Below are 57,671 nucleotides of genomic sequence, written 5' to 3'. Positions count from 1 at the left end.
ATATCCTTGTAGCTTGAGGCGACAGCATCATCCGGCCACGTGCCAGCACTCCCCGAGCCGGCACGTCGGGACCCCCTACTCCGGATGACCAGCAGCACGACCGACCCCGCAGCGCTCCCGCCGGTGTGCCACGCCGAGGACGCTGGGAAGGACTGTGCCGCGCGCTGGTACCCCAGGGGCAGGCCCGGGGTTCTGAATGATTGAGGAGACAGACCGATATGACTGCTGTGAAGAAGTGGGTGGCCGCGGGTTCGTCGGCTGCTGTCCTGGCCGGAGGCCTGTTCCTGGGCGCCCCCGCCGCCCACGCCGACACCTGTGTGGCCCCCGCCGCCAGCACCGCGGTGACCAACCTGGTCACCGCCGCCGACCACCTCTACGACGCGGGCACGCACTTCAACTCCCTCGTCACCGACCAGGCGGTCCTGGGCCAGCTCCAGACCCAGCAGGCCGTGCTGGAGGACGCCGTCGTGAACGACGCCACCATGGACCGGGCGCAGGCCGCCTGGACCGAGATCCTGCGCCTGCAGGAGTCCTACGCCGCCTCGAGCAGCGATCCTGCCGTGGCCGAGGCCTACGCGGCGAGCTCCGCCGCCGCGGCCGGCTTCCGGACCGCCGCCGTGGACGCCCGCGCCCAGGGCGAGGTCTTCATGGAGGACGGCGCCGATCTCGTGGCGCTCTTCCAGGGCAACTGCGACGTCCTGGGCGTCGGGGGCGACTCCGACGACTGGAACGACTCGGAGGACGGGGCCGGCACCGGCACCGACTCCGGCGTGAACCAGGGCATCAACATGCAGACCGCCGAGGAGGGCGGGCTCAGCACCGGCGTGCTGGCCGGCCTGCTGGCCGCCGGTGCGGCCGTGTCCGGGGCCGTGGCCTTCCGGGTGCGCCGCGCACGCGCCTGATCCCGAACCGCTGACCGCCCTGGTGCCGCGCTCGCGCGGCACCAGGGCGCAGCCATTTCCCGCGCCGACCCCCGGAGGACCAGAGCATGGACGCACCCGAGCAGCAGACCGCGCCGCGCCGTCGTGCGGGCACGCGCTGGGCCGCCGTCGGCGGTCTCGGCGCCGTGGCCGCCCTGTCCGCGGTCCTGCTGACGGACCCGTGGGGCGCGGAGGACACCGGCTCCCCGGCCGCGACGGCGACCGCCCCGGTGGAGGCCGTCTCGGCGGCGCCCCCCACCGCGGCGCCCACGGGCACCCCCTCGGCCGCGGCCACCTCCGACCGGCCGGCGGCGGCGGCCCCCGTGCGGCTGACCGTCGAGGACGCCCGGTTCGACGTGACCGTCCTGCCGCTGACGCCGAATGAGCAGGAGCTGGCCACGGAGCTGCTGGTCCCGCCGGACACCCTGGACGGCTACTGGCTCACCCCGTACGGCATGCCGGGCGAGGGGTCGGAGAACACCACGTACATCACCGGCCACAGCTGGGAGGACCGGGACGCCCCGTTCAACCGGCTGAGCGATCCCGGGCTCGTGGGCAGCGAGATCGAGCTGGAGACCGGGTCCGGGACCCTGGAGTACGTGGTGGACTCGGTGGTCACCCACGACAAGAACACCCTGAAGGACAGCGACATCTGGCGCATCGTCCCGGACCGGCTGGTCATCGTCAGCTGCTACACCGAGGACCTCTGGGGGAAGAACGTGGTGCTCACGGCGTCCCCGGCGCCGGCCTGAGCCGGAGTCCCCGGCCCCGAGCGCCGGGTCCCGTCACCGGGGGTCAGCCCAGGGCGGCGCGGACCCGCGGCACCACCTCGGCGCCCAGCAGCGTGATCGACTCCAGCACCAGGTGGTGCGGGACGCCTCCCGCGTCCATCCGGAGCAGGAGGCGCTGGTGGCCGAGCGCGCGCTGCTGCGCCACGATCTTGGCGACCACCTCGTCCACGTCCCCCACCACGAGGGTCCCGTCCGGGCCGCACTCCCGGTCGTACTCCTCCCGGGACCAGCGGGGATCCGCCGGCCCGACGGGCCCGTGGCTGCGGGCCCCCGCCGCGAAGTAGGGGTGGCTGAGCTCCCGGGCCTGCGCCGGGGTGCGCGCGACGAAGCCCGGCACGTTCAGGCCCACCGGGGTGCCGACGTCCCGGCCGGACGCCTCGAGGGCCCGCCGGTAGGCCGCGACGACGGGCACCGCCCCGGCGAAGGGACCGTGGGTGCGCAGCAGGGCGAGGGGCAGCCCGAGGGCGCCGGCGCGGGCCACGGAGGCCGGCGTGCCGGAGCTGCCCAGCCAGATCGGCAGGCACGGCTGCAGCGGTCGCGGCTCGAGCTCGAGCTCGACGCCGTCCCGGGCGAGCGGACCGGCGAAGGTCGAAGGACTGGTCTCCCGCAGCGTGAGGAGCCGGCGCAGCTTCTCCTCGAACAGGGCGTCGTGGTCCTGCTGCTCCAGGCCCAGGGCGCGCAGCACGCGCTGCGAGGCGCCGCGGCCCACGATCATCTCGGCCCGGCCGCCGGAGATGTTGTCCAGCATGGCGATCTGCTCGTAGAGCCGCACCGGGTCCCCGGCCGTGAGCACGGAGACGGCCGTGGTGAGCCGCAGGAGGTGGGTGCGGCCGGCGATGGCGGAGAGCAGCACCACGGGGGAGGCCGCCACCACGTCCGTCCCGTGGTTCTCCCCGACGCCGATCACGGTGAGCCCGGCGCGCTCCGCGGCCTCGGCCTGCTCGATGATGTCCCGCAGGCGCTGGCGGCTGTCGGGCCGGGTGCCCGTGACGGGGTCCGGGACCACCTCGCCCAGCGAGAAGATGCCGATCTCGAAGTTCATGGCGCACCTCGGCGTGCACGGGGTCCGCCCCGGACCGGCGTGCCGGTCCCGGAGCCCGCGCCGGAGGCCCGGCCCGGACGCCCAGTCTAGTGCGCGCCCGCGGTCCGGTCTTGAGCCGGCAGTGAAATCCTGTGCCCCCGGACGGCTCTGCCTCTACGCTGGAGGGCATGGCTACTGTTGACATCACCCAGGACACCCTGGGCCAGACCATCGCCGAGAACGACATCGTCCTGCTCGACTGGTGGGCCGAGTGGTGCGGACCCTGCAAGCAGTTCGCACCGACCTACGAGGCCGCCTCGGAGAAGCACGAGGACATCGTCTTCGGAAAGGTCGACACCGAGGAGCAGCAGATGCTCGCCGCGTCGGCCCAGATCTCGTCGATCCCCACGCTCATGGCCTTCCGCGAGGGCATCCTGGTCTTCTCCCAGCCGGGCGCCCTGCCTGCCTCCGCCCTCGACCAGGTCATCGACGCCGTCAAGGGCCTCGACATGGAAGAGGTCCGCGCCGAGGTCGCCAAGCAGTCCCAGGACGCGCCCAACGCCTGACCCTTCCCGCACCACCGCCCCGGGCCCCGCCTCTCCGTGAGGCGGGGCCCGGGGTCGTTGTGCCTGGACCGCCCCGTGCCCCCGCGCCCCGGGCGCGGGGGCACCGGGGGTGCCGGAGCAGCTCAGACGAGGCCCGTGACGCCGAGCAGGGAGCCCACGGCGAACGTGGCGACGAGGGCGAGGGCGCCGCCGACGACGACGCGCAGGGCCGCGCGACCCGTCTGCGGCGTGTCCCCGAGACGGGCCCCGAGCCAGCCGGTCAGGGCGAGCGCCGCGAGCACGGCGACGAAGGTCACGGGGAGCCGCCACTCCTCCGGTGGCAGCAGGATCGCCAGGAGCGGCAGCAGGGCGCCCAGCAGGAAGGACAGCGCGGAGGCGACCGCCGCGTTCCAGGGGCTGACGATGTCCTCCGCGTCGATGTTGAGCTCGGCGTCGAGGTGCGCGGCCAGGGCATCGTGCTCGGTCAGCTCCTCCGCGACCCGCCGTGCGGTGCCCTCGGAGAGTCCCTTGGCCTGGTAGATCTCGGCGAGCTCCTGCAGCTCCGCCTCGGGCATCTCGGCGAGCTCCCGCTCCTCCTTCTCGATCAGGGCCCGGTGCGAGTCCGACTGGCTGGACACGGAGACGTACTCGCCCAGGGCCATGGACAGGGCCCCGCCCACGAGCGCGGCGGCGCCCGCGGTGAGGATCGCGCTCGAGCTGGCGGTGGCGCCCGCGACGCCGACGACCGTCGCGGCGACCGAGACGATGCCGTCGTTGGCGCCCAGCACCCCGGCCCGCAGCTTGTTCATCCGCTCGGTGTAGCCCACGCCGTGGGGCTCCTGGATCACGTGTTCGGTGGTCATGGCTCCATTGAACGCCCGCCGGTGCGGCCCTGCCAGCAAGGACAGGATGTCCTCACCGGCACGCGCCGGAGGGCCACCGGCGCTCACCGGCGCCGGTGGTCCTCCGGGTGCAGCCGCGGAGCGAACGAGGGCTTGCGGAAGCCGGAGGCCCGCAGCAGGCGCACCACCCGCTGCCGGTCGCCCCGCCACGGCTCCAGCAGCTCCAGCATCCGGCGGTCGTCGCCGGGACGCCGGTCGAAGAACCAGCACACCGTGTCCGCGAGGTGGAAGTCGAAGACGCTGACCGAGTCCGGGTCCCCGTGCGTGCACTGGACGATCTCCGCGACCGTCCAGGGCCCCAGGCCGGGGATCGAGCGCAGCCCCCGGTGCAGCTCGGCGTCCAGCGGGGCCCGGCCCAGGCGCTCCAGGGCGGCGGCCCGTCCGGCCACGCGGCGGACGGTCGCGGCCCGGGCGCCGTCGACCCCCGCCCGGTGCCACTCCCACACGGGCACCCGGCACCACGCCTCGGCGGTCGGGGCGATCCGCATCCCCTCCGGCGCCGGACCGGGGGCGGGCTCGCCGTGGCGCCGGACGAGCTGCCGGTGGGCCGCCACGGCCTCGCGCACGGTGACGCGCTGCTCGAGCACCGAGAGCACGGCGCGGTCCAGCACCCGGCCGGTCGAGGGCAGCCGCAGCCCCGGGTGGTGGTGCCGGGCGGCGCGCAGCCGGTGGGGGAGCGCGCCGAAGGCGTCCGAGGCCTCGAACCGCTCCCACGCGTCCTCCGCGCCCGCCCAGCGCGGGGCCTCCAGCAGGAACTGCTCGGCGCCCGGTCCCCACGCGCGCACGCGCACGGGCCGCTGCAGGGGCCGGCCGGCGCCGGTGCGGGAGAACAGCGCCGTGACCGGGCCCGCCGGCGTCCGGGCGGTGACCCACACGGCGTCGGGCGCCGCGACCCGGACCAGGGGATCGGCGCTGCCGCGGCCCAGCACGCCGAGCGTCTGGCCCAGGTGCAGCGCGCCCTCGGGGTCCCACACGAGCTCGGCGTCCGGGGCCACCGGGAGCCGGCGGGCGGGCGGGGGAGCGGTGACGGCCATGAGACCATGATGGCAGTCCTGTCCGACGGCGCCCCCCCGCCACCGAGGAGGCCATGCCCGCCACCGCGCTCCGCCGCGCCGCCCCGCCGGCCCGTCCCGCGCCGCTCACCGGGCGGGCGCGGCTGGTGCCGCTGGGCGTGGGGCTCCTCGTGCTCGTCCTGTACGTGTGGTGGTCTCTGCTCCAGTGGCACCGCTGGGAGGTCCCGTCCTGGGACCTGGGGATCTTCACCCAGCTCGCCAAGTCCTACGCCGCCGGGGACGGCCCGGTCGTGCACATCAAGGGCCACGGCGCGAACCTGCTGGGCGACCACTTCCACCCGATCCTGGTGCTGCTGGGGCCGGTCTACGCGCTGTTCCCGTCCGCGCTGACCCTCCTCCTGGTCCAGGACGTCCTCGTAGCCGTCTCCGCGGGGGCACTGACGGGCTTCGCGGTCCGGGCGCTGGGCCCGGGCCCGGGCGCGGCCCTGGGGCTCGCCTACGGGATCAGCTTCGGGCTGCAGGCGGCCGTCGCGGTGCAGTTCCACGAGGTGGCCTTCGCCCTGCCGCTGCTGGTCCTCGCCCTCGGCTGCCTGGTGGAGCGGCGGTGGACGGCGGCCGCGCTGTGGGCCGCCCCCGTCGCGTTCGTCAAGGAGGACCTGGGCGTCACGGTCGCGGTGCTCGGCCTGGTGCTCGCCTGGCGGGCGCACCGCGAGGCGAACGGGGACCGGCGCCCGGTGGCGCTGGGGCTCGCCCTCGCCGCGTGGGGCGCGGCCTGGTCGGCGCTCGCGGTGACCGTGGTGCTGCCCGCCCTGAGCCCGGACGGCCGGTTCGCGTACGCGGACCGGCTGGACCTCGCGGCGGCCGCGGCCGACCCCGCCGGGGCCCTGGTCTCCCTGGTGCTGCCGGGCCAGAAGGCGCTCACCTGGCTGGCCGTGCTGGCGGTGGGCGTGGTGGTCGCCGTGCGCTCGCCGCTGGCGCTCGTGGCGCTGCCCACGCTGCTCTGGCGGATGCTCTCGCCGAACCACGGCTACTGGGGCACGGGCTGGCACTACAGCGCCGTCCTCATGCCCGTCGTCCTCGTCGCCCTGCTCGACGCCGTGCTACGGCTGCGCGGCGGACGCCTCCGGCGGCTCGCCCGGGCCGCGCCGGCACTGGCGCTCGTCGTCGCGCTCCTGCTGGTCCCGGGGCGCCCGCTGGCCGACCTCGTGGACCCCGCCGCCTACCGTCCGGACCCCCGGGCGGACGCCAAGGCCGCGGTCGTCGCGGCCGTCCCCGAGGGGGCGAGCGTGGCCACGGACCTGACCCTCCTGCACCACCTCGTGCCCGGCGCGCAGGTGCACTGGCTGGGTTCCGAGGGCGATCCCGCCCCCGACTACGTGGTGGTCGACCGGCTCGGGGCCGCGTGGGGCGGCAACCCGCCGGGTGACGTGGCCGACTGGGCCCGGCAGCGCTACGGCGCCGGCTACACCGAGGTGCGTGACGAGAAGCACCTCGTGCTGGTGCGCCGCCGGGGCTGACCGCGCCGTCGCGTGCGCTAGACTGGACGGACCGAATCCGGTCACTCCCTCACTTTCTCGTGCAACGCGATGCCGTCCGTGCATCGTGTTCGGCCGCGGCCCGTGCCGCGCCGAGTCCGACGCTCCCGCCCCGTGCGGGGCTCCAAGTGGTTGGCAGGGACGTCCGGACACCACGACCGTGGCCGACGCCCCTGGGCATGCTCCCGGGCCGCCACCCGCACAGATAACGAGGCACTTCTCCATGACCGTCGACACCCCCAGCACCCCCGGCGCCGCCGAGGAGCACACCATCACCTTCGCCGAGCTCGGCATCGACTCCCGGGTGCTCGCCACCCTGGACGAGGTCGGCTACGAGAACCCCACGCCCATCCAGGCCGCCACCATCCCGGTGCTGCTGCAGGGCAAGGACGTGGTGGGCCTGGCCCAGACCGGCACCGGCAAGACCGCGGCCTTCGCCGTGCCCGCGCTGTCCCGGCTCGCCGAGCTCTCCGACGTCAACGGCGTCTCCCGCGACACCCAGGTCCTGGTGCTCGCCCCGACCCGCGAGCTCGCCCTCCAGGTCGGCGAGGCTTTCTCCTCCTACGCCACCCACCTCGAGGACTTCACCGTCCTGCCGGTCTACGGCGGCTCCCCCTACGGCCCGCAGCTGGCCGGGCTGCGCCGCGGCGCCCAGGTGGTCGTCGGCACGCCCGGCCGCGTGATCGACCACCTCAAGAAGGGGTCCCTGGACCTGTCCCACCTGCAGTACGTGGTCCTCGACGAGGCCGACGAGATGCTGCGCATGGGCTTCGCCGAGGACGTCGAGCAGATCCTCTCGCAGACGCCCGTCGAGAAGCAGGTCGCCCTGTTCTCCGCGACCATGCCCCCCGCGATCCGCAAGATCGCCAAGCAGTACCTGCGGGACCCGCAGGAGATCGCCGTCAAGGGCAAGACCACCACGGGCACCAACACCCGCCAGCGGTACCTGCAGGTCATGGGCTCCCACAAGATGGAGGCCATGACCCGCATCCTCGAGGTCGGGGACTACGACGGCGTCATCGTCTTCGTGCGCACCAAGGCCGCCACCGAGGAGGTCGCCGACCGGCTCAAGGCCCGCGGCTACGCGGCCGCCGCGATCAACGGCGACATCCCGCAGAACATGCGCGAGCGCACGGTCGAGGCCCTGCGCGAGGGCAAGATCGACGTCCTCGTGGCCACGGACGTCGCGGCCCGCGGGCTCGACGTCGAGCGCATCTCGCTCGTGGTCAACTACGACATCCCGCACGACACCGAGTCCTACGTGCACCGGATCGGGCGCACCGGCCGCGCCGGGCGCTCCGGCGAGGCGATCCTGTTCATGACCCCGCGGGAGAAGTACCTGCTGCGCGCGATCGAGAAGGCCACCCGCCAGCCGGTGGAGCTCATGCGCATGCCCTCCACGGAGGACGTGAACCAGACCCGCAAGGACAAGTTCGCCCAGCAGATCACGGACACCATGGAGTCCGAGGACCTCGGCCAGTTCCGCGAGCTCGTCGAGCAGTACCAGGCCGAGCACGACGTCGACGCCGTGGAGATCGCCGCCGCGATCGCCGTGATGGCCCAGGACGGGCGGCCCTTCTTCGTGGAGGAGCTGCCCGAGCCGGTGCAGCGCACCCGCGACCGGGACCGTCCGGGGCGGGACGGCGACGACCGTCCGCGCCGCGAGCCGCGCACCGAGAAGGGCATGGCCACCTACCGGATGTCCGTCGGCCACCGGCACCGCGTCTCGCCGGGCTCCGTGGTGGGGGCCCTCACCAACGAGGGCGGGCTGAGCGGCGAGCAGATCGGGGCGATCGACATCCGCTCGACCCACACCCTCGTGGGCCTGCCCGAGAACCTGCCCGCCTCCACCCTGGACCGGCTCTCCCGCACGCGCATCAACGGTGAGCTCATCCAGCTCGAGGCCGACCGCGGCCCGGGCGCCGGCGCCCGGACCCGACCCCGCAGCACCTCGTCCTCCTACCAGGACCGCCCCCGCCGCGGCGGCGGCGCCCGGGGCGACGACTCCCGCGGCGGCTACCAGGGCAAGCGCTCCGGGTACTCCGCGGGCGACCGGGACGGCGAGAAGCCGTTCCGCAAGCCGCGCAGCAAGAAGTACTGAGCCCGGGGGCAGGACCCCGGACCGGGAGGAGGGACGGGCCGCACGGCCCGTCCCCTCCTTCATCTGCCTCTCACGTGCCGTCGATAGGCTGGGGCGCATGTCGGGCGCGCGGTGGGAGAGGGTGCGGACGGAGCTGCGGTCCGTGCGCAGCCGGGTGCTCGCCACGACCATCGCCTTCCTGGCCGTCGCCCTCCTCGCCGTGGGCGGGATCACCCACTACCTGCGCCTGGTGGACCTCGACGAGTCCGTGCGCCAGGACATCGTCCAGGAGGCGGGCGAGCTGCAGCGGCTCGCGCAGCGCGGGCCGCTCGGCCCGGACGCCTCCCTCTCGGAGGACCTGGACGCCACGGCCGAGGAGCCGTTCACGGACCTGCCGCAGCTCTTCTACACCTTCATGACCACCACGGTGCCCGGGGAGCACGAGAGCATCCTCGCGCTCGTCGGCGGCGAGCCGGCGTTCGAGCACGCCGACCGGTCACGGTTCCAGCTCGACGCCCCCGCCACGCTCGCCGCGGCCGTGGAGCGGGCCCGGCCCGGGCAGACCGTCGTCTTCGACCTCGAGCAGGACGGCCGGACCCTCCGCCTGGGCGTCATCTCGGTGGTCCTGGACGAGGACCCGCGCCAGGGCTACCTCGTGGTCGGCTTCGACATGAGCGCCCAGCGCCGGATCGTGCTGGACTCGCTGTGGCGCTACCTCGGCATCGCCGCCCTCACGACGGTCGTGGCGGGGCTGGTGGCCTACGTCCTGGTGGGCCGGGTCACCGCACCGATCACCCGCCTGCGCCGGGCCACGGAGCAGATCAGCCCGGACGACCTGGGGCGGCGCGTGCCCGTCACGCAGGACGACTCGGACGTGGGCCAGCTCGCCGTGAACTTCAACGGCATGCTCAGCCGGATCGAGGCGGCCTTCGTCCAGCAGCGCCAGTTCCTCGACGACGCCGCGCACGAGCTGCGCACCCCCCTGACCATCCTGCACGGCAACCTCGAGCTGATGGACGAGCACGACCCCGCCGACGTCGCGGAGACCCGGGCCATGCTCCTCGACGAGATCGAGCGGATGAACCGCCTCGTGGAGGACCTGCTGCTGCTCGCCAAGGCCCAGCGCGCCGACTTCATCCGCCCCGGCCCCGTGGACGTCCCGGCCTGGCTGGACGACACGATGGACCGGCTGCGCGCGCTGGGGGACCGGCGCTGGGAGCTCGAGGCACGGGCCGAGGGGCAGGTCGTGGCCGACGCGCAGCGGCTCACCCAGGCGGTCGTGCAGCTCGCCGCCAACGCGGTGAAGTTCTCCGCCCCCGGGGACCTCGTGGCCCTCGGCGCCGCCTGGGCCACCGGGCCCGCCGCGCCCGGCGAGGACGCCCCCGCGCGCAACCTCGAGGTGTGGGTCCGGGACACCGGTGTGGGCGTGGCCCCGGAGGACCAGCAGCGGATCTTCGAGCGCTTCGGCCGGGCCGAGACGGGGCGCACCGTGGAGGGCTCCGGGCTGGGCCTCGCGATCGTGGCGGCCATCGCCCACGGGCACGGCGGGACCGTGGGGCTGCGGTCGAGCCCCGGCCGCGGCGCCACGTTCACGCTCCGTCTGCCGGAGTCCCCGCCCGCCGCGGCCCCGGTCCCCCCGTCCGGTGCCGCCGGGTCCGGTGCCGCGGTGTCCCCGGCCCCCGTGCCCGGTCCCGACGTCAGCCCCGCCCCCTCCAGGAAGTAGAGGCACCCCATGGCCAGCATCCTCATCGCCGAGGACGAGGAGCGCATCGCGCGCTTCATCCAGAAGGGCCTGCGCGCCGCGGGCTACACGACCACCGTGGTCGAGGACGGCACGAGCGCCCTCGACTACGCGAGCACCGGGGAGTTCGACCTGCTCGTCCTCGACGTGGGTCTGCCGGGCATGGACGGCTTCCAGGTGCTCTCGGTGCTGCGGTCCCTGGGCTTCTCGATCCCCGTGATCATGTGCACCGCCCGCGACTCGGTCGAGGACACCGTCGCGGGGCTGGAGCAGGGGGCCGACGACTACCTCGCGAAGCCGTTCCGGTTCCAGGAGCTGCTGGCGCGCGTCCGGGCCCGGCTCCGGGACCGCGCGGTGGCCGAGCAGACCGACGACGGGCTGCGCTACGGCGGGCTCGCCCTCGACGTCGGGACCCGGTGCGCGGTGCTCGAGGACCGGCAGGTCGAGCTCTCCGCCCGGGAGTTCGCCATGGCCAGGGCGTTCCTCGAGAGCCCCGGTCAGGTGCTCACGCGCGAGCAGCTGCTGAACAAGGTCTGGGGCTACGACTTCGACGGCTCGTCCAACGTGGTGGACGTCTACGTCCGCTACCTGCGCAACAAGCTCGGCGCGGAGCGCATCGTCACGGTGCGCGGAGCCGGCTACCGCCTCGCCAAGCTCTGATCGGCACCGGCCCGGTAGGGTGATCCGGGGCACGGCCCCGGCCACCCGACGGACCGATCTGACGAGGAACCAGCATGAGCGAAGCGAACGAGAAGTCTTTCGCGGCCCACCGCGCCCGCACGGACGACGACGGCGGGGCGCCCGCCAAGTGGAAGATCGTCGGCCCCGGCCTGGTGGTCGCCGCCACGGGCGTCGGCGCCGCCGACATGGTCGCCACCCTGGTCGCCGGGTCCCGGTACGGGTACGGACTGCTGTGGGCGGTGATCCTCGGCGTGATCCTCAAGATCATCCTCGTGGAGGGCGCCGGGCGCTTCACCCTGGCCACCGGCAGGACGATCTTCGAGGGCTGGCGGTCACTGGGCCGCTGGACCACCTGGTACTTCGGCCCGTACATCATGATCTGGGGCTTCGTCTACGGCGCCACCGCGATGTCCTCGGCGGCCCTGCCCCTCGCGGCGGTGTTCCCCGTCCTGCCCCTGTGGGCCTGGGCGATCATCATGGGGCTGCTCGGCTTCGTCATGGTGTGGTTCGGGAAGTACTCCTTCTTCGAGAAGGTCACCGCAGCCCTGGTCGGCCTGATGTTCGTCACCGTGGTGGGGCTGGCGGTCATCGCCGCCCCCAACGTCCCCGAGATGCTGACGGGCCTGGTGCCCGTCATCCCGGAGGGCGGCGTGCTCTACACGCTGGCGCTCGCCGGGGGCGTGGGAGGCACCATCACGCTGGCCGCCTACGGCTACTGGCTGCGCGAGAAGGGGTGGTACACGCCCAAGTGGATGCGTGTCATGCGGATCGACAACTCCATGGCCTACGTCGTGACGGGGGTCTTCGTCATCGCCATGCTCGTGGTGGGCGCCGAGGTGGTCCGCTCCGCCGGGGTGGCGCTCAGCTCCGGTGACGAGGGCCTGCTCGACCTCTACGCCGTGCTGCGCGCGGAGTACGGCGACGTGGTCGGCACCGGCTTCCTCATCGGCTTCTGGGCCGCCTCCTTCTCCTCGATCATCGGCGTCTGGAACGGCGTCTCCCTCATGTTCGCGGACTTCTGGGGCAACATCCGCGGCAAGGAGTCCGGCCACCCCGACACCCGGGTGGGCGGCAAGTACTTCCGCTTCTACGTGCTGTGGCTGACGTTCCCGCCCATGGTCCTCTTCGCCCTGGGGCAGCCGATCGGCCTGATCCTGGCCTACGGCGTCCTCGGCTCGCTGTTCATGCCGTTCCTCGCCCTCACGCTGCTGGGACTGCTCAACGGCAGCCGGATCCCGAAGGAGTGGGCCAACAAGCTCCACACCAACATCGCCCTGGGCATCACGGCCCTGCTCTTCGCCGTCCTGGGCGGCCAGCAGCTGGTCAAGGCGGTCGCGCCGGTCTTCGGCGGCTGAGCCGGTCCGCGGCGGATCCACCCGGGCGAACCGGCCCGCCGGGGCGAACCGGCCCACCGGGGCCTCCGGGCCGGTCCCGGCGGGCCGGGCGTCCGCAGATGAGAACCTTTTCATCGACGGCTCATGTTCTCATCATGTCCCTCGGCCACAGTGGGCGGCAGCCGCACCGGCGCCGGACCCACCGGCGCTAATCCGCCGAGGAGGACACGATGAGCGACGACGAGCTGCGGGTGGTGCTGTACTCCCACGACTCCCAGGGCCTGGGCCACACCCGCCGGAACCTGGCCCTCGCCCGGTCCCTCGCCCAGCACCTGCCGGCGCTGACGGGGCGCCCGGTGACGGGCATGCTGCTGACCGGCATCGACGCCGCCACGTCCTACGGGCGCCCCGACGGCTTCGACTGGGTGGTGCTGCCGGGGATCCGCAAGGGCGCGGGCGGCTACGCGCCCCGCAACCTCACCGTGGACATGCGCCACCTGACCGCCCTGCGCTCCGGGATGGTGGACGCCGCGCTCACGGCCTTCCGCCCGCACCTCGTCGTCGTCGACCGCCACGCCTGGGGGGTGGACCGGGAGCTGCTGGAGCCGCTGCGCAGGCTCCGGGACCGGAGCCCCGGCACGGCGGTGGTCCTCGGCCTGCGCGAGGTCCTCGACGAGCCCGCGGCCGCGGCCCGCGAGTGGGCCGCGCTCGGGGACCTGGACCCCGTGCGGGAGGTCTACGACCAGATCTGGGTGTACGGCGACCGCGCGGTGCACGACCCGGTGGCCTCCGGCGAGATCCCCGCCGGGCTCGCCGACCTGGTCCGCCACACCGGCTACCTCGCCACCGGCCGGGCCGCCGGACGGCGCACGAGCGGCGTGGACCGTCCCTACGTCCTCACCATGGCCGGCGGGGGCTCCGACGGCCACCGCCTGACCCTCGCGGCCGCGCGCGCCCGGGTGCCCCACGGCCACCGGCACGTGGTGATCACGGGTCCGCAGATGCCGGAGGAGCACGCCGAGCAGGTGCGCGCCGCCGCCGTTCCGGGCACCCTCGTCCTGCCGTCCGTGCCCGACGCGCTCGCGGAGGTGGTGGACGCGAGCGCGGTGGTGTCGATGGGCGGCTACAACTCGGTCGCCGAGATCCTCACCACGAACACCCCCGCGCTCCTGGTCCCGCGCGACCGGCCCCGGCAGGAGCAGCTGATCCGGGCCCGCGCCCTCCAGGCCCACGGCGCGGTGGACGTGCTGACCGCCGACGCCCTCACCAGCGCCGCGCTCAGCGGCTGGCTGCATCGCGTGGTCGGCACCGTGCGGCTGCGCCGGCACCTGGCGCTCGACGGGCTGCACGCCGTGCCCGTCCTCGCGGCGCGGCTCCTGCCCGCGGGCCCGCCGCCGGCGCCCGCGCAGGCCGTGCCGGCCCGTGCCGGAGGCCTCCGGTGAGCGGCCACCGCATCGGCTACGTGCTGAAGGTCTACCCCCGCTTCTCGGAGACTTTCGTGGTCACCGAGGTCCTGGCCCGGGAGGCCCAGGGCGAGGACCTCACGATCTTCGCCCTCCGGCACAGCACCGACCCGCGCTTCCACCCCGAGCTGGCCCGCGTCCAGGCACCGGTCCACCACGTGGAGCGCCCCGAGCGGGCCTCCGCCGGCTGGGCCGTCCTGGCCCGCGCGGCGGAGGTGGTCCCCGGCTTCGGCCCCCGCTTCGCCGCCCTGCTCCCGGAGCTGGCCGGCACGGAGGCCTCCGAGGTCCACCAGGGGGTGGCGCTGGCCACCCGGGTCGTGGAGGAGGGCATCACGCACCTGCACGCGCACTTCGCGACCCTCGCCGCGCACGTCGCCGAGATCGCCTCCCGGCTCACGGGGGTGACGTTCTCCGTGACGACCCACGCGAAGGACATCTTCCACGAGTCCGTGGACCCCGCCCGGCTGCGCCGCACCCTCGAGCGGGCGGAGCACGTGGTGGCGATCTCCGAGTACAACCGGCGGCACCTGGCCTCCGCGTTCCCCGCGCACGCGCACCGGCTGCGGCTCGTGCGCAACGGCCTGGAGCTCGCCCGCTTCCCCTACCGGGACCCCGCGCCCGTGGGGAAGACCCTGCGGGTCGTGGCCGTGGGGCGGCTCGTGGAGAAGAAGGGCTTCGACCGCCTCGTGCGGGCGGCCGCCCGGTACCGGGAGCAGGGCGGGCGGCTGTCCGTCACCGTCGCCGGCGGCGGCGAGCTGGAGCGGCCGCTGCGCGCTCTGGTCGCGGAGCTCGGCGCCGGGGACGTCGTCGACCTCGTCGGGCCCCGCACCCAGGCCGAGGTCGGCCGGCTGCTGCGCGCCGCGGACGTCTTCGCGGCCCCGTGCACGGTGGGCGCCGACGGCAACGCCGACGGCCTGCCCACCGTGCTGCTCGAGGCGATGGCCATGGGCGTGCCCGTGATCGCGAGCGACGTCACCGGCATCCCCGAGGTGGTCCGCAACGCGGCCCCGCGCACCGGGGTCCTCGTCCCCGCCGACGACGACGACGCCCTGCTCGGCGCGCTCGCCGCGGTCGCCGACCCCGGATTCGACCGGGTGGGCGCCGCCCGCGCCGCCCGCGCGCTCGTCGCCCGGGACTACGACTCGACCGGCCAGGCCGCCGCCCTGCAGGCGCTGCTGCCGCCGGCGCCCGCCCAGCGCCCCGCCCCGGTCACGGGGCCCGCCACCGCCGGGGCCGCCGACCCCGTCCCGGGCCCCGCCCCGGTCCCCGAAGGAGCCGACCGCTGATGCGCCTCGCCTACGTCTGCGCCGACCCCGGCGTCCCCGTGTTCGGCACCAAGGGCGCCTCCGTCCACGTCCAGGAGATCCTGCGCGCCTGGCGCGCCCGCGGCGCCGAGGTCCGTCTCTACGCCACCCGGCTCGGCGAGGACGTCCCCGCCGACCTCGCCGACGTCCCGGTCGTCCACGTCCCGGTCCCGGCGGCCCCCGCGTCCGCCGCCCCCGGCCGTGCCGCGCGCGTCGCGGCCCGGGAGCGGGCCCAGGCGGACGCCGCCCGCCGGATCACGGAGCGGGTCGTCGCCGACGGCGCCGACGCGGTGCACGAGCGGCACTCCCTGTTCTCGACCGCCCTGGCCGGGATCACGGGCGCGCTCGGCGTCCCGGGCGTCCTCGAGGTGAACTCGCCGCTGATCGACGAGCAGCGGACCCACCGCGACCTCGTGGACGGGGCGGCCGCCCGCGCCGCGCTCGCCGCGCAGGTCGCCGCCGCCGAGCGCACGGCCTGCGTCTCCGAGCCGGTCGCCCGCTGGGTGGAGCGGACCGTGGCCGCCACCGGCGGGCGGGCCGGCCGGGTCCTGGTCGCCCCCAACGGGGTGAACGTGGAGCGCATCCGTCCGTGCCGCGACTCCGCCGCCCGGGGACCGGACCCCGTGCCGCCGGTCGTCGTGTTCGTCGGCACGCTCAAGCCCTGGCACGGCGTGGAGCACCTGCTCCGGGCCCGCGCGGAGGCCGCGGCCGACTGGCGCCTGCGCGTGGTGGGGGACGGCCCCCAGCGGGCGTCCCTCGAGGAGCTGGCCGCCGAGCTGGGCGTCGACGCCGAGTTCACGGGCGCGGTGACCCCCGCCGCGGTGCCCGGGCTGCTGGCCGACTGCGCCGTGGCCGTCGCGCCCTATCCCGCCACGGAGGACGCCGCGGACCAGTACTTCTCGCCGCTGAAGATCTACGAGTACGCCGCCGCGGCCCTGCCGGTCGTCGCGTCCCGCGTGGGCCAGGTGCCGGCCGCGGTCGAGGACGGGGTGACTGGGCTGCTCGTGGCGCCCTCGGACGCCACCGCGCTGGCCGGCGCCGTCGACGCGCTGGTGGCCGATCCCGGCCGGCGGCGTGCCCTGGGACGCGCCGGCCGCCGCGACGCGGTCGCCCGGCGCTCCTGGACCGCGGTGCTCGACGGCATCCTCACCGGCACGGACCTCGCCCGTCCGGATCCCACCGGCACGCGGCCCCGCGGCGGCGCCGCACCGCGCCCGGCAGCACCGGGAGCACTGCAGGGAGCGCCGCGGTGAGCGGGGGCGGGCGGCTCGACCGCAGGGCCCTCCGGCGCACCCTCGGGCTGCTCACCCCGCACCTGCGCGAGCACCGGCTGCTCGCCGCGGGCGGCGTCGTGGTGCTCCTGGCCGAGGTGGCCTTCCGTGTGCTCGAGCCGTGGCCGCTGAAGATCGTCGTCGACGCCGTCTCCCTCTCCCTCGGCGCCGACAACGTCGACCCGTGGATCCCGGAGGCCTCGTGGCAGCTGCTCGCGGCCGCCGGGCTGGCCACGGTCGCGGTGGTGGGGTTCCGCGCACTCGCCAACTACCTCGCCACGGTCGCGTTCGCCCTCGTCGGCTCCCGGGTCTCCACCGCCCTGCGCGAACGCGTGTTCGCGCACGTCCAGGCGCTGTCGGACCGCTACCACTCGGTCTCCCGGGCCGGGGACACGGTCCAGCGCCTCGTCTCGGACATCGGCAAGCTCCAGGAGGTGGCCGTCACCGCGGGCCTGCCGCTGCTGGCCAACGTCGTCACCCTCGTGGTCATGTGCACGGTGATGCTCTTCCTCGACTGGCTCCTGGCCCTCGTGGTGGTCGTGGCGATCCTGGCCTTCCTGCTGGTGGGCCGAGGGTCCTCCGGGCGGATCACCGAGGCCTCGCGCCGGACCCGGCAGGGGGAGGGCGCGCTGGCGAACACCGCCCACGAGTCCCTCGGCGCGATCCGCACCGTCCAGGCCTACGGGCTGGAGGAGCACATGGCCGGCTCCTTCGGCCGCGCCAACCGGCAGGCCCTCACCCAGGGCGTGCAGTCCCGCCGTCTGGCCGCCGCGCTCGAACGGGCCACGGACGTGATCGTGGGCGTGGCCACCGCGGCCGTGATCTTCGGCGGCGGCCTGCGGGTGCTCGAGGGCGCCATGAGCCTGGGCGACCTGGTCCTGTTCACGACCTATCTCAAGACGTGCATGAAGCCCCTGCGGGACATGGCCAAGTACACCGGGCGCATCGCCCGCGCCGCGGCCTCCGGGGAGCGGGTGGCCGACCTCGTGGCGGAGCCCGTGGACATTCGGGAGGCCCCGGGCGCCCTGGTCCTGCCCGGGGTGCGCGGGGAGATCGCCCTCCACCACGTGGACGCCGCGTACGGGGACCCGCAGCACGGCGGGCGCACTGTGCTGCGCGACGTCGACCTCGTGATCCCAGCGGGACAGCACGTCGCCGTCGTCGGCCCGTCCGGCTCCGGGAAGTCGACCCTCGTCTCCCTGCTGGTGCGGATGATGGACCCGGTCGCCGGGTCCGTGACCCTCGACGGCCACGACCTGCGCGCCCTGAGCCTCGGCACCGTGCGCGGCAGCACCGCCCTGCTGCTGCAGGACTCCGTCCTCTTCCACGGCACCGTGCGGGAGAACATCCGGCTCGGCCGCCCGGGGGCCACCGATGCCGAGGTCGAGGCCGCCGCGTCCGCCGCCCAGGCCCACGAGTTCGTGACGGCGTTCCCGCAGGGCTACGACACCCCGGTGGGGGAGCGCGGCTCGACCGTCTCGGGCGGGCAGCGCCAGCGGCTGGCCATCGCGCGCGCCCTGCTGCGGGACGCACCGGTCGTGCTGCTCGACGAGGCCACCACCGGACTCGACCCCCGGTCCGCCCGGGACGTGCTGGACGCCCTCGGCCGCCTGGTCCGCGGCCGCACGTCCCTGGCGGTGACCCACGACGCCGCGCTCGCGCTCGCCGCCGACCGCGTGCTGTGGGTCCAGGACGGGCGCATCCTGCTCGACGGCACCCCCGAGGAGCTGCTCGCCCGGCCGGACGGCGTGTTCGCCGCGTGGGTCGAGCAGCAGCGGGCGCAGGACCGCCGGGAGGTCCGCTCGTGACGCGGCACCTGCCCGACTCCTGGGAGAGCCTGCCCGCGCTCGCCGCGGTCCTCGACCCCGGCCGGCTCACCGAGCTCTTCGGCCACCAGCTCGGCGGTCCGCTGCGCGCCAGCCACCTGCGCTACAAGCCCGGCGTCTCGGTCGTGGCCCGCGTGGACGCCGGGACCACGGGCGCGGTGCACTGGGTCGCCGCCTACGCCCCCGCCGGGGACGGGCGGGACAAGCTCGAGAAGGTCCTGGCCCGCGCCGCGCGGGACGGCCGGCCGGCGCCCGTGCTGGTCGCGGAGGTGCCGGGACGCCCCGGTCACCGCCTGGCCGTGGGGACGATCGGCACAGACCCCGAGCTGCGGCGCGCGCTCTCCGTGCTCGGGCCGGACCGGGCCCGGCGGCTGGGGCAGCCGGGGGACCCCGCCCGGCTGCTGCGCTACAACCCCCGCCGCCGCGCGGTCCTCACGGGCGCCGACAGCGGCGGGGCCGGCCGGGTCACGAAGCTGACCGCCGGCCCCGCGCCGGCGGACCCGGTGCTGCTGACCCGGCTCGCCGCCGCCGGGCTCCCGATGCTCGCCCCGGTGCCCGTCCCCGGCCTGCCCGTGTCACCGCACGTGCTGCACTACCCCTGGTTCGGGGACGGCGACCTCGCGGCCCGCGCCGCGGCCCCGGACGGCCCAGGTCCCGGCACCGGACCCGGAGGGCCCGTGCTCGAGGCGGCCGCCGCCGCGGGCACCGCACTGGCGCAGCTGCACGGGCGCGGACCGGCACTCCTCGGCCCCGCACGGGTCGGCGCCCCCCTGGACGCGGGCCGGAAGCTGCGCTCGCTGGCCGCCGACCTGTCCGCCCTCGACCGGCGGTCGGGCGTCCGCTGCGCCCGGACCGGCCGGGCCGTCGCCGAAGCCCTGGCGGAGCGCACCGGGGCCCCCGAGCGGCTGCTGCACGGGGACTTCTCCGCGGACCAGGTGCTCGTGCGCGGCGACGGGGGCCTGGGGGCGCCGGAGCTCCGGCTCGCCGACCTCGACCGGATCCGCACCGGCACGGCGGCCGACGACCTCGGCAGCTTCCTCGCCGTGGAGCTCCTCGGCCCGGGCGCCGAACAGGCCCCCGCCGCACCCGAGGAGCTGCCCCTGACGGGCGCCCTGCTGCGCGGGTACGGGTCCGGGGCGGCGCTGCCGCCGTGGCCCGAGATTCTGGCCTGGGCCGCGTTCCACGTCCTCGCCCGGAGCATGGAGCCCTTCCGCTCGGCCGCCGCCGACTGGCGGGAGCGCACGGACCGGCGGGTCGCGCTCGCGCAGCGGCTGGTGGATCAGGTGCAGCGGGCGCCGGTGACCGCGACTCCCGGGCCGGGGCCCGTGCCGTCCGCGCCGGGCGCCCCGCCGTCCGTGCCGCTCGGCGCCGTTCCCACCGGCCCCGTGCCCGTCGGCCCTGTGCGCGCCGGCCCCGTGCCCATCGGCCCCGTGCGCGCCGGCGCGGACCCGGTGCACGGCGTGCACACCGACGTGGCGCGCGTCCCGCGGACCCGCCCCGTGCGCGTGCCGGAGACCGTGCCGGACGCCGACGGGCGGCCGCTGCAGGTGCGCCGCGCCTGGCCGGCGGACGGCACCCGGCTCGTGCTCGAGCTCGAGGACGAGCACGGACGCGTCCGCGCGGGCGAGGCGGCACCCGGGGCCGGACGGCCGTGGGCCGTCCGCGTCCTGCCCCACGGCGAGGACCCCCGCCTCCCCGGACTCGCCGCGGCGGCCGCGGCCGGCGGCCGGGTGGTCGTGCACCGGCACCGCCGGCGGGCGGTGGTCGGCACCCCGGACCGCTTCGTCAAGTTCCTGGTCCGCGGCCGGGCCGCCCGGGTCGCCGAGCTGTCCGACCGGCTGCACGGGCTGGGCACGGCGGCGGGCTTCGCCGTGCCCGCCGTCCTGGCCCGGGCCGAGGACCGGGTCGAGTTCTCCGTGCTGCCCGGCCGGAGCTTGCACGAACTGGGGGCCGCGGGACGGAACGACGCCTACCGTGCCGCCTGGGCGGAGTGGGCGCGGTGCTGGCCGGCCCTGGCCACCGCCGCGCCGGGCACGGAGCCGCTGCCCGCGCACACGGCCGAGGACGAGGCCCGCACGCTGGCCCGCTGGGCCGGCCGGCTCGAGGCGTTCCCGGGTCTGCTCGAGGCCCCGCCGGGGGCGGTCGCCGCACGGGCACGGCGGATCGGGGCGGAGCTCTCGGCCCTGCCCGCCGACCGGCGGGGCCGGGTCGTGCTGCACCGGGACCTGCACGACCAGCAGCTGCTCTTCGACGGCGCACGGCTGGGGCTCCTGGACTTCGACACCGCGGCCCTCGGCGAGCCCGAGCTCGACCTCGCGAACCTCTCCGTGCACCTGCAGCTGCGCGCGGCGCAGGGATTGCTCGACCCCGCGCTCCGGGCGGCGGGACAGGAGGCCGTGACCGCGGTGGGCCGGGTGCTGGGCGCCGACCCCGGCCGTCTCGCCGTGCACGCCGAGGCGACCCGGCTGCGGCTCGCCTGCGTCTACGCGTTCCGCCCGCGGTGGCGCGGTGTGGCGCAGGACCTGCTCGACGGGCTGCGTTCCTGAGAGGGCTCTCATGTTCTCATGCCCCCCTCAACCGGTTCCGGGACACTGGTGGGCATGAGGATCCTCTGGTCGGCAGTCTCCCTCCTGGTCGTCGCGGGCCTGGCGCTCCTGCTGTGGAACGCGGCGAGCGGCACGGACCGCGTGGAGGTCGTGCGCGGCGGCGTCTCCGTGAGCGGCAGCCCCGCTCCGGACCCGTCGGCCGGCACGGCGCCGCCGGCCGGGGACCCGTCGTCGTCGCCGTCCCCCACCGGTCCCGCGCAGGACGGGGGAGACGCCCCGGGGCCGGACACCGGGGACGCGGGGGGCTCCGCGGTGCCGGTCCCTCCGGTCGAGCCGCCGCCGGCCCCGCCCGCTCCGCCGGCCGCCCCCGATCCTGCCCCGCCGGCCGCCCCCGCACCCCCGGCCCAGGTCCCGCTGCCCGTGCAGCCCGCCCCCCTCGACGACGACTGGGACGACGACTGGGACGACGACCGGGACGACGACGTGGACGACTGAGCACCGGGGCCGGGGCGCCTGCCGACCGGGCCGGGGCGCCGCGGCCCGGTCGGGCGGGACGGCGCCGACGGGCCGGAGAACCCGGTCCGGTCCGGGGCCGGCAGAACGGCTCCGGAGCTGCTGGAGAGGGGTGCCCGGCGATTTTGGTTCTCCCGAAACGTGCTGGTAGAGTCTTCGTCGTTGCCCCGATAGCTCAGTGGTAGAGCGCCATCTTGGTAAGATGGAGGTCCCGGGATCGATTCCCGGTCGGGGCTCTCGTGATGAGATCCCGTGGCCCGGCCGTCAAGGCCGTCAGCCGCGGTGTCCCATCCCTCTGGCGGTGTAGCTCAGCTGGTTAGAGCGCACGACTCATAATCGTGAGGTCGACGGATCGAGCCCGTCCACCGCTACGGCGAAAAGCCCGTGACCCCTCCGGTCACGGGCTTTTGTCGTCCCCGGGCGGACCGGTCACGGCGAGCGCAACGGATCCCGGCGGCCCCGGCGCAGGCCGATCTCGTAGGCGGTGAAGACGGCGAGCGTCAGCGTGACCAGCGGCAGGACGAACCACGCCATGGTCCACGTGAACCCCTCCAGGGCGTCGTGCTCGGTGGCCGCGAGCACCACGTAGCCGGTGTAGGCGGCGTACAGGGCCACGAACAGGGCGCCCTCCCAGCGGGCCACCGCGAACCCGGTGAACGCGATGGGGAGCAGGGCGACCGCGGCGGCCAGCATCACCGGGATGTCGAGGGCCACCGCGGCACCGGACACCGGGATGCCCTCGGGGGAGATCAGCGCCGGCAGGCCGAGCACCACCCCGATGTTGAAGATGTTGCTGCCCACCACGTTGCCCACGGCCAGGTCGCGCTCACCGCGGCGCACCGCGATGACGGAGGTCGCCAGCTCGGGCAGCGATGTCCCGACGGCCACCACGGTCAGCCCGACCACCAGGCTGCTGACCCCCAGCGACGTGGCGATGCTCACCGCCCCGTCGACGAGCAGGGTCGCGCCGGCGACCAGCAGGGCGATCCCCACCACCACGAGCAGCACGGAGCGGGGGACCGAGGCCGGGGGCGGCTCCTCCTCGGTCCCGGCGTCCTCGGCACCGCCGGTGCCGCCGCCGGCTCCGCGGTCCCCGGACGGCGCCGCCGCGGGGACCGGGGCACCGCGCCGGCCGATCACGACGGTCAGCACCGTGTGCAGCACCACGGCGGCGAGGAGGACCACTCCGTCCACCGCGCCGATCCGCCCGTCGAGGGACACGAGCAGCAGCCCGATCGACAGCACGACCATCCAGGGCAGGTCGAAGCGCACCAGCCGCTGCTTCACCGCGAGGGGAACGACGAGGGCGGAGAGCCCGAGGATGAGCAGGACGTTGACGATGTTGCTGCCGACCACGTTCCCGACGGCCAGGCCCGGCTCGTCGCGCAGCACGGCGCCGACGGTGACGGCGAGCTCCGGCGCCGACGTGGCGGCCGAGACCACGGTGAGCCCGACCACGAGGGAGGAGATCCCCACCCGCCGGGCGAGCGCGGACGCCCCCCGCACCAGGAGTTCTCCGCCGAGGACCAGCAGCGCCAGTCCTGCGACGATCCGGCCGACGTCCAGGAGATGCATGGGCAGGAGTGTACGTGCCCCGGGCGGCGGCGCCCGGCGGGACGGGGCGCGCCGCCGTAGACTGGACGGGTCCCGCCGCCCGCGCGCGGCCCGTCCAGCGAGGAGCTGCCATGCCCGTGAACCCCGATCTCGTCGGGCGGACCTACCCGCCGGCCGAGCCCTACAGCGTCGGACGGGAGGCGATCCGCGACTTCGCCCGCGCCGTCCAGGCCGTCCACCCCGCCCACCACGACGTCGAGGCGGCCCGGTCCCTCGGCCACCCCGACCTCGTGGCGCCCCCCACCTTCGCCATCGTGGTGGCCCAGCGCGCCGACGCCGCCCTGATCGCCGACCCCGAGGCCGGCATCGACTTCTCCCGGGTGGTCCACGCCGACCAGCGCTTCACCCACCACCGCCCGATCGTCGCCGGGGACGAGCTCGTGGCCGAGCTGCACGTCGACCAGGTCCGGGCCATGGGCTCCGGGGCGATGGTGACGTCCCGCGCCGAGATCCGCGCCGCGGACGGCGAGCACGTCGCCACCACCGTCTCGTCCCTGCTCGTGCGCGGAGAGGACCAGTGACCGTGAGCATCGCCTTCGACAGCCTCGAGAAGGGCCAGGAGATCGGGCAGCGCCGGATCGAGCTCTCCCGCGCGGACCTGGTCCGGTACGCGGGGGCGTCCGGGGACCTCAACCCCATCCACTGGAACGAGGAGTTCGCCCGCTCCGTGGACCTGCCCGACGTCATCGCGCACGGGATGCTCACGATGGGCGCGGCCGTGCAGCTCGTGACCGACTGGGCCGGCGACCCCGGCGCCGTGGTCGACTACCAGACGCGCTTCACCAAGCCCGTGGTCGTCCCCAACCGGTTCGGGACCGCGGTCGAGGCCTCCACGGCCCTCACGGTGTCCGGGAAGATCGGCGCCCTCGACGACGCCGCCCGCACCGTGCGCGTCGACCTGACCGTGACCGCCCCCGACCTGTCCGCGGCGGGAGCCGACCCGGCGACCGCCGCGGCGCTGAAGGTGCTGGTCAAGGCCCAGGCCGTGGTGCGACTGGCGTGAGCCCGGGCCCGGGCACCGCGGGCCGCCCGATAGGGTGGTCGCCATGACGTCCCCTCGCATCGCAGACCTCACGACCGCCGCCGTGGGCGGGCCCGCCCGCGACTACGTGCGGGCGGAGTCCGAGCAGGCGGTCGTCGACGCCGTGGCGGCGGCCGACGCCGCCGGGCGGGACGTGCTCGTGGTCGGCGGCGGCTCCAACCTCATCGCCGCCGACGCCGGGTTCGCGGGCACCGTGGTCCACGTGCTCTCGCGCGGCGTGGAGGTCCTCGCCGAGGATCCCGCCGGCGCCCTCCTCGAGGTCCAGGCCGGCCACCCGTGGGACGAGCTCGTGGCGCAGGCCGTGGCCGAGGGGCGGGTCGGCATCGAGGCCCTGGCCGGGATCCCCGGCACCACGGGCGCCACCCCGGTGCAGAACGTGGGGGCCTACGGCCAGGAGGTGGCCCAGACCGTCGAGCTGGTGCGGGTCTGGGACCGCCGGGAGCGGCGCGTGCGGGACTTCGCCCCGGCCGACCTGGCGTTCTCCTACCGGGACTCGGCCCTCAAGCGCAGCACGGTGGCCGGCTCCCCGCGCCACGTGGTGCTCGCCGTGCGGTTCCGGCTCGAGCGGGGCACCGAGAGCGCCCCGGTGCGCTACGGCGAGCTCGCCCGCCGGCTCGGCGTCCAGGTGGGGGAGCGCGCCCCCCTGGAGCGGGTGCGGGAGACGGTCCTGGCCCTGCGCGCGGGCAAGGGCATGGTCCTCGACCCGGAGGACCGCGACACCTACAGCACCGGGTCCTTCTTCACCAACCCCATCCTCCCGGCCGACGCCCTGGGGGAGCGGCTGCCCGCCGACGCCCCCCGCTTCCCCGTGGTGGACGCCGCGGGGCGCCCGCTCGAGGACCGGGTCAAGCTCTCCGCCGCGTGGCTCATCGACCACGCCGGCTTCGGCAAGGGCTTCGGCCTGCCCGGGACCCGCAACGAGCTCCTGGACCTCGACGGCGCCGCCGTCGCCGGGGGCCGCGCCTCCCTGTCCACCAAGCACACGCTCGCCCTCACCAACCGCGGCGGCGCCTCCGCCCAGGACCTCATGGCGCTGGCCCGGACGGTGCGCGACGGCGTCGCGTCCGTCTACGGGGTGGACCTCGTCGCCGAGCCCGTCATCGTGGGCACGGCGGTCTGAGGCGGCGGCCGTGAGCAGCCTCGAGGAGGAGATCGCCCAGGGGGAGAGCTCCGACAGCCGCGTGCGGCAGGCCCTCGGCCGGCTGCGCCGCTGGTCCCGCGGCCACCCTCTGCTGTTCGTGGCCTACCGGACGCTCGTGACGGTCCTCGGGGGCGTCTTCGTGCTGGCGGGCCTGATCATGCTCGTGACGCCCGGCCCCGGGTGGCTCGCCATCTTCCTGGGGCTCGGCATCTGGGGCACCGAGTTCCACTGGGCGCACCGGCTCAACCAGTGGGCGAAGGGCCAGGTGGTGCGCGGCTGGCGGTGGTGGCTGGCGCGCACGGCCGAGGGGCGGCACCGCCGGGCCCTCGCCGGGACGGGCAACCTCGTGCCGGGCCCCCGGCACCTGCGGTCCCCGGGAGCCTGAGCCGGGACGGCCTCGTGCCGGGGAGCCCCCGCGGCGCGGTCGCACGGGCCCTCCCGGTCAGCGGGAGCGGCCGAGCTGCGCGGCCACCAGCTCCAGCGCGCGCTCGGCCGGGATCCCGAGGTCCGCGATCTCCTCGGCGAAGCGCCGGGCGGCCTGCACCGCCAGGTCCTCGGTCCGGTCGGCGGCGCGCACGAAGCTGCCCCGGCGGCCCCGGGTCTCGATCACGCCGGCGGCCTCGAGCTCGCGGTAGGCCTTGGCCACGGTCCCGGCCGCGAGGCCGAGCGCCTCGGCGAGCCGGCGCACCGGTGGGAGCCGGGTGCCCGCCGGCAGGGTGCCGTCCGCGCGGCCCTGCTGCACGCGGTGCCTGAGCTGCTCGGAGGGCGGGCGGTCGTCGCCCGCGTCGAGCGACAGCCCCGGCGGGATCGAGGTCTCCTCCACTGGCTACAGGGTGCCGGTGGCGATGCGCAGCATGCGGCGCAGCGGCTCGGCCGCGCCCCACAGCAGCTGGTCGCCGATCGTGAAGGCGCTGATGTAGCCCGGCCCCATGGCGAGCTTGCGGATCCGGCCCACGGGGATGTCCAGGGTGCCGGAGGTCGCCACGGGGGTGAGGTCCCGCATCGAATCCTCCTTGGTGTTGGGCACCACGGTGGCCCACTCGTTGTCGGCGTCGACGATCCGCTCGATCTCAGCCACGGGCAGGTCCTCCCGCAGCTTGATCGTGAGGGCCTGGGAGTGCGAGCGCATCGTGGCGATCCGCACGCACAGCCCGTCCATGGGCACCCAGTCCTGGGCGTACCGGTCCGTGCGGCCGAGGATCTTGTTGGTCTCGGCCGCGGACTTCCACTCCTCGCGCGACTGCCCGTTGCCGAGGTCGGCGTCGATCCAGGGGATGAGGGAGCCGGACAGGGGCGCGCCGAACATCGAGGTGTCGAGGGCGTCGCCGCGCTGGGCGGCGAGCACCTTGCGGTCGATGTCCAGGATCGCCGAGGCGGGATCGGCCAGCTCGTCCGCGACGACGCCGTGGAGGGCGCCGAACTGCGCCAGCACCTCGCGCATGTGCCGGGCCCCGCCGCCGGAGGCGGCCTGGTAGGTCATCGACGTGGCCCACTCCACGAGGTCGTTGCGGAACAGCCCGCCGAGACCCACGAGCAGGCAGGAGACCGTGCAGTTGCCGCCCACGAAGTCCTTCACGCCGCTCGCGAGACCGCGGTCGATGACGTCCCGGTTGACGGGGTCGAGGACGATGATCGCGTCGTCGTTCATCCGCAGGGTCGACGCGGCGTCGATCCACAGCCCGTCCCAGCCGGCGGCGCGCAGCCTCCCGTGCACGTCCTTGGTGTAGTCCCCGCCCTGGGCGGTGACGACGATCGGGAGCTTCGCCAGGGTCTCGAGGTCGTAGGCGTCCTGCAGCGTGCCGGCGTCCCCGGCGAAGGACGGGGCGGGCCGGCCGGCGCTGGAGGTGGAGAAGAACACCGGGGTGATGCCCCCGAAGTCCCCCTCCTCCTGCATGCGCTGCATGAGCACGGAACCCACCATGCCCCGCCAGCCGACGAACCCTACCGAATCACCCGAGCGAAAAGTCATGGCCCCCAGTCTAGTGGGCGCGGTGCAGGGCCCAGCGCCGGCGCTTCTCCTTCACCTTCTGCGCCGGCGGGAGCTCGAGGCCGGGCACCACCAGGTCCCCGTACTGCGGGAAGCGGTGGAGGTAGTCCTGGACGTAGGTGCACGTGGGGCGCACCGCGACGCCCTGCTCCCGGAAGCCGTCCAGCAGGAGCGTGACGAGGGTGCGCGCGTAGCCCTGCCGGCCGAACTGCTCGCCGATGATGGTGTGCTGGAGCTCGACCGTGCCGTCCTCGTGGTCCTGGAAGCCCTCGAAGCCGATGAACTGCTGCCCCCGCCACAGCTCGTAGCGGTCGAGGTCCGTGTTCTTCACGACGCGCAGCTGCTCGTCGTCCCGGATCGCGGGGTCGGGGTGCCGGTCGGTCACGGTGGTCCTCCTGGTCGTGGTGCAGCTCACGCTACCGGAGCCGCCGGGCTACCGGAACCGGGCGTCCCTCCGCCGGGTCCCCGCCGGTCGCGCGTGCGCCGCTCGATCCGGTAGCCCAGGCCGGTGCGGGACACCGACGGGCCGAGGACCGGCTCCGTGGCCCACCCGTCGTCGAGCACCGGGGCGTGCGTGTCCCCGTCCGCGTCGAGGTCGATGACGGTCACGAGCGCCTCCGTCACGGGGTGCTCGGCGTCGGCCAGGGCCTGCCGGTAGACCTCGCCGCCGCCGATCACCCAGATGCGCTCCGCGCCGGGGCTCGTCCGGGCCAGGCGCACGGCCTCGGCGTACGAGGACGCCGTCAGCACCGCGCCGGGAGCCCCGCCCCGGTCCACCCGGCCGGGGGAGGAGGTGATGACGATGTTGGTCCGTCCGGGCAGGGGCCGGAAGCGCTCCGGGAAGGACTCCCACGTGCGCCGGCCCATGATCACGGGGTGGCCGGTCGTCGTGCGCCGGAAGAACGCCATGTCCTCCGGCAGCGACCAGGGCATCGCCCCGGCGCGGCCGATGACGCCGTCGGCGGTCTGCGCCCAGATCGCCCCGATCGCCCCGGCCGTCCCGGCGGTCATACGGCCACCGGGGCCTTGATCGCGGGGTGGTGGCGGTAGTCGAGGACCTCGAAGTCCTCGAGCTCGTAGTCGAAGACGGTGGCGGGCCGCCGGGCGAGCCGCAGCCGCGGATAGGGGTAGGGGTCCCGGGAGAGCTGCTCGCGGACCTGCGCCACGTGGTTGTCGTAGACGTGGCAGTCCCCGCCGGTCCAGACGAACTCCCCGGGCTCCAGACCGGTCTGCTGGGCGATCATGACGGTGAGCAGGGCGTAGGAGGCGATGTTGAAGGGCACGCCCAGGAACATGTCCGCGGAGCGCTGGTAGAGCTGGCAGGACAGCCGCCCCGGCCCGTCCTCCCGCGGCTCGACGTAGAACTGGAACAGGGCGTGGCACGGCGGCAGCGCCATCTCGTCCACCTCGGCGGGGTTCCACGCGGTCACCACGTGGCGCCGCGAGTCGGGGTTCGTGCGGATCTGCTCCACGACCTTGGCGATCTGGTCGATCGACCCGCCGCCGGGGGTGGGCCAGGACCTCCACTGCACGCCGTAGACGGGTCCGAGCTCCCCGTCCCGGTCCGCCCACTCGTCCCAGATGGTCACACCGCGCTCCTGCAGCCACCGGACGTTCGAGTCCCCGCGCAGGAACCACAGCAGCTCGAGGGCCACCGACCGGAAGTGCACCCGCTTGGTGGTCAGCAGCGGGAAGGACTCCGCCAGGTCGAAGCGGATCTGGCGCCCGAAGACGCTGCGCGTCCCGGTGCCCGTGCGGTCGGACTTGTGCACCCCCTGCTCGAGGACCTCGCGCAGGAGGTCCTCGTAGGGCGTCGGCACCGGGGCGGGCACGGGGTCGGGGGAGGTCATGCGGGTCTCCTCGGGGGTAGTCGGGGCGGGCCGGTCGGGGCCGGGCGGTCCGTGGCGGGTGGCTCGTGGCGGGTGGTGCGTGCGGTCCCGGCGGTTGCGGGACGGTGCGCCGCGGGTCCTGCGGCGCCGGGCCGGAGGTCAGTCGTCGAAGGGCTTCACGAGCTCCACGGAGACCACCCGCCGGCGGTGCCGGCGGGAGACCTGCAGCACGATCATCTCGCCGGGGGAGAGGTACGGGTCCTTGGCCGGCAGCTGCGCGGCGAGCTCGGGGCTCGCGTGCCGGGCGATGACCTTGAGGACCGTGGGCAGCACCGGGCGGTGCGTGCACAGCGCCACCGGCGTGTCCTTGTCGAACATGGTCTGGGCCACGGCGGCCGCCTTCTTGGGGTGGCGCTTGTGCGAGGCCTCCGTGAGCTGCGGGCGCTCCCGCACGGAGACCCCGGCCTTGCGCGCGTACGGCACCACGGTGGACAGGCAGCGCAGCCAGGGGGATGTGAGGACCCGCTCGGGGGACCACGCCCGGAGCAGCCGGGTCACGGCGAGGGCCTGGCGCTTGCCGGTCGCGGCCAGCGGCCGGTCGCCCTCGGCCCGGGACCAGGCCGAGCGCGGCTTCGCCTTGGCGTGGCGCACCACGATCGCCGGGCGCGTGGCGAGGTCCCCGCGCTCGTGCAGGTCCACCAGGGCCGCCAGCGGCTCCCGGTCGGAGGGGTTGGTCAGCATCCGGTGCGCGTCCTCGGGCGAGACCCAGCGGACGGCGTCCACCTCCTTGCCGTCGGGCTCGGGCCGTGCGCCGGGGCCGAACTCCGCGGCCCAGTAGTGCACGTCCTTGCACCCGTCCTTGACGTCGTAGCGGATCGTGGGCAGGGGCACGCCCAGGCGCGGGAGCAGGCCGATCTCCTCGCTGACCTCCCGGTGGGCGGTCTCGGGCAGCGTCTCGCCGTCGTCCTGCTTGCCCTTGGGGAAGGACCAGTCGTCGTAGCGCGGCCGGTGGATGACCAGCACCTCGAGCCCGCCGCCCGTCCGGCGCCAGCACAGGCACCCGGCGGCGAGCACGTCGGCGGGCCGCCCGCTCCCGGCCGCGCCGCTCGTGCCGGTCCTGCCGCCCGCCCGGCCGGGGCTCTCGGCCGTGCGCTGCTCGGCGGTCTTCTCTGCGGTCCTGGGCATGGCCCCTCTTTCGTCCCCTGTCCGTGGTGCACGGGCGTGCCGGGGCCCGCGGTCCGGACCGTCGGGCGGCACCTCCACGATGCTACCGCTGACCCGTTCCACCGCCGACTAGATCGTCGGCCGGCCGAGGGCCCGGCTGCGCAGCAGGTGCTCCTGGACGTCCACGAGCGGGTTCCCCTCGGCGTCCCGGTGGTGGCGGGTCCACACGCCCTCGGCGTCCAGGTGCCAGCTGGCCGTGGCGTCCGAGACGTAGCGGGCGAGCAGCCGCACGAGCGCGGACGCCTGCTGGGGGTCCGTGATCCGCACCAGGGTCTCCACCCGGCGGTCGAGGTTGCGGTGCATCATGTCCGCCGAGCCGATGTAGACGAGGGGCTCGCCGGCGTTGCAGAACGCGAAGACCCGGGAGTGCTCCAGGAACCGGCCCAGCACCGAGCGGACCCGGATGTTCTCGCTCAGCCCCGGCACCCCGGGGCGCAGGGCGCAGATCCCGCGGACCACCACGTCTACGGGCACCCCGGCCTGCGAGGCCCGGTAGAGGGCGTCGATCACGGCCTCGTCCACGATCGAGTTGCACTTGACCTGGATCCGGGCCGGGCGGCCGGCCCGGTGGTGGCGGATCTCGGCCTCCACAAGGTCGACGAGCCCGGAGCGCACGGAGCGGGGCGCCACGAGCAGGCGCTGGAAGGTGGTCTTGGGCGCGTAGCCGGAGAGCTGGTTGAAGAGCCGGGAGACGTCCTCCCCGACCTCCGGGTCGCACGTGAGCAGCCCCAGGTCCTCGTAGAAGCGCGCGGTGGAGGGGTGGTAGTTGCCGGTGCCGATGTGCACGTACCGGCGCAGCCCGTGCTCCTCCTGGCGGACCACGAGGGAGAGCTTGCAGTGGGTCTTCAGCCCCACGATGCCGTAGACCACGTGCACCCCGGCCTGCTCGAGCTTGCGGGCCCAGGAGATGTTGGCCTGCTCGTCGAAGCGGGCCTTGATCTCCACCAGCGCCAGCACCTGCTTGCCGGCCTCGGCAGCGTCGATGAGCGCGTCCACGATGGGGGAGTCGCCCGAGGTCCGGTACAGGGTCTGCTTGATGGCCTGGACCTTCGGGTCCGCGGCGGCCTGCTCCAGGAAGGCCTGGACGCTCGTGGCGAACGAGTCGTAGGGGTGGTGCAGCAGCACGTCCCGGGCCCGGGTCGCGGCGAAGACGTCCGCCGCCTTGGCGGTCTCCGCGGCGTTGAGGTAGCGGGAGGTGTGCGCCACATGGCGGGCGTAGTGCAGCTCCGGGCGGTCGATGCCGGCGATGACCCCCAGCCCGCGCAGGTCCAGCGGGGCGGGCAGCCGGTAGATCTCGGACTCGTCGATGCCCAGCTCCGAGACGAGCAGCTCGAGCACCTCCGTGCTGATGCTGTCCGTGACCTCCAGGCGCACCGCGGGACCGAAGCGGCGGCGCAGCAGCTCCTTCTCCAGGGCCTGCAGGAGGTTCTCGGCGTCGTCCTCCTCGACCTCCAGGTCCTCGTTGCGGGTCACGCGGAACACCTGGTGCTCCTCGACCTCCATCCCGGGGAACAGGTCGTCCAGGTGCTGGGCGATGACGTCCTCGAGCGGGATGAACCGGGCCTGGCCGTTCGGCAGGCGCGAGGCCCGGGACCCGTCCACCGACAGCAGCCGGGGCAGCTGGTCCGGGACCTTCACGCGGGCGAACAGCCGCTTGCCCGACTGCGGGTTGCGGACCATCACGGCCAGGTTGAGGCTCAGCCCGGAGATGTAGGGGAACGGGTGGGCCGGGTCCACGGCCAGCGGCGTGAGGATGGGGAACACCTGCCGGTGGAAGTCCCCGGTGAGCCGCTCCCGCGTGGCGGCGTCCAGGTCCTCCCAGCCGACCAGGTGGATGTTCTGCCGGGTCAGCTCGGGCCGCACCAGGTCGTGGAAGGCCCGCGCGTGCCGCTCCTGCAGCTCGTGGGCGCGCGCGGCGATGGTGGCCATCTGCTCCGCGGGGGAGTGCCCGGAGGCGGCCGGCCGGGCGATGCCCGTGGCGATGCGCCGCTTGAGCCCGGCCACCCGGACCATGAAGAACTCGTCCAGGTTGGAGGCCACGATGGACAGGAAGTGCACCCGCTCCAGGAGGAAGAGGTCCGGGTCCTCCGCCAGCTCCAGGACCCGGGAGTTGAACGCCACCCAGCTGGCCTCGCGGTCCAGGAAGCGCTCGGGCCCGTGCCGGCCCTCCAGCACCTGCCGGGCCGCGGGCACGGGGTCGTCGATCCGGTCCCGGTCCCCGTGGCTCCGGGCGGAGTCGGGGAGCTCGTCGGGGCCCCCGGGGGGTGCGGTGCCGGACCCGGCGGCCGGGGCCCCGGGGGCGCCCGGGGCCGGCGCGGACTGCGGGCTGTCCTGCTGGTGGGTGGTCATCACGGTCCTGTCTCGTCGTGCCCGCCCCGGCGGTCCGGGCGCGGGAGGATCGGGTGGCGGGTCAGCCGGGGAGGGTGCCGGCGTACATCACGTCGAGGTGCCAGGGCCGGAACCCCAGCGCCTCGTACAGCCGCATCGCGGCGGCGTTGTCCCCGTCCACGTAGAGCATGACCTCGTCGAGCCCCTGCCGGGCGAGGTGGTTGACGCCGGCGGCGGTCAGCGCCCGGCCCAGCCCCGTGCCCTGGTGCCCGGGGGCTACGCCCACGGCGTACACCTCGCCGAGGGGACCGCGCTCGGCGTCGGCGGCGTGCACCTTGGTCCAGTGGAAGCCGGCCACGGTCCCGGGCTCGTCCTCCCGGACGGCGAGCAGGAAGCCGGCGGCGTCGAACCACGGCTCGGCCTCCCGCTGCCGGAGGTCGTCGAGGGTCATCCTGCCCTGCTCCGGGTGCTCGGCGAAGGCGGCCGCGTTGACCCGCAGCCACTCCTGCTCGTCGCGGCCGGGCTCGAACGCCCGCAGGCGGAAGCCCTCGGGCATCGCCTCCGGGAGGGGCAGGTCCGCCGCGCCGCGCAGCGGGCGCAGCAGCCGGTGCAGGTCCCGCACGGGGGCCAGGCCGTGCCGGGCGGCGAGCGCGGCGGCGGCGGGGTGCCCGCCGTGCGCCCAGGCGCGCACCGTGCCGGTGGTCCCGGCGGCCACGGCGCCGGCCAGCGCCGCGCCGATCCCGGCGCCGCGGTGGGCGGGGCCGACCACGAGCTCCACGAGGTGGGCGCCGTCGGGCTCGGGCACGCGCACGGCGGCGCCGAGGAGCTCCCCCTCGCGCGAGCGCGCCAGGACGGTGCGGACCCGGCCGTCGCGCGCCGAGCGCAGGTCCACCAGGGTCTGGTCGGAGAACGGCGGGTCGCCGTCCGCGGCGGCGGCGCGGGACGCGAGCGCCACGATCTCCTCGGCCGGCGGGACGTCCGGGCGGTCGAGGTCGTACGGCACGGAACGGGACATGGGGACCTCCTGCGGAACGGGATGGGGCGCACGGACCGGGTCGGGAGGTGCTCAGCCCTCCCGGGCCCGCGTCGTGGCGAAGCTGTAGCCCACGTTACGCACCGTGGTGATCAGGTGCTCGTGGTCCGCGCCCAGCTTGGCGCGCAGGCGCCGCACGTGCACGTCCACGGTGCGGGTGCCGCCGTAGTAGTCGTAGCCCCAGACCTCGCTGAGCAGCTGGGCGCGGGTGAAGACCCGCCCCGAGTGCTGGGCCAGGTACTTCAGCAGCTCGAACTCCTTGTAGGTGAGGTTCAGAGGCTGGCCGTTGACGTGCGCGGAGTACGCGGCGTCGTCGATGACCACGGAGCCCGCACGGATGCGGGTGTCGTCCTCGGGGACCTCGGCCGTGCGGGAGGAGGCCAGGCGCAGCCGCGCCTCGACCTCCGCGGGGCCGGCGGTGTCGAGCACGACGTCGTCGACCATCCAGTTCGCGGCCACGGCCGCCATCCCGCCCTCGGTGAGGACCATCAGCAGCGGCGCGGCCAGGCCCTTGGCGGTGAGCAGCTGCGCGAGGTTGCGGGCGGTGATCAGGTCGGTGCGCCCGTCCAGCAGGACCACGTCCGGGGACCGGCCGTCGAGGCTGCCGGACACGGTCCGCGTCGGGGCGACCGAGACCTTGTGGTTGAGCAGGTCGAGGGCCGGGAGCACCGATGCCGAAGGTCCGTCCGCGTCGGTCAGCATCAGGATCTGGAACACTCGTGCTTCTCCACTCTGGCGTACGGACTGAGCTGTCAGTATAGGTCCGGGCGGGCGACCGGCTCCGCGACCTCGCCGGCCCGGAGCGTCCCGCGGCCCGTGCCCGCCCGGCCCCGCGCCCGGTTCCCGGTCCCGCACCCGGTCCCGGCGCTCCGCCCGCGCCCCGCGGCGAGCCGCTATCGTTGCTCGTGTCCGCCCGGGCGCAGGTCCCGACCCCCGACAGTGCAGGAACCCGATCACCATGAGATACGCCATGATCGCCGCGTGCAGCGTGGCCGGGCTGGTGGCGGCCCTCGTGGCGGTCGCGGTCGCCGGGCCCGCGCCGCTGGTGCTGGCGCTGGGCATGTCCGTGGTCATCGGCTTCGGCTGGCCGGCGGCCACCGGCATCGCGGCGAGGCACCGCCACAACGTGATCATGACCGCCGCCGGCGTCGTCGCGGCCCTGCTCGTGCAGTTCCTGCCCGGCCAGCAGCTCGTGTGGCTGCCCGCCGTCGTCGGCGTGGCCCTCATGACGGTGTTCGCGGCGGAGCTGGTGCGCGGCGAGGGCGCCGAGCACCGGCTCGAGTCCGCGATCGCCTCCACGGCGGGCGTGCTGGCGGCGGTCAGCTCCTCCGGCTGGATCGCCCTGGCCGGCGACTACCGGGCCACGGGCCCGGACCCCGCACTGCTCGTGGTGGTCGGCGCCGTCCTGGCCGCGCTGGTGGCCCTCGTGGGCGGGCGCGTCATCGCGGCGGCCCCGAAGAGCTCGCCCAAGCGGGGCGTCGTGGCCCTCGGCGTGACCCCCGTGGCGTTCCTCGGGGTGGGGGCCGTGTTCACTGCCCGGCTGGTGAGCACCGTGGTAGTTTAGGGCCATGCTTGCACTCGAAATCTTCTACCTCGCCCTGCTCGGCATCTCGGGCCTGTTCATCGCCGGGATCTCCCTGAAGGTGGTCCTCGGACTGTTCAAGGGACAGCACTAGTCCCGTGCCGATCGAGATCCCCTCGGATCTGCTGCCCGAGCTCGTCCCCTTCGCCTGGCTGCTGGGCACCTGGGAGGGCGACGGCTTCATGGGCTACGGCGAGGTCGAGCAGCGGCCGTTCCGGCAGCGCGTGACCTTCGAGCAGAACGGGCTGCCGTTCCTCGACTACCGGGCACAGACCACGCTCCTCGACGACGAGGGGCAGCCGATGCGCCCGGCCACCGTGGAACAGGGCTTCTGGCAGCTCGACCGCACCCTCGAGGACGGCGACGTGGGCCCCGGGATGCTCCCGCCGGACCTCGTGCCCGTGCTCCAGGGCGCCGAGGACGTGGAGCGGATGCGCAACGCGGACGGCGGCTTCGACGTCCTCGTGACCCTGACCCACCCCGGCGGCGTCGCCGAGCTCTACGCCGGGCAGATCAAGGGCCCGCGGATCGATCTCGCCACGGACGCCGTGATCCGCGCCCGCGGGGCCAAGGAGTACAGCTCCTCGACCCGCATGTACGGCCTGGTCCACGGCGACCTGTTCTGGGCCTGGGACATGGCCGCCCTCGGCGAGCCCCTGACCACCCACGCCTCCGCGCAGCTGCGGAAGATCGGCTGAGTTCCGTGACCGAGCACCGTTCCCCCCTGCTCCACCGGCCGGGCGCCGTCGAGGCCGAGGGCCTGGACCGCGGGGTGGCCGCCCACTACGGCGACCCGCTGCGCGAGCAGCGCTCCCTCGTGCGCACCCCCGGCACCGTGGTGGACCTCTCCCACAAGGGCGTCGTGACCGTCACCGGGCCCGACCGGCTCAGCTGGCTCACCACCCTCTCCTCCCAGGTGCTCACCGGGCTCGAGTCCGGGCACAGCACCGAGACCCTCTTCCTGTCCGTGCAGGGGCGGATCGAGCACGCCCCCCATGTGGTGGACGACGGCACCAGCACCTGGCTGATCACCGAGGCCGACGAGACCGCGGCCCTGGTGGCGTGGCTCGAGCGCATGCGCTTCGCGCTGCGCGTCGAGATCGAGGACCGCACCGGGCAGTGGGCCGTGCTCGGCGCCACCGGCCCCGTGCCCGGCCTGCCCGCCACGGTCGTGTGGCGGGACCCGTGGCCCCACGTCGCCCCCGGCGGGTGGAGCTACGCCGTCCTCGACGGGCCCCACCCCGGCGAGGAGCGCACCTGGTGGGAGCACCTCGTGCCCCGCGACGAGCTCGACGCCCTGACCCTCGACCTCCCCCTCGCCGGCGCGTGGGCCGCCGAGGCGCTGCGGATCGCCGCGTGGCGCCCCCGCCTGGGCGCCGAGACGGACGAACGGACGATCCCGCACGAACTCGACCTCCTGCGCACCGCCGTGCACCTGGCCAAGGGCTGCTACAAGGGCCAGGAGACCGTCGCACGGGTGCACAACCTCGGGCACCCGCCCCGCCGGCTGGTGCTGCTCGACCTCGACGGGTCGGAGCACACGCTGCCCGCCGCCGGGGCCGAGGTGGTCGCGGGGGAGCGCACGGTGGGGCGCGTCACCTCCGTGCAGCTCCACCACGAGCAGGGCCCCATCGCCCTGGCCGTGCTCAAGCGCACCGTCGATCCCGCCGCCGAGCTCGTCGTCACCGACGGCGAGCAGCGGTGGGCCGCGGCGCAGCAGGTCGTCGTGCCGCCGGACGCCGGGCAGGTGGTCGGCCGGCAGACGGGCTTCCTCCGCGGACCCCGCCCCTGACCTCGCCGGACCCCGGGACTCCCGTCACCGAGGTCCGCCCCGGGCCCGGAGCGGCGCAGGGCCGGGCCCCGGGCGGCGCGGACCCGCAGGTCTGACCGCCCGGGCCGCCGCCCGCCTCAGCGGCCGAAGAGGACGCGCGCCTCGTCCCAGCGGTCCTGGGGGACGGTCTTGAGCCCCTCGAGGGCCTCGGCGAAGTCGACGCGGACCATGTCGGTGCCGCGGATGGCGACCATCCGCCCCCACTGCTTCTCGTGCACGAGGTCGACCACGGACATCCCGAAGCGGGTGGCGAGCACGCGGTCGAAGCCGGTGGGGGCGCCCCCGCGCTGGATGTGCCCGAGCGTGGTGTTGCGGGTCTCGATGCCGGTGAGGCGCTCGATCTCCTGCGTGACGTACTCCCCGATCCCGCCCAGGCGCGGGCGGCCGTCGGCCTCGGTGCCCTTCCCGGCGAGCACGTCCTCCCGGTCCTCGGGGATGAACCCCTCCGCGACGACCACCAGCGGGGAGCGACCCCGGTCGTAGACCTCCTGCACCCACGCGCAGACCTGGTCCATCGAGACCTTCTGCTCGGGGATCAGCACCGCGTGGGCGCCGGCGGACATGCCCGAGTGCAGCGCGATCCACCCGACGTGGCGGCCCATGACCTCGGCGACCATGCACCGGTGGTGGGACTCCCCGGTGGTGCGCAGCCGGTCCATGGCGTCGGTGGCGATGGACACGGCCGTGTCGAAGCCGAACGTGTAGTCGGTGGCCTGCAGGTCGTTGTCGATGGTCTTGGGCACCCCCACCACGGGCAGTCCGGCGTCGGCCAGGCGCTTGGCGCCGGCCAGGGTGCCCTCTCCGCCGATGGCCACGATCGCGTCCACCGCGTGGCGCTCGAGCATCACCCCGATGTTCTCCGGCCCGCCGCCGGGCCCGGAGTAGGGGTTCGTGCGGGAGGTGCCGAGGATGGTCCCGCCCTCCCGGGCGAGGCCGCGGACCCGGGTGCGGGGCAGGTCCATGATGTCGCCCTCGAGCACCCCGCGCCAGCCGTCGCGGAAGCCCACGAACTCGTGGCCGTAGGTCTTGATCCCGTGCAGCACGGCGCCGCGGATCACCGCGTTGAGTCCGGGGCAGTCCCCGCCGCTGGTCAGCAGTCCGATCTTCATCCGTACAGTCTCCTCCGGGTGGGCGGGGCGTGCGTGGCGGGCCGGACGTGCGCCGGCAGGCCCAGTCTAGTGAGTCCGGGCCCGGGCGGCAGGGCCGGGCCCGGCCGTGTTGGCCCCCGGCGCCGCCCGCCCGCCCGCGGCCTAGACTGCCGGGAAAGGGGCCCTGACGGGCCCGGAAGGAGGGGTGGCGTTGAACGCGGACAAGGAACCGGCCCGGGAGAACCTGCGGGAGTTCATCGACAAGCTGGTCGACCAGGGGTACACGGTGCGGGACGGGCAGTCCCCGGACCCGGACCTCATCGATCCCGGGGGATCGGCCGTGGAGACCTGGCGGGAGGACTACCCGTACGGCGAGCGGCTGTCGCGGGAGGAGTACGAGCTCGAGAAGTACCAGCTGCAGATCGAGCTGCTGAAGTTCCAGTACTGGGGCCAGGACCACGACCTCCAGCACGTCATCGTGTTCGAGGGCCGGGACGCCGCCGGCAAGGGCGGGACGATCAAGCGCTTCACCGAGCACCTGAACCCGCGCGCAGCCCGGGTCGTGGCCCTGACGAAGCCCTCGGACCGGGAGCGGGGCCAGTGGTACTTCCAGCGCTACATCCAGCACCTGCCCACGGCGGGGGAGATCGTGATGTTCGACCGCTCCTGGTACAACCGCGCCAACGTCGAGCGCGTCATGGGCTTCTGCACGGACCCGCAGTACGAACAGTTCATGGCCCAGGCGCCCGTCTTCGAGAAGATGCTCGTGGATTCCGGAATCCACCTCACCAAGTTCTGGTTCTCCGTGACCCAGCACGAGCAGCGCACCCGGTTCGCGATCCGCCAGATCGACCCCGTGCGCCGGTGGAAGCTCTCGCCCATGGACCTGGCGTCCCTGGACCGGTGGGAGGACTACACGGACGCGAAGGAGGAGATGTTCCTGCGCACGGACACCGACCACGCCCCGTGGATCACGGTGAAGTCCAACGACAAGAAGCGCGCCCGGCTCAACGCGATGCGCTTCTTCCTGGACCAGTTCGACTACGAGGACAAGGACCCGGACGTGGTCTATCCCCCCGACCCGCTGATCGTGCGCCGCGGCCTGGAGGCCGTCGGCGACTGAGGCGCGGCCCGGGGGCGCGGGACGACGACGGCGCCGCCCGTCCCCCTCCGGGGGCGGGCGGCGCCGGTGCGCGGCGGTCGCGGCTCAGCGGCCGGGACGGTCCACCAGGACGGTGTTGGCGGCGGCGTTGGCGGCGGTCACGGCCAGGACCGACGGCCAGGCCCCGATCCGCCGGGCCAGCGGGTGGGAGAGCCCGAAGCCCAGGACGTAGAGCGCGCCGAGCGCCGCCGTGGTGCCCGGCCCGCCGCGGTGCCACCACGTGTGGGCGGCCGCTGCCCCGGCCGCGGCCAGCACCGCCCCGCCCAGGGGGCGGACGCCGGTCGCCCGGGCCGTGGCGTACCCGCCGATCAGCCCGGCGCTCACGAGCGCCGCCGCGGGCACCTGCTCCGCCGCGGCCACGGCGGCGTCCCGGGCGTCCGTCGCGGCACTCACGCGGCGCCGCCCAGGTACTCCTGGAGCCGGCGCAGGCCCTCCGCGAGGTCGTCGTCGCCGAGGGCGTAGGACAGGCGCAGGAAGCCGGAGGGGCCGAACGCCTCGCCGGGCACCACGGCCACCTCCGCCTGCTCCAGGATCAGCTCGGCCAGCTCGGCGGAGGTCTGCGGCGTCGCGTCGCCGAAGCGCCGGCCGAGCAGGCCCCGCACGTCCGCGTAGGCGTAGAACGCGCCGGTCGGGGTGGGGCACTCCACGCCGTCGATGGCGTTGAGGGCCTCGACCATGACCCGGCGGCGGCGATCGAAGGCCTCCCGCATCCGGTGGGCCTCGTCGAGCGGGCCGGACACGGCCGCCAGCGCGGCCCGCTGGGCCACGTTGTTGACGTTGGAGGTCAGGTGGGACTGCAGGTTCGTGGCCGCCTTGATGACGTCGGGGGCCCCGATCATCCAGCCCACCCGCCAGCCGGTCATCGCGTACGTCTTGGCCACGCCGTTGAGGACGACCACGTTCTCGCCCAGCTCCGGCACGGCGGCGGCGATCGAGGTGAACGGCACGCCGTCGTAGGTGAGGTGCTGGTAGATCTCGTCGGTCAGCACGAAGATCCCCTTCTCCGCCGCCCAGCGGCCCACGGCCGCGGTCTCCTCGGGGGAGTACACGGCGCCCGTGGGGTTCGACGGCGAGCAGAACAGCAGGGCCTTGGTGCGCTCGGTCCACGCCGCCTCGAGCAGCTCGGGGGTGACCTTGTAGCCGAGCTCCGGCCCGGCGAAGACCTCGACCGGGTTGCCCCCCGCGAGCTTGATGGCCTCGGGGTAGGTGGTCCAGTACGGGGCGGGCAGCAGGACGTCGTCGCCCTCGTCCACGACCGTCGCGAAGGCCTGGAACACGGCCTGCTTGCCGCCGTTGGTGACGAGCACCTGGGAGGGCTCCACCGCGTAGCCGTCGTCCCGGGCGGTCTGCTCGGCCACCGCCCTGCGCAGCTCGGGCAGGCCCGCGGCCGGCGTGTACCGGAAGTTCGCCGGGTCCTGCAGGGCGGCCGCGGCGGCGTCCACGATGTACTGGGGGGTCGGGAAGTCGGGCTCCCCGGCGCCGAAGCCGATCACGGGCCGGCCGGCGGCCTTGAGGGCCTTCGCCTTCGCGTCCACGGCGAGCGTCGCGGACTCTGCGATGGCGCCGACGCGCCGGGAGATGCGGGACGTGGTCATGACCGGGGGCCTCCTGGAGGGGAACGGGCGGTCTCCGCCGGGTGCGGGGACGGCGGTGCGGACGCCCCCATGCTACTCGGGCGTCCGCACCGCGGGCCCGGCGCCCCGGCGGCCGCGCCCGCCCGGATTGCACCCCGCCGCCCGGGTCGCCTAGGATGGACGACTGGTGTCATCGGCGCCTGCTCGGCCGCGCCGTCACGGCGGGACCGGATGGTAGAGTCGGTGACCGGGTCCGAGCGATCGAGACCGGCGTCCCCACGCCGGCCGAGGCCGCGAGGCACGTAGGGCAGTGGCGCAATTGGTAGCGCAGCGGTCTCCAAAACCGCAGGTTGCAGGTTCGAGTCCTGTCTGCCCTGCTCCAGTCCGGGGTGGTCCCCGGCACCCCCACGGGGGTGCCGGGAGCCGCCGCGGCGACGGCGGGCCGGCAGCACTGCGCGGCACGCACGAGTCCACACAGGGAGAGCCGATGTCGCAGACCACCGCCGGCCGCGCGTCGGGCCAGCCCCCGGAGCAGGGCGCGGAGAGCCCCCGCGGCGTCTTCGGGCGCCTGTTCCTGTTCCTGCGCCAGGTCGTCGGCGAGCTCCGGAAGGTGGTCACCCCCACCCGGCGCGAACTGGTCAACTACGTCCTGGTCGTCCTCGTGTTCGTCGCGTTCATGATGGTGCTCATCTCGGTCCTGGACCTGGCGTTCGGCCAGGCCGCCCTGTGGATCTTCGGGCAGGGGGACGCCGCCGGCTGATCCGGGCGGCGCACGGACCGGCGCGGCCGGCCACCGTGACCCAGCAGAGCACGACATCCACGAAAGAACTTTGAGGGAGATCCAGTGACCGAGCACGAGCTCGAAAACGGCACCGAGGCACCGGCCGAGGTCGACCAGCAGGCTCCGGAGCTGCCGGAGGCCGAGACCTCCGTGCAGGAGGACGACTTCGCGGCCGCCCACGACCCGGAGCACGCCCCGGTCGCCGACGAGGCTCCCGCCGCGCCCGCCGACGAGGAGGCCCCGCTCGACGAGGAGGCCCCGCTCGAGGCGGAGGCCCCGGCCGACGAGGAGGCCCCCGCGGCCGAGGACGAGGCGCCCGCCGTGGACCCCGTCGAGGAGTTCAAGTCGAAGCTGCGCCGCCAGGAGGGTGACTGGTACGTCATCCACACCTACGCCGGCTACGAGAACCGCGTGAAGACGAACCTCGAGACCCGCATCCAGTCCCTCAACATGGAGGACGACATCTTCCAGATCGAGGTGCCGATGGAGGAGGTCGTCGAGATCAAGAACGCCCAGCGCAAGATCGTGCGCCGGGTGCGGATCCCGGGCTACGTGCTGGTGCGCATGAACCTCACCGACGCCTCCTGGGGTGCGGTCCGCCACACCCCGGGCGTCACCGGCTTCGTCGGCCAGGACGCCTACAACCCGGTGCCGCTGCGCCTCGACGAGGTCTTCGAGATGCTCAACCCGGTCTTCGAGGCGCCGCAGGGCGCGGGGGCCGAGTCCTCCGCCCAGCCCAGCGCGCAGCCGCAGATCGACGTCGACTTCGAGGTCGGCGAGTCCGTCATCGTCAAGGAGGGCCCCTTCGAGACCCTCCCCGCCACGATCTCCGAGATCAAGGTGGAGTCCCAGCAGCTGGTCGTCCTCGTGTCGATCTTCGAGCGCGAGACCCCCGTCACCCTCGGCTTCAACCAGGTCTCCAAGATCTGAGCCCCGCGGGCCGCTCCGGCCCGCCCCAGTTCCCGGCCCCGCGGTGCATGCTTCGCCGCCGGGCCGCCCGGCCGCCGCGCCACGGCGGCCACCCGCCGTCGTACGCTCCTGTGCGCCGGTACGTCCAGCAGAAGAAGGACCAGCACATGGCTCCCAAGAAGAAGAAGGTCTCCGGCCTGATCAAGCTGCAGATCCAGGCAGGCGCCGCCAACCCGGCTCCTCCCGTGGGTCCGGCCCTCGGTCAGCACGGCGTCAACATCATGGAATTCTGCAAGGCCTACAACGCGGCCACGGAGTCCCAGCGCGGCAACATCGTGCCCGTGGAGATCACGGTCTACGAGGACCGCTCGTTCACCTTCGTCACGAAGACCCCGCCCGCCGCGCAGCTGATCAAGAAGGCCGCCGGCGTCGCCAAGGGCTCGGGTGTCCCGCACACCCAGAAGGTCGGCAAGCTCAGCATGGACCAGGTCCGTGAGATCGCCGAGACCAAGAAGGAAGACCTCAACGCCAACGACATCGACGCCGCCGCGAAGATCATCGCCGGCACCGCCCGCTCCATGGGCATCGAGGTCGAGTGACCAGCCTCGGCTGATCACCACCCACCGTTATTGACGTGGCAGGGCCGAGCGCGGCCCGCAGACCACAACTGCACAAGGAGAAGAAGCAGATGGCAAAGCGCAGCAAGGCATACCAGGCGGCCGCCGCCAAGATCGACGCGGGCACGCTGTACGCCCCGGCCGAGGCCGTGGCCCTGGCCAAGGAGCTCGACACCGCGAAGACCGACTCGACCGTGGAGGTCGTCCTCCGCCTCGGTGTCGACCCCCGCAAGGCCGACCAGATGGTCCGCGGCACCGTGAACCTGCCCAACGGCACCGGCAAGACCGCCCGCGTCGTCGTCTTCGCGACCGGCGACAAGGCCGCCGCCGCGGAGGAGGCCGGAGCGGACTACGTCGGCTCCGACGACCTGATCGCCCGCATCCAGGGCGGCTGGACCGACTTCGACGCCGCCGTGGCCACCCCGGACATGATGGGCAAGGTCGGCCGGCTGGGCAAGGTCCTCGGCCCCCGCAACCTGATGCCGAACCCCAAGACCGGCACCGTCACCATGGACGTGACCAAGGCCGTCAACGACATCAAGGGCGGCAAGATCGACTTCCGCGTCGACAAGCACTCGAACCTGCACTTCATCGTGGGCAAGACGTCCTTCGAGCTCGAGAAGCTGGCGGAGAACTACGGCGCCGCCCTCGAGGAGATCCTGCGCCTGAAGCCCTCCGCGTCGAAGGGCCGCTACATCACGAAGGCGACCGTCTCGACCACGTTCGGGCCGGGCATCCCGGTCGACCCGAACGCCACCGAGGTCGTCGTCGGCGCCTGACGCCGTGCACCGGAGCCCGCGGGGCTCCGACGGGTGGGGGCCCGGCCGATGCGGCCGGGCCCCTTCCCGTCCGACGGGACCACCCCTCCCACGACCCAGCAGCCGGCGGGCGTCCGCCGGCGCCCACGGAACGGAGACCCCCCACGTGAGCGAGCACCCCCCAGTGCGCATCGAGCAGATGCGCATCCCCGACGAGTTCGACGACGCCGCGCAGGAGCTGCTGGGGCGCGTCGCGGAGCTCGTGCGCCGGTCCCGGCAGCACGTGTGGGGGATCTCGGACCTCACCGGTGACGCCCAGGAGCTCTACCGGGACCTGCGGGACCCCTTCGAGCGCGTGGTCGTCCTGCTGGCGTGGGCCGGGGACCGGCTCGCGGGTCGGGCCGAGGTGCGGATGCCCCTGGTCACGCTCACCGACTCCGCCCACATCACCGTCGACGTGGACCCCGACGTCACCTCGCAGGGCACCGGCAGCGAGCTGCTGGCCGCCGCCGAGCAGCTCGCCGTGGGCGAGTCCCGCCGGCACCTGCGGATCCAGACCGAGCACCCCGGGCCCGAGGAGATCCAGGGCGACGGCAGCGTCACCGGGGTCTTCCCGCTGGTCACCCCCGGGATGGTCGAGTGGGTGGACGCCGCCGACGGCTCGGGCCGGCTGCCCGTGTCCAACCGGCAGACCCGCTTCGCCCTCAGCGCCGGCTACCGGCTCGAGTCGGTCAGCGACTTCGGGGTGCTGGACGTCCCCCTGCCGCCCGAGCGCGTCGCGGCCCTGCTGGACGAGGTTGCGGCCTCGCCGGCGCAGGAGCCGTACCGGATCCACGTCTGGAGCGGCCCGGCCCCCGAGGACCGGCTCGACGAGCTCGCCGCCCTGCACTCGCGCATGGCGACCGACTCGTTCCTGGCCCCCGTGGCCGCCGCCGAGCCCGAGCCCTGGGACGCCGAGCGCGTGCGGCGCACCGAGCAACTGCGCGCGGAGGCGGGCAACCTCTCGCTCGTGGCCGTCGCCGAGCACGAGCCCACCGGACGCCTCGTCGGGATGACCGAGATCGTCCTGGCGGGGGAGGAGCCGCCGATCGGGATGCAGGACGAGACCGTGGTCCTGCGCGAGCACCGCCGCCGGTGGCTCGCCACCCGGCTGAAGCTGGCCAACCTGCAGCAGCTCGAGCGGCTGGCCCCGAGCGTGCGCACCGTCTACTCCTGGAGCCACAGCGGCGACGACCGGATGAGCCGGGTCAACGCCCGGCTGGGCTTCCGCGTGGCCGGGCGCAGCGGCGTGTGGGCCCGCGACTTCCCCTCCGCCTGAGCCGGGTCCGGGGCCGTCCCGGAGCCGATTTGGCCGCGGCGGGGGCCTCCGGTAGCCTGGGAGACACCAAAGACCGCCGGTCGTGGTCCCCCTGCCCCGTGCGCCCCGTTTCGGAGTGCGCAGTGCGGGAGGACAGCCGTAAGAGTTCCGCCAGGAACCGCCAGCGCAGGTGAACCAGCACAGCGAGCACGTCCCGTCCTGCACGGGGTGCGACGCCGAGCCCCGGGCATCTGCGCGGGGCTTTTTCTGTGCCCGGACCCTTGCGGCAGCGACCGGCATCGAAGACCGGAAGGAGTACCATGGCGAACCCGGAAAAGGCAGCCGCGGTCGCCGAGTTGAAGGAACTGTTCTCCAACTCGGACGCCGCTGTCCTGACTGAGTACCGCGGCCTCACCGTGGCCCAGCTCAAGGAGCTGCGCCGCTCGCTCGGTGAGAACGCCGAATACGCCGTGGTGAAGAACACGCTGACCGCGATCGCGGCCAAGGAGCTGGGGATCGACGCGTTCGACGGCCAGCTCGCCGGCCCGAGCGCGATCGCCTTCATCTCGGGGGACCCCGTCGAGGCCGCCAAGAGCCTGCGTGACTTCGCCAAGGCGAACCCGCAGCTCGTCGTCAAGGGCGGTTACCTCGAGGGCAAGGCCCTGAGCGACGCGGAGATCAAGCAGCTCGCGGACCTCGAGTCCCGCGAGGTGCTGCTGGCCAAGGTGGCCGGTGCCGCGCAGGCGTCCCTGTCCCAGGCCGCGGCGCTGTTCCAGGCGCCGCTGTCGAAGACCGTCCGCACGGCCGAGGCGCTGCGCGCCAAGGTCGAGGAGCAGGACGCCTGACCAGCATCCCCGCCGCGAGGCACATTCTCACCACGGAACCAGACCGTCCCGCGCCGACGAACCCGGCCGGGGCACACCATCGAAAAGGAGCCACAACCATGGCCAAGCTCACCACCGCTGAACTGATCGACGCGTTCAAGGAGCTCTCCCTCATCGAGCTCTCCGAGTTCGTGAAGGCCTTCGAGGAGACCTTCGACGTCACCGCCGCCGCCCCCGTGGCCGTCGCCGGTGCCGCCGCTCCGGCCGCCGCCGCCGAGGAGGCCGAGGAGCAGACCGAGTTCGACGTCGTCCTCGAGGCCGCCGGCGAGAAGAAGATCCAGGTCATCAAGGAGGTCCGCGCGCTGACCTCCCTCGGCCTCAAGGAGGCCAAGGACCTCGTGGACTCGGCCCCCAAGGCCGTCCTCGAGGGCGCCACCAAGGAGGCCGCGGACAAGGCCAAGGAGGCCCTCGAGGGCGCCGGCGCCACCGTCACCCTCAAGTAGGACCCCGGACGCGTCCCTTCACGGACGCTCCTGCGAGGCCCCGGACGCACGGCGTCCGGGGCCTCGTGCCGTGCCGGGCCCGGACGGTCTGTGGGAGACTGGGGGCACGACCACATCGGCCGCCCACGCGCAGCGGGAGAGTCCGGGCGGGGGAGGGCGGACGGGCCCCACCGGGCCTCGGACCACGAGGAGCTCACCTTGTCCTTCCTGCCACGCCACCTCGGCCCGGACGCCGCCGAGACCGCGATCATGCTCGAGACCGTCGGCGCGGCCGACCTCGACGAGCTCGTCGCCCGCGCCGTCCCCGCGACCATCGCCTCCTCCGAGCCGCTGGGCCTGCCCGCCCCGATGTCCGAGCACGAGGCCCTCGCGGCCCTGCGCCGGGTCGCGGCCAAGAACCGGGTGATGACCCAGATGATCGGGCAGGGCTACGCGGACACCGTCACCCCGCCGGCGCTGCGCCGCAACATCCTCGAGAACCCCGCCTGGTACACCTCCTACACCCCCTACCAGCCCGAGATCTCGCAGGGACGCCTCGAGGCCCTGCTCACGTTCCAGAACGCCGTCATGGACCTCACCGGCCTGGACCTGGCGAACGCCTCCCTCCTGGACGAGGCCACCGCGGTGGCCGAGGCCGTGCTCATGATGCGCCGGGCCAACCGGAAGGCCACGAGCCGGCGCGTCGTCGTCGACGCCCGGACGCTCCCGCAGACCCTCGCCGTGCTGCGCGGGCGCTGCCGGGCCGTGGGCATCGAGCTGGTCGTCGCCGACCTCGCCGAGGGGCTGCCCGAGGGCGAGCTCTTGGGGGTGGTCCTGACCCAGGTGGGCGTCGACGGCGAGGTCGTCCCCCTCGCCGAGCGCGCCGAGGAGGCGCACGCGCGGGGGGCGCTCGTGGCCGTGGCCACCGACCTGCTGGCCCTGACCCTGCTGCGCTCCCCGGGGGAGCAGGGCGCGGACATCGCCGTGGGCTCGGCCCAGCGCTTCGGGGTGCCCCTGTTCTTCGGCGGGCCCCACGCCGCGTTCCTCGCCTGCCGCAAGGGCCTCGAGCGCAACCTGCCCGGCCGCCTGGTGGGCGTCTCCACCGACTCCTCCGGCCGGCCCGCCTACCGGCTGGCCCTGCAGACCCGCGAGCAGCACATCCGCCGCGAGAAAGCCACCTCGAACATCTGCACCGCCCAGGCCTTGCTGGCCATCGTGGCCGGCGCCTACGCCGCCTACCACGGCGCGGACGGGCTCCGCGCCATCGCCGAGCGCGTGCACGGGCTGGCCGCCCGCCTGGCCGCCGGGCTCGCCGCGGCGGGCGTGCGCGTGGTCCACGACCGGTTCTTCGACACCGTGCTCGCCGAGGTCCCCGGCCGCGCCGACGCCGTCGTGGCCGCCGCCGCGGAGCGCGGGATCAACGTCCGCCGGGCCGGCGCGGACCACGTCTCCGTGTCGGTGGGGGAGCCCCACGACGAGCGCGACGTCGACGCCGTGCTCGCGGCCTTCGGCGCCGCGGCCGTCGACGAGCCGGGCGCGGGCGGGGCCTGGGACCTGCCCGCCGAGCTGCTGCGCACCGACTCCTACCTGACCCACCCCGTGTTCACGCTGCACCGCTCCGAGACTGCGATGATGCGCTGGCTGCGCTCCCTCGCGGACAAGGACCTGGCCCTCGACCGGACCATGATCCCGCTCGGCTCCTGCACCATGAAGCTCAACGCCGCCGCGGAGATGGAGCCCATCAGCTGGCCCGAGTTCGCCTCGATCCACCCGCTCGCCCCCGAGGAACAGACCCTCGGCTGGCGCGAGCTCATCGCCCAGCTCGAGTCCTGGCTCACGGAGATCACCGGCTACGCCGCGGTCTCCGTCCAGCCCAACGCCGGCTCCCAGGGCGAGCTCGCCGGGCTCCTCGCGATCCGCCGCTACCACCTCTCCCGGGGCGACCGGCAGCGCACCACCGTCCTCATCCCGTCCTCGGCCCACGGCACCAACGCCGCCTCCGCGGTGCTCGCGGACCTCAAGGTGGTGGTCGTGGCCACCGCCGGGGACGGCTCCGTGGACCTGGAGGACCTCGCCGCGAAGATCGGGAGCGTGGGGGAGGAGCTGGCGGGCATCATGGTCACCTACCCCTCGACGCACGGCGTGTTCGAGGAGCAGATCACGGCCGTGTGCGAGGCCGTGCACGAGGCGGGGGGCCAGGTCTACGTGGACGGCGCCAACCTCAACGCGCTCATGGGCCTCGCCCTGCCGGGCCGCTTCGGCGGGGACGTCTCCCACCTGAACCTGCACAAGACCTTCTGCATCCCGCACGGCGGCGGGGGGCCCGGCGTGGGGCCCGTGGCCGTGGCGGAGCACCTCGTGCCGTTCCTGCCCGGGGACCCCGCGGCCCCGGACGGCGGGGAGGACTCCTTCCCCGTGTCCCAGGCCCGCCACGGGTCGGCCGGGGTGCTGCCGATCTCCTGGATGTACATCGCCATGACCGGCGCGGAGGGGCTCACCGCGTCGTCGCGCACCGCGATCCTCAGCGCGAACTACGTCTCCGCCCGGCTGGCCGACGTCTTCCCGACCCTCTACACCGGCCCGGGCGGGTTCGTGGCCCACGAGTGCATCCTCGACCTGCGCGCGCTCACGAAGGCCTCCGGGGTGACCGCGGAGGACGTCTGCAAGCGGCTCGTCGACTACGGCTTCCACGCCCCCACCCTCGCGTTCCCGGTGGCGGGCACGCTCATGGTGGAGCCCACGGAGTCCGAGAACCTCGCGGAGCTCGACCGGTTCGTGGCCGCGATGCGCGGGATCCACGCGGAGATGACCGCCGTGGCCGACGGCGAGGTCGCGCTCGAGGACTCGGTCCTGCGCCGCGCGCCGCACACCGCGGAGGTGCTCACGGCCGACGAGTGGGACCGGGCCTACCCCCGGTCCCGGGCCGCCTACCCGCTGCCCGAGCTGCGCCGCGCCAAGTACTGGCCGCCCGTGGGCCGGGTGGAGAACGCCGCCGGGGACCGCAACCTCGTCTGCAGCTGCCCGCCGGTCGAGGCGTTCGCGGCCGCGGGCTGACCCGCGGGCCCGGCGCCCCCGGTGCCGGTGAGACCCGGAGCACGAAATTTCCCATCCTACGACCGGTGGACGTCCGCGTCCACCGGTCGTGTGGACAGAGCCGCACTTCGCGTCTATGCTGGATCTTTGCGTTGTCCCTCATTCTGCGTGCCTTCATATAGCGGTGGGCGCCCCCGGGGAGCGAACCAGCATCTCGAGTCCGCTGGCCCTCGCACACCCGTACACCCGATCGGGTACTGCGCGATTCAACTGCAGGTCTGTGGAAGGAATCCATCTTGGTCGCCTCGAGCACCGATTCGAACGTAACCGCTAACCGACCGGCCGACGGGAACATCCCGCGCCGCATCTCCTTCGCCAAGATCCATGAACCGCTGGACGTGCCGAACCTGCTGGCCCTCCAGACGGACAGCTTCGACCGTCTCGTGGGCAACGAGCGGTGGCAGGCCCGCGTCCAGCAGGCCATCGAGACCGGGGAGCAGGGCATCGCCCGCACCTCCGGGCTGTCCGACATCTTCGAGGAGATCTCCCCGATCGAGGACTTCCAGGGCACCATGTCCCTGTCCTTCTCGGAGCCGGAGTTCTACGACCCGAAGTACACCATGGACGAGTGCAAGGACCGGGACGCCACGTACTCGGCGCCCCTGTACGTCAAGGCCGAGTTCATGAACAACAACACGGGCGAGATCAAGCAGCAGACCGTGTTCATGGGCGACTTCCCGCTGATGACCGAGAAGGGCACCTTCGTCATCAACGGCACCGAGCGTGTCGTCGTGTCCCAGCTCGTCCGCTCGCCGGGCGCCTACTTCGAGCGCGGCCAGGACCGCACCTCGGACAAGGACATCTACTCCGCGAAGATCATCCCCTCGCGCGGCGCCTGGTTCGAGCTCGAGATCGACAAGCGCGACCAGGTCGGCGTGCGCCTCGACCGCAAGCGCAAGCAGTCGGTCACCGTGCTGCTCAAGGCCCTCGGCTGGAGCGAGTCCCGCATCCTCGAGGAGTTCGGGGAGTTCGACTCCATCCGGGCGACCCTCGAGAAGGACACCGTCGAGTCCCGCGAGGACGCGCTGCTGGACATCTACCGCAAGCTGCGCCCGGGGGAGCCGCCCACGGTCGACGCCGCGCAGGCGCTGCTCGACAACATGTACTTCAACTCCAAGCGCTACGACCTCGCGAAGGTCGGCCGGTACAAGATTAACCGGAAGCTGGGCCTCGACAAGGCGTTCGAGGACGAGGACGCCTCCGTGCTGTCGGTCGACGACATCGTCGCGATGATCCGCTACCTCGTCACCCTGCACGCCGGCGGCGGCACCATGAAGGGCGTGCGCGACGGCGAGCCCCGCGAGGTCGTCGTGGACGTCGACGACATCGACCACTTCGGCAACCGCCGCATCCGCGCCGTGGGCGAGCTCATCGAGAACCAGATCCGCACGGGCCTGTCCCGCATGGAGCGCGTGGTGCGCGAGCGCATGACCACCCAGGACGTCGAGGCGATCACCCCGCAGACCCTGATCAACATCCGTCCCGTCGTGGCGGCGATCAAGGAGTTCTTCGGCACCTCGCAGCTGTCGCAGTTCATGGACCAGAACAACCCGCTCGCGGGCCTGACCCACAAGCGGCGCCTGTCCGCGCTCGGCCCGGGCGGTCTCTCCCGCGACCGCGCCGGCATGGAGGTCCGTGACGTCCACCCGTCGCACTACGGCCGCATGTGCCCGATCGAGACCCCCGAGGGCTCCAACATCGGCCTCATCGGCTCGCTGGCGACCTACGGGCGGATCAACCCGTTCGGCTTCATCGAGACCCCGTACCGCAAGGTCGTGGACGGCCTCGTCACCGACGAGGTCGAGTACCTCACCGCCGACGACGAGCGCGGCGTGACGATCGCCCAGGCCAACGCCCCGCTGGGCCCGGACAACCGGTTCGCCGAGGACGCCGTCCTCGCGCGCGCCGCCGACGGCTCGGGCGAGGCCGTGCTGGTCGACCCGACCGCCGTGCAGTTCATGGACGTCTCCCCGCGTCAGATGGTGTCCGTGGCGACCGCGCTCATCCCGTACCTGGAGCACGACGACGCCAACCGCGCGCTCATGGGCGCCAACATGCAGCGCCAGGCCGTGCCGCTGCTCGAGTCCGAGGCCCCGCTCGTGGGCACCGGCATGGAGCGCTACGCGGCCCTGGACGCCGGGGACTCCGTGCTGGCCCGCAAGGCCGGCGTGGTCGAGGAGGTCTCGGCGAACCTCGTGCGCGTGCTCAACGACGACGGGACGACCACGGTCTACCCGATCAACAAGTTCACGCGCTCCAACCCGGGCAACACCTACAACCAGCGCGTCATCGTCTCCGAGGGCGATCGCGTCGAGGAGCGCTCGGTCATCGCCGACGGCCCCTCCACGGACCAGGGCGAGCTGGCCCTGGGCAAGAACCTGCTGGTCGCCTACATGTCCTGGGAGGGCCTCAACTACGAGGACGCGATCATCCTCTCCCAGCGCATGGTCTCGGAGGACGTGCTCACCTCCATCCACATCGAGGAGCACGAGATCGACGCCCGCGACACGAAGCTGGGCGCCGAGGAGATCACCCGGGACATCCCGAACGTGTCCGAGGAGGTGCTGTCCGCCCTCGACGAGCGCGGCATCATCCACATCGGCGCGGAGGTCCAGGCCGGCGACATCCTCGTGGGCAAGGTCACCCCGAAGGGCGAGACCGAGCTGACCCCGGAGGAGCGCCTGCTGCGGGCGATCTTCGGCGAGAAGTCCCGCGAGGTGCGCGACACGTCCCTGAAGGTGCCCCACGGCGAGTCCGGCACCGTCATCGGCGTGCGCGTCTTCGACCGCGACGACGAGGACGACGACCTGCCCGCGGGCGTCAACCAGGTGGTCCGGGTGTACGTGGCGCAGAAGCGCAAGATCACGGACGGCGACAAGCTCGCCGGCCGCCACGGCAACAAGGGCGTCATCTCGAAGATCCTGCCCCTGGAGGACATGCCGTTCCTCGAGGACGGGACCCCCGTGGACATCATCCTCAACCCGCTGGGCGTGCCCGGCCGCATGAACCTGGGGCAGGTCCTCGAGGTGCACACCGGCTGGCTCGCGAAGCAGGGCTGGAACATCGAGGGCGACCCCGAGTGGCTCGACCGGCTGCCGAACTTCCCGAAGCAGTCCGGCCCCACGAACGTGGCCACCCCGGTGTTCGACGGCGCGCGCGAGGAGGAGATCTTCGACCTCCTCGACCACACCAACCCGACGCGCGACGGCGTGCGGCTGATCGACCGGTCCGGCAAGGCCCGGCTGTTCGACGGCCGCTCCGGCGAGCCGTTCCCGGACCCGGTGTCGGTCGGCTACCAGTACATCCTGAAGCTGCACCACCTCGTGGACGACAAGATCCACGCGCGCTCCACCGGCCCGTACTCCATGATCACCCAGCAGCCGCTGGGCGGTAAGGCGCAGTTCGGCGGCCAGCGCTTCGGCGAGATGGAGGTCTGGGCGCTCGAGGCGTACGGCGCCGCCTACACGCTGCAGGAGCTGCTGACGGTCAAGTCCGACGACGTGCACGGGCGCGTGAAGGTCTACGAGGCCATCGTGAAGGGCGAGAACATCCCCGAGCCGGGTGTCCCCGAGTCCTTCAAGGTCCTCATCAAGGAGATGCAGTCGCTGTGCCTGAACGTCGAGGTGCTCTCGGCGGACGGCAACACCATCGAGATGCGCGATTCGGATGACGAGGTCTTCCGGGCGGCCGAGGAACTGGGCATCGATCTCTCGCACTCCGAGCCCAGCTCGGTCGAAGAGGTCTGATCCCGCTCGGTCCACCCCGACGAGACGTCAACTTTTCCAGAGAAAGAGATAAAGGACCCTCATGTCCAACGAATCTTCACTAGGCCTCATGCGGATCGGTCTTGCGACCGCGGAGGACATCCGGACCTGGTCCTACGGCGAGGTCAAGAAGCCGGAGACCATCAACTACCGCACGCTCAAGCCCGAGAAGGACGGCCTGTTCTGCGAGAAGATCTTCGGTCCCACCCGGGACTGGGAGTGCTACTGCGGCAAGTACAAGCGCGTGCGCTACAAGGGCATCATCTGCGAGCGCTGCGGCGTGGAGGTCACCCGGGCCAAGGTGCGCCGTGAGCGCATGGGCCACATCGAGCTCGCCGCTCCCGTGACCCACATCTGGTACTTCAAGGGCGTGCCCTCGCGGCTCGGCTACCTGCTGGACCTCGCCCCGAAGGACCTGGAGAAGGTCATCTACTTCGCGGCGTACATGATCACGTCGGTGGACGAGGACGCCCGCCACGACGACCTGCCGAACCTGCAGGCCGCCGTGGACCGGGAGAAGGCGCAGATGGAGTCCACCCGCGACTCCGACATCGCCGCGATCGCCCGCGACCTCGAGACCGAGCTCGGCCGGGTCGAGGAGGAGGGCGGCAAGGCTGCGGAGAAGCGCAAGCTCCGCGACTCCGCCGACCGCCAGATGGCCAACGTGCGCAAGCGCGCCAACCTGGAGATCGACCGCCTCGAGCAGGTCTGGGACCGCTTCAAGAACCTCAAGGTCAACGACCTCGAGGGCGACGAGGCGCTCTACCGCGTCATGGTGGACCGCTACGGCATGTACTTCGAGGGCTCGATGGGCGCCGAGGCGATCAAGAAGCGCCTCGAGACCTTCGACCTCGAGGCGGAGGCCGAGTCCCTGCGGGAGACCATCGCCACGGGCAAGGGCCAGCGCAAGACCCGCGCCCTGAAGCGGCTCAAGGTCGTCAACGCGTTCCTGACCACGGACAACTCGCCGCTGGGCATGGTCCTGGACGCCGTCCCGGTGATCCCGCCGGAACTGCGCCCGATGGTCCAGCTCGACGGCGGCCGCTTCGCCACGTCGGACCTCAACGACCTCTACCGGCGCGTCATCAACCGCAACAACCGGCTCAAGCGCCTGCTGGACCTGGGCGCCCCGGAGATCATCGTCAACAACGAGAAGCGGATGCTGCAGGAGGCCGTGGACTCGCTGTTCGACAACGGCCGCCGCGGCCGCCCGGTCACCGGGCCGGGCAACCGTGCGCTGAAGTCGCTGTCCGACATGCTCAAGGGCAAGCAGGGCCGGTTCCGGCAGAACCTGCTCGGCAAGCGCGTCGACTACTCCGGCCGCTCGGTCATCGTGGTCGGCCCGCAGCTGAAGCTGCACCAGTGCGGTCTGCCCAAGCAGATGGCGCTGGAGCTGTTCAAGCCGTTCGTGATGAAGCGGCTCGTGGACCTCAACCACGCGCAGAACATCAAGTCGGCCAAGCGCATGGTCGAGCGCTACCGCCCCCAGGTGTGGGACGTGCTCGAGGAGGTCATCACCGAGCACCCCGTGCTGCTCAACCGTGCCCCCACCCTGCACCGTCTGGGCATCCAGGCGTTCGAGCCGCAGCTCGTCGAGGGCAAGGCCATTCAGCTCCACCCGCTCGTGTGCGGCGCGTTCAACGCCGACTTCGACGGCGACCAGATGGCCGTGCACCTGCCCCTGTCCCCGGAGGCCCAGGCCGAGGCGCGCATCCTGATGCTGTCCTCGAACAACATCCTGAAGCCCTCGGACGGCAAGCCGATCGCCCTGCCCTCGCAGGACATGATCATCGGGCTGTACCACCTCACCACCGTCCGCGAGGGCGAGGAGGGGGAGGGCCGCTCGTTCTCCTCCGTGGCCGAGGCGATCATGGCCCACGACGCCGGCCGGCTGCACCTCAACGCGCTGTGCCGGATCGAGCTGGACGACTTCGTGCCGTTCGAGGGCTGGGAGGCCCCCGAGGGCTGGGAGCCGGGTCAGCCGGTGCTGGTGCAGACCACGCTGGGCCGCGTGCTGTTCAACGAGACGCTGCCCGAGGACTACCCCTGGGACGAGGCCGTCGCGGACAAGAAGCACCTGTCCGCGCTGGTCAACGATCTCGCGGAGCGGTACCCGATGGTCACCGTGGCGCACACGCTGGACGAGCTCAAGGACGCCGGGTTCCACTGGGCGGCCCGCTCGGGCGTGACCGTGGCGATCTCGGACATCGCGACCCCGCCGGAGAAGCCCGCCATCATGGAGGGCTACGAGGCGCAGGCCGCGAAGATCCAGGGCCAGTACGACCGCGGTCTGATCGACGACGACGAGCGCCGCTCGGAGCTCATCGACATCTGGACCAAGGCCACGGACGAGGTCGCCCAGGCCATGCAGGCGAACCTGTCCCCGCTGAACACCATCAACCGGATGGTGTCCTCCGGCGCCCGAGGCAACTGGATGCAGGTCCGCCAGATCGCCGGCATCCGCGGGCTGGTGTCCAACCCCAAGGGCGAGATCATGCCCCGCCCGATCAAGTCCTCGTACCGCGAGGGCCTGTCGGTGCTGGAGTACTTCATCGCGACCCACGGTGCCCGCAAGGGCCTGGCCGACACCGCGCTGCGCACGGCGAACTCGGGCTACCTGACCCGTCGTCTCGTCGACGTCTCCCAGGACGTCATCGTGCGGGAGGCGGACTGCATGACGGAGCGCGGCCTGAACCTGCCGCTCGCCGACGTGCAGGAGAGCGGCTCCCGCGTGCTGCACGAGGACATCGAGAACACGGTGCACGGCCGGGTGCTCGCGGTGGACGTCGTGGACGCCAACGGCGAGATCCTGGCCGAGGCCGGCACGGACCTCTCCGACGGGCTCATCAGCGCCCTCTTCGCGGGCGGGGCCGACACGGTGCGCGTGCGCTCCGTGCTGACCTGCGAGTCCGCGGTGGGCGTCTGCGCGGCCTGCTACGGCCGCTCGCTGGCGTCCAACCAGCTGGTGGACATCGGCGAGGCCGTCGGCATCATCGCCGCGCAGTCCATCGGCGAGCCGGGCACGCAGCTCACGATGCGCACCTTCCACACCGGTGGTGTGGCGTCCTCGGACGGCGACATCACCCAGGGTCTGCCCCGTATCCAGGAGCTCTTCGAGGCCCGTACGCCCAAGGGCGTCGCGCCGATCTCGGAGGTCGCCGGGCGGGTCAGCATCGAGGACACCGAGAAGGCCCTGAAGCTCGTCGTGACCCCGGACAACGGGGACGAGGCGATCGGGTACCCGGTGCTGCGCCGCGCCAAGCTGCTCGTGACCGAGGGCGACCACGTCGAGGTCGGCCAGCAGCTGGTCTCGGGCGCCGTCGACCCCAAGGAGGTGCTGCGCATCCGCGGTCCGCGGCAGGCGCAGAAGCACCTCGTGGACGAGGTGCAGCGCGTGTACCGCTCCCAGGGCGTGGGCATCCACGACAAGCACGTCGAGGTCATCGTGCGGCAGATGCTGCGCCGCGTGACGATCATCGAGTCGGGCGAGACGGACCTGCTGCCGGGCGAGCTCGTCGAGAACGTGCGCTTCCTGGAGGCCAACCGCAAGGCCGTGGCCGAGAGCAGCCGGCCGGCCGCCGGCCGCCCGGAGCTGATGGGCATCACCAAGGCCTCGCTGGCCACCGACTCGTGGCTGTCGGCCGCGTCCTTCCAGGAGACCACCCGCGTGCTCACGCAGGCGGCCATGGAGGGCAAGTCCGACCCGCTGGTGGGCCTCAAGGAGAACGTGATCATCGGCAAGCTGATCCCGGCCGGCACCGGGCTCGCGCGGTACAACAACATCGACGTGGAGCCGACGGACGAGGCGAAGGCCTCGCTGTTCACGGAGCCGGGCTCGTTCTCGGACTTCAGCTACGCGGAGGAGAACTCCTCGCCCGCCGAGTTCCAGGCGATCCCGCTGGAGGACTACGACTTCGGCTCCAACTGAGGTCGGCGTCCCGCGCAGGACGTGATCACCCTCGTGGTCACCACGGCAGCCCCGTTCCGGAAGAAGCGTCTTCCGGGGCGGGGCTGCCCCCGTCCCGCGGCCGGCCACGGGGCCGGGCCGCGGACCAGGAAGGAGCCCCAGGAGTCACCATGGCGAACTCACCCACCGGGGAGTCCGTGCTCGAGCGGGCGGACCGGATCCTCGCGGCGTTCACGGCGGAGGACTCCCGGCTGACCGGGGGCCGGATCGCGGCCCTCACCGGGCTGCCCACCGCCACCGCGCACCGGCTCGCCCGGG

The 57,671-nt window shown here is 73.8% G+C and carries 49 protein-coding genes and 3 tRNA genes (1 of these 52 running past the window's edge); 36 read left to right on the top strand and 16 right to left on the bottom strand.

The window, feature by feature from the left end; genetic code table 11:
- The first annotated feature begins 218 nt into the window (after positions 1-218).
- Together RF644_RS11910 and RF644_RS11905 are read left to right on the top strand one after the other, a co-directional pair.
- On the top strand, positions 219-902 hold the full coding sequence (locus RF644_RS11910) for a hypothetical protein (RefSeq protein WP_368796665.1): 684 nt from the start codon (positions 219-221) through the stop codon (positions 900-902).
- Positions 903-988: 86 nt separating this feature from the next.
- Positions 989-1,672, top strand: a complete 684-nt coding sequence (locus RF644_RS11905) for a sortase (protein ID WP_368796664.1) — start codon at positions 989-991, stop codon at positions 1,670-1,672.
- Positions 1,673-1,715: 43 nt separating this feature from the next.
- Here the strand turns inward: RF644_RS11905 and RF644_RS11900 are convergent, their stop codons facing one another.
- Positions 1,716-2,753, bottom strand: a complete 1,038-nt coding sequence (locus tag RF644_RS11900; protein WP_368796663.1) for an LLM class flavin-dependent oxidoreductase — start codon at positions 2,751-2,753, stop codon at positions 1,716-1,718.
- Between the two features lie 167 nt (positions 2,754-2,920).
- Between RF644_RS11900 and trxA the strand changes: the two genes are divergently transcribed.
- Complete coding sequence (gene trxA / locus RF644_RS11895; protein WP_035924949.1) at positions 2,921-3,298, top strand: thioredoxin; 378 nt, start codon at positions 2,921-2,923, stop codon at positions 3,296-3,298.
- Between the two features lie 122 nt (positions 3,299-3,420).
- On the opposite strand, the gene RF644_RS11890 is transcribed toward trxA, so the two are convergent.
- The gene (locus RF644_RS11890) at positions 3,421-4,140 is read right to left on the bottom strand and encodes a VIT family protein (protein ID WP_368796662.1); all 720 of its coding nucleotides are present in this window, start codon (positions 4,138-4,140) and stop codon (positions 3,421-3,423) included.
- Positions 4,141-4,223: 83 nt separating this feature from the next.
- Positions 4,224-5,213, bottom strand: coding sequence for a DNA-3-methyladenine glycosylase (locus RF644_RS11885; RefSeq protein WP_368796661.1), 990 nt, complete (start codon positions 5,211-5,213; stop codon positions 4,224-4,226).
- A 53-nt stretch (positions 5,214-5,266) separates the two neighbouring features.
- Between RF644_RS11885 and RF644_RS11880 the strand changes: the two genes are divergently transcribed.
- The 13 genes from RF644_RS11880 to RF644_RS11820 all read left to right on the top strand — a co-directional run bounded on the left by RF644_RS11880 (position 5,267) and on the right by RF644_RS11820 (position 21,857).
- Positions 5,267-6,709, top strand: coding sequence for a DUF2079 domain-containing protein (locus tag RF644_RS11880; RefSeq protein WP_368796660.1), 1,443 nt, complete (start codon positions 5,267-5,269; stop codon positions 6,707-6,709).
- 241 nt (positions 6,710-6,950) lie between these two features.
- Positions 6,951-8,828, top strand: coding sequence for a DEAD/DEAH box helicase (locus tag RF644_RS11875; protein WP_368796659.1), 1,878 nt, complete (start codon positions 6,951-6,953; stop codon positions 8,826-8,828).
- A 121-nt stretch (positions 8,829-8,949) separates the two neighbouring features.
- Entirely contained in the window at positions 8,950-10,530 is a 1,581-nt protein-coding gene (locus tag RF644_RS11870; protein ID WP_368796658.1) for a sensor histidine kinase, read from the top strand.
- A 9-nt stretch (positions 10,531-10,539) separates the two neighbouring features.
- Positions 10,540-11,208, top strand: coding sequence for a response regulator transcription factor (locus RF644_RS11865; RefSeq protein WP_017834257.1), 669 nt, complete (start codon positions 10,540-10,542; stop codon positions 11,206-11,208).
- A gap of 74 nt (positions 11,209-11,282) precedes the next feature.
- Positions 11,283-12,584 carry an Nramp family divalent metal transporter gene (locus tag RF644_RS11860; RefSeq protein WP_368796657.1) on the top strand — a complete coding sequence of 434 codons (1,302 nt, stop codon included), beginning with the start codon at positions 11,283-11,285 and terminating at the stop codon, positions 12,582-12,584.
- A 209-nt stretch (positions 12,585-12,793) separates the two neighbouring features.
- Positions 12,794-14,005: a glycosyltransferase family protein gene (locus RF644_RS11855; protein ID WP_368796656.1), complete on the top strand. Its 1,212-nt coding sequence runs from the start codon at positions 12,794-12,796 to the stop codon at positions 14,003-14,005.
- Complete coding sequence (locus RF644_RS11850; RefSeq protein WP_368796655.1) at positions 14,002-15,312, top strand: glycosyltransferase; 1,311 nt, start codon at positions 14,002-14,004, stop codon at positions 15,310-15,312. The genes RF644_RS11855 and RF644_RS11850 overlap by 4 nt, the downstream gene beginning before the upstream one ends.
- The gene (locus RF644_RS11845) at positions 15,312-16,583 is read left to right on the top strand and encodes a glycosyltransferase family 4 protein (RefSeq protein ID WP_368796654.1); all 1,272 of its coding nucleotides are present in this window, start codon (positions 15,312-15,314) and stop codon (positions 16,581-16,583) included. The genes RF644_RS11850 and RF644_RS11845 overlap by 1 nt, the downstream gene beginning before the upstream one ends.
- A complete protein-coding gene (locus RF644_RS11840) occupies positions 16,580-18,409 on the top strand; it encodes an ABC transporter ATP-binding protein (RefSeq protein WP_368796652.1) in 1,830 nt (609 codons plus the stop codon). The genes RF644_RS11845 and RF644_RS11840 overlap by 4 nt, the downstream gene beginning before the upstream one ends.
- Positions 18,406-20,973: a phosphotransferase gene (locus RF644_RS11835; RefSeq protein WP_368796651.1), complete on the top strand. Its 2,568-nt coding sequence runs from the start codon at positions 18,406-18,408 to the stop codon at positions 20,971-20,973. Before RF644_RS11840 ends, RF644_RS11835 begins: the two co-directional genes overlap by 4 nt.
- A gap of 54 nt (positions 20,974-21,027) precedes the next feature.
- Positions 21,028-21,468, top strand: a complete 441-nt coding sequence (locus tag RF644_RS11830) for a hypothetical protein (protein WP_368796650.1) — start codon at positions 21,028-21,030, stop codon at positions 21,466-21,468.
- A gap of 182 nt (positions 21,469-21,650) precedes the next feature.
- Positions 21,651-21,722 (top strand) — tRNA-Thr (locus RF644_RS11825).
- Positions 21,723-21,783: 61 nt separating this feature from the next.
- Positions 21,784-21,857: transfer RNA gene (locus RF644_RS11820), tRNA-Met, on the top strand.
- A gap of 58 nt (positions 21,858-21,915) precedes the next feature.
- Here RF644_RS11820 and RF644_RS11815 read toward each other — a convergent pair.
- The gene (locus RF644_RS11815) at positions 21,916-23,061 is read right to left on the bottom strand and encodes a calcium/sodium antiporter (protein ID WP_368796649.1); all 1,146 of its coding nucleotides are present in this window, start codon (positions 23,059-23,061) and stop codon (positions 21,916-21,918) included.
- 110 nt (positions 23,062-23,171) lie between these two features.
- Here RF644_RS11815 and RF644_RS11810 point away from each other — a divergent pair, with 110 nt between their 5' ends.
- Genes RF644_RS11810 through RF644_RS11795 form a run of 4 tightly spaced genes read left to right on the top strand, consistent with a single transcriptional unit; the run spans position 23,172 to position 25,668 of the window.
- Entirely contained in the window at positions 23,172-23,621 is a 450-nt protein-coding gene (locus tag RF644_RS11810; RefSeq protein WP_368796648.1) for a MaoC family dehydratase N-terminal domain-containing protein, read from the top strand.
- Between the two features lie 2 nt (positions 23,622-23,623).
- Positions 23,624-24,103, top strand: coding sequence for a MaoC family dehydratase (locus tag RF644_RS11805; protein ID WP_133409311.1), 480 nt, complete (start codon positions 23,624-23,626; stop codon positions 24,101-24,103).
- Positions 24,104-24,146: 43 nt separating this feature from the next.
- Positions 24,147-25,262: a UDP-N-acetylmuramate dehydrogenase gene (locus tag RF644_RS11800; protein WP_368796647.1), complete on the top strand. Its 1,116-nt coding sequence runs from the start codon at positions 24,147-24,149 to the stop codon at positions 25,260-25,262.
- A gap of 10 nt (positions 25,263-25,272) precedes the next feature.
- Positions 25,273-25,668, top strand: a complete 396-nt coding sequence (locus RF644_RS11795) for a TIGR02611 family protein (protein ID WP_144836160.1) — start codon at positions 25,273-25,275, stop codon at positions 25,666-25,668.
- Between the two features lie 57 nt (positions 25,669-25,725).
- On the opposite strand, the gene RF644_RS11790 is transcribed toward RF644_RS11795, so the two are convergent.
- The 9 genes from RF644_RS11790 to RF644_RS11750 form a co-directional block, all read right to left on the bottom strand.
- Positions 25,726-26,106: a GntR family transcriptional regulator gene (locus RF644_RS11790; RefSeq protein ID WP_368796646.1), complete on the bottom strand. Its 381-nt coding sequence runs from the start codon at positions 26,104-26,106 to the stop codon at positions 25,726-25,728.
- Between the two features lie 3 nt (positions 26,107-26,109).
- Positions 26,110-27,252 carry an aspartate-semialdehyde dehydrogenase gene (asd, locus tag RF644_RS11785; RefSeq protein ID WP_368796645.1) on the bottom strand — a complete coding sequence of 381 codons (1,143 nt, stop codon included), beginning with the start codon at positions 27,250-27,252 and terminating at the stop codon, positions 26,110-26,112.
- Between the two features lie 10 nt (positions 27,253-27,262).
- Positions 27,263-27,655: a GNAT family N-acetyltransferase gene (locus RF644_RS11780; protein ID WP_368796644.1), complete on the bottom strand. Its 393-nt coding sequence runs from the start codon at positions 27,653-27,655 to the stop codon at positions 27,263-27,265.
- A 26-nt stretch (positions 27,656-27,681) separates the two neighbouring features.
- The gene (locus RF644_RS11775; protein ID WP_368796643.1) at positions 27,682-28,281 is read right to left on the bottom strand and encodes a dihydrofolate reductase; all 600 of its coding nucleotides are present in this window, start codon (positions 28,279-28,281) and stop codon (positions 27,682-27,684) included.
- A complete protein-coding gene (locus tag RF644_RS11770) occupies positions 28,278-29,120 on the bottom strand; it encodes a thymidylate synthase (protein ID WP_368796642.1) in 843 nt (280 codons plus the stop codon). The genes RF644_RS11775 and RF644_RS11770 overlap by 4 nt, the downstream gene beginning before the upstream one ends.
- Positions 29,121-29,258: 138 nt before the next feature.
- A complete protein-coding gene (locus RF644_RS11765) occupies positions 29,259-30,284 on the bottom strand; it encodes an NUDIX domain-containing protein (RefSeq protein WP_368796641.1) in 1,026 nt (341 codons plus the stop codon).
- A 108-nt stretch (positions 30,285-30,392) separates the two neighbouring features.
- Positions 30,393-32,672 carry an RNA degradosome polyphosphate kinase gene (locus tag RF644_RS11760; RefSeq protein WP_368796640.1) on the bottom strand — a complete coding sequence of 760 codons (2,280 nt, stop codon included), beginning with the start codon at positions 32,670-32,672 and terminating at the stop codon, positions 30,393-30,395.
- 61 nt (positions 32,673-32,733) lie between these two features.
- Positions 32,734-33,666: a mycothiol synthase gene (gene mshD, locus RF644_RS11755; protein ID WP_035924917.1), complete on the bottom strand. Its 933-nt coding sequence runs from the start codon at positions 33,664-33,666 to the stop codon at positions 32,734-32,736.
- A gap of 51 nt (positions 33,667-33,717) precedes the next feature.
- Positions 33,718-34,401, bottom strand: a complete 684-nt coding sequence (locus tag RF644_RS11750; RefSeq protein WP_017834238.1) for a response regulator transcription factor — start codon at positions 34,399-34,401, stop codon at positions 33,718-33,720.
- A gap of 241 nt (positions 34,402-34,642) precedes the next feature.
- Here RF644_RS11750 and RF644_RS11745 point away from each other — a divergent pair, with 241 nt between their 5' ends.
- The 3 genes from RF644_RS11745 (at position 34,643) to RF644_RS11735 (ending at position 37,058) form a co-directional block, all read left to right on the top strand.
- Positions 34,643-35,248, top strand: coding sequence for a hypothetical protein (locus RF644_RS11745; protein ID WP_251355408.1), 606 nt, complete (start codon positions 34,643-34,645; stop codon positions 35,246-35,248).
- 116 nt (positions 35,249-35,364) lie between these two features.
- The gene (locus tag RF644_RS11740; protein WP_017834235.1) at positions 35,365-35,964 is read left to right on the top strand and encodes an FABP family protein; all 600 of its coding nucleotides are present in this window, start codon (positions 35,365-35,367) and stop codon (positions 35,962-35,964) included.
- A 5-nt stretch (positions 35,965-35,969) separates the two neighbouring features.
- Positions 35,970-37,058: a folate-binding protein YgfZ gene (locus tag RF644_RS11735; protein ID WP_368796639.1), complete on the top strand. Its 1,089-nt coding sequence runs from the start codon at positions 35,970-35,972 to the stop codon at positions 37,056-37,058.
- A gap of 116 nt (positions 37,059-37,174) precedes the next feature.
- Here RF644_RS11735 and RF644_RS11730 read toward each other — a convergent pair whose 3' ends face one another.
- On the bottom strand, positions 37,175-38,206 hold the full coding sequence (locus RF644_RS11730; RefSeq protein WP_017834233.1) for a 6-phosphofructokinase: 1,032 nt from the start codon (positions 38,204-38,206) through the stop codon (positions 37,175-37,177).
- Positions 38,207-38,396: 190 nt separating this feature from the next.
- Here RF644_RS11730 and ppk2 point away from each other — a divergent pair, with 190 nt between their 5' ends.
- Positions 38,397-39,308, top strand: coding sequence for a polyphosphate kinase 2 (gene ppk2, locus RF644_RS11725; RefSeq protein WP_368796740.1), 912 nt, complete (start codon positions 38,397-38,399; stop codon positions 39,306-39,308).
- Between the two features lie 84 nt (positions 39,309-39,392).
- On the opposite strand, the gene RF644_RS11720 is transcribed toward ppk2, so the two are convergent.
- Complete coding sequence (locus RF644_RS11720; RefSeq protein WP_368796638.1) at positions 39,393-39,740, bottom strand: hypothetical protein; 348 nt, start codon at positions 39,738-39,740, stop codon at positions 39,393-39,395.
- A complete protein-coding gene (locus RF644_RS11715) occupies positions 39,737-40,942 on the bottom strand; it encodes a pyridoxal phosphate-dependent aminotransferase (protein ID WP_144836158.1) in 1,206 nt (401 codons plus the stop codon). The genes RF644_RS11720 and RF644_RS11715 overlap by 4 nt, the downstream gene beginning before the upstream one ends.
- Positions 40,943-41,225: 283 nt before the next feature.
- On the opposite strand from RF644_RS11715, the gene RF644_RS11710 reads away from it, so the two are divergent.
- The 12 genes from RF644_RS11710 to RF644_RS11655 form a co-directional block, all read left to right on the top strand.
- A tRNA-Trp gene (locus RF644_RS11710) sits at positions 41,226-41,298 on the top strand.
- A gap of 110 nt (positions 41,299-41,408) precedes the next feature.
- Positions 41,409-41,681, top strand: coding sequence for a preprotein translocase subunit SecE (gene secE / locus RF644_RS11705; RefSeq protein WP_017833270.1), 273 nt, complete (start codon positions 41,409-41,411; stop codon positions 41,679-41,681).
- Between the two features lie 84 nt (positions 41,682-41,765).
- Positions 41,766-42,632, top strand: coding sequence for a transcription termination/antitermination protein NusG (gene nusG / locus RF644_RS11700; RefSeq protein WP_368796637.1), 867 nt, complete (start codon positions 41,766-41,768; stop codon positions 42,630-42,632).
- A gap of 146 nt (positions 42,633-42,778) precedes the next feature.
- Entirely contained in the window at positions 42,779-43,210 is a 432-nt protein-coding gene (gene rplK, locus RF644_RS11695; RefSeq protein ID WP_017833272.1) for a 50S ribosomal protein L11, read from the top strand.
- A gap of 89 nt (positions 43,211-43,299) precedes the next feature.
- The gene (gene rplA / locus RF644_RS11690; protein ID WP_017833273.1) at positions 43,300-44,007 is read left to right on the top strand and encodes a 50S ribosomal protein L1; all 708 of its coding nucleotides are present in this window, start codon (positions 43,300-43,302) and stop codon (positions 44,005-44,007) included.
- A 145-nt stretch (positions 44,008-44,152) separates the two neighbouring features.
- Positions 44,153-45,304, top strand: a complete 1,152-nt coding sequence (locus tag RF644_RS11685) for a GNAT family N-acetyltransferase (protein WP_368796636.1) — start codon at positions 44,153-44,155, stop codon at positions 45,302-45,304.
- 299 nt (positions 45,305-45,603) lie between these two features.
- Entirely contained in the window at positions 45,604-46,128 is a 525-nt protein-coding gene (gene rplJ / locus RF644_RS11680; RefSeq protein WP_017833275.1) for a 50S ribosomal protein L10, read from the top strand.
- 98 nt (positions 46,129-46,226) lie between these two features.
- Complete coding sequence (gene rplL, locus RF644_RS11675) at positions 46,227-46,610, top strand: 50S ribosomal protein L7/L12 (protein ID WP_017833276.1); 384 nt, start codon at positions 46,227-46,229, stop codon at positions 46,608-46,610.
- A gap of 198 nt (positions 46,611-46,808) precedes the next feature.
- On the top strand, positions 46,809-49,643 hold the full coding sequence (gene gcvP, locus RF644_RS11670; protein WP_368796635.1) for an aminomethyl-transferring glycine dehydrogenase: 2,835 nt from the start codon (positions 46,809-46,811) through the stop codon (positions 49,641-49,643).
- Between the two features lie 275 nt (positions 49,644-49,918).
- Complete coding sequence (gene rpoB / locus RF644_RS11665) at positions 49,919-53,428, top strand: DNA-directed RNA polymerase subunit beta (protein WP_133409327.1); 3,510 nt, start codon at positions 49,919-49,921, stop codon at positions 53,426-53,428.
- 61 nt (positions 53,429-53,489) lie between these two features.
- Positions 53,490-57,374, top strand: coding sequence for a DNA-directed RNA polymerase subunit beta' (locus RF644_RS11660; RefSeq protein ID WP_031282944.1), 3,885 nt, complete (start codon positions 53,490-53,492; stop codon positions 57,372-57,374).
- A 149-nt stretch (positions 57,375-57,523) separates the two neighbouring features.
- Positions 57,524-57,671, top strand: partial view of an IclR family transcriptional regulator gene (locus RF644_RS11655; RefSeq protein WP_368796634.1) — the 5' portion only. It continues 617 nt past the right edge of the window; only the first 148 of its 765 coding nucleotides appear in the window; it begins with the start codon at positions 57,524-57,526; the stop codon falls past the right edge of the window.

It is taken from the genome of Kocuria sp. CPCC 205258 (genome assembly GCF_040981005.1).
In the GTDB taxonomy this organism is placed as follows: Bacteria; Actinomycetota; Actinomycetes; order Actinomycetales; family Micrococcaceae; genus Kocuria; species Kocuria rosea.
This window is presented reverse-complemented; position numbering and strand designations above follow the sequence as displayed.

Excerpts from the sequence above, each read along its gene's own strand:
- RF644_RS11910 (WP_368796665.1), top strand. The coding sequence starts at position 219 with ATGACTGCTGTGAAGAAGTGGGTGGCCGCGGGTTCGTCGGCTGCTGTC.
- RF644_RS11905 (WP_368796664.1), top strand. The coding sequence starts at position 989 with ATGGACGCACCCGAGCAGCAGACCGCGCCGCGCCGTCGTGCGGGCACG.
- RF644_RS11900 (WP_368796663.1), bottom strand. The coding sequence starts at position 2,753 with ATGAACTTCGAGATCGGCATCTTCTCGCTGGGCGAGGTGGTCCCGGAC.
- trxA (WP_035924949.1), top strand. The coding sequence starts at position 2,921 with ATGGCTACTGTTGACATCACCCAGGACACCCTGGGCCAGACCATCGCC.
- RF644_RS11890 (WP_368796662.1), bottom strand. The coding sequence starts at position 4,140 with ATGACCACCGAACACGTGATCCAGGAGCCCCACGGCGTGGGCTACACC.
- RF644_RS11885 (WP_368796661.1), bottom strand. The coding sequence starts at position 5,213 with ATGGCCGTCACCGCTCCCCCGCCCGCCCGCCGGCTCCCGGTGGCCCCG.
- RF644_RS11880 (WP_368796660.1), top strand. The coding sequence starts at position 5,267 with ATGCCCGCCACCGCGCTCCGCCGCGCCGCCCCGCCGGCCCGTCCCGCG.
- RF644_RS11875 (WP_368796659.1), top strand. The coding sequence starts at position 6,951 with ATGACCGTCGACACCCCCAGCACCCCCGGCGCCGCCGAGGAGCACACC.
- RF644_RS11865 (WP_017834257.1), top strand. The coding sequence starts at position 10,540 with ATGGCCAGCATCCTCATCGCCGAGGACGAGGAGCGCATCGCGCGCTTC.
- RF644_RS11860 (WP_368796657.1), top strand. The coding sequence starts at position 11,283 with ATGAGCGAAGCGAACGAGAAGTCTTTCGCGGCCCACCGCGCCCGCACG.
- RF644_RS11855 (WP_368796656.1), top strand. The coding sequence starts at position 12,794 with ATGAGCGACGACGAGCTGCGGGTGGTGCTGTACTCCCACGACTCCCAG.
- RF644_RS11845 (WP_368796654.1), top strand. The coding sequence starts at position 15,312 with ATGCGCCTCGCCTACGTCTGCGCCGACCCCGGCGTCCCCGTGTTCGGC.
- RF644_RS11830 (WP_368796650.1), top strand. The coding sequence starts at position 21,028 with ATGAGGATCCTCTGGTCGGCAGTCTCCCTCCTGGTCGTCGCGGGCCTG.
- RF644_RS11815 (WP_368796649.1), bottom strand. The coding sequence starts at position 23,061 with ATGCATCTCCTGGACGTCGGCCGGATCGTCGCAGGACTGGCGCTGCTG.
- RF644_RS11810 (WP_368796648.1), top strand. The coding sequence starts at position 23,172 with ATGCCCGTGAACCCCGATCTCGTCGGGCGGACCTACCCGCCGGCCGAG.
- RF644_RS11800 (WP_368796647.1), top strand. The coding sequence starts at position 24,147 with ATGACGTCCCCTCGCATCGCAGACCTCACGACCGCCGCCGTGGGCGGG.
- asd (WP_368796645.1), bottom strand. The coding sequence starts at position 27,252 with ATGACTTTTCGCTCGGGTGATTCGGTAGGGTTCGTCGGCTGGCGGGGC.
- RF644_RS11775 (WP_368796643.1), bottom strand. The coding sequence starts at position 28,281 with ATGACCGCCGGGACGGCCGGGGCGATCGGGGCGATCTGGGCGCAGACC.
- RF644_RS11770 (WP_368796642.1), bottom strand. The coding sequence starts at position 29,120 with ATGACCTCCCCCGACCCCGTGCCCGCCCCGGTGCCGACGCCCTACGAG.
- RF644_RS11765 (WP_368796641.1), bottom strand. The coding sequence starts at position 30,284 with ATGCCCAGGACCGCAGAGAAGACCGCCGAGCAGCGCACGGCCGAGAGC.
- RF644_RS11760 (WP_368796640.1), bottom strand. The coding sequence starts at position 32,672 with ATGACCACCCACCAGCAGGACAGCCCGCAGTCCGCGCCGGCCCCGGGC.
- mshD (WP_035924917.1), bottom strand. The coding sequence starts at position 33,666 with ATGTCCCGTTCCGTGCCGTACGACCTCGACCGCCCGGACGTCCCGCCG.
- RF644_RS11745 (WP_251355408.1), top strand. The coding sequence starts at position 34,643 with ATGAGATACGCCATGATCGCCGCGTGCAGCGTGGCCGGGCTGGTGGCG.
- RF644_RS11730 (WP_017834233.1), bottom strand. The coding sequence starts at position 38,206 with ATGAAGATCGGACTGCTGACCAGCGGCGGGGACTGCCCCGGACTCAAC.
- RF644_RS11715 (WP_144836158.1), bottom strand. The coding sequence starts at position 40,942 with ATGACCACGTCCCGCATCTCCCGGCGCGTCGGCGCCATCGCAGAGTCC.
- secE (WP_017833270.1), top strand. The coding sequence starts at position 41,409 with ATGTCGCAGACCACCGCCGGCCGCGCGTCGGGCCAGCCCCCGGAGCAG.
- rplK (WP_017833272.1), top strand. The coding sequence starts at position 42,779 with ATGGCTCCCAAGAAGAAGAAGGTCTCCGGCCTGATCAAGCTGCAGATC.
- rplA (WP_017833273.1), top strand. The coding sequence starts at position 43,300 with ATGGCAAAGCGCAGCAAGGCATACCAGGCGGCCGCCGCCAAGATCGAC.
- rplJ (WP_017833275.1), top strand. The coding sequence starts at position 45,604 with ATGGCGAACCCGGAAAAGGCAGCCGCGGTCGCCGAGTTGAAGGAACTG.
- rplL (WP_017833276.1), top strand. The coding sequence starts at position 46,227 with ATGGCCAAGCTCACCACCGCTGAACTGATCGACGCGTTCAAGGAGCTC.
- RF644_RS11660 (WP_031282944.1), top strand. The coding sequence starts at position 53,490 with ATGTCCAACGAATCTTCACTAGGCCTCATGCGGATCGGTCTTGCGACC.